The sequence below is a fragment of the Vibrio zhanjiangensis genome (assembly GCF_030161235.1).
In the GTDB taxonomy this organism is placed as follows: Bacteria; Pseudomonadota; Gammaproteobacteria; order Enterobacterales; family Vibrionaceae; genus Vibrio; species Vibrio zhanjiangensis.
On record NZ_BSPW01000006.1, the window covers coordinates 1 to 48573 of the forward strand.

The 48573-nt window shown below is 42.1% G+C and carries 37 protein-coding genes; 7 read left to right on the plus strand and 30 right to left on the minus strand.

Annotation, left to right across the window (positions count from 1 at the left end; translation table 11 throughout):
• Positions 1–32 precede the first annotated feature (32 nt).
• The 10 genes from QQK21_RS01360 to QQK21_RS01405 form a co-directional block, all read right to left on the minus strand.
• Positions 33–449: a hypothetical protein gene (locus QQK21_RS01360; protein ID WP_284190412.1), complete on the minus strand. Its 417-nt coding sequence runs from the start codon at positions 447–449 to the stop codon at positions 33–35.
• 375 nt (positions 450–824) lie between these two features.
• Positions 825–2606, minus strand: a complete 1782-nt coding sequence (gene phaC, locus QQK21_RS01365; protein WP_284190413.1) for a class I poly(R)-hydroxyalkanoic acid synthase — start codon at positions 2604–2606, stop codon at positions 825–827.
• A gap of 56 nt (positions 2607–2662) precedes the next feature.
• On the minus strand, positions 2663–3010 hold the full coding sequence (locus tag QQK21_RS01370) for a phasin family protein (RefSeq protein WP_284190414.1): 348 nt from the start codon (positions 3008–3010) through the stop codon (positions 2663–2665).
• Between the two features lie 54 nt (positions 3011–3064).
• Positions 3065–4273: an acetyl-CoA C-acetyltransferase gene (locus tag QQK21_RS01375; protein WP_284190415.1), complete on the minus strand. Its 1209-nt coding sequence runs from the start codon at positions 4271–4273 to the stop codon at positions 3065–3067.
• Positions 4274–4287: 14 nt separating this feature from the next.
• The gene (locus QQK21_RS01380; protein WP_284190416.1) at positions 4288–5028 is read right to left on the minus strand and encodes an SDR family oxidoreductase; all 741 of its coding nucleotides are present in this window, start codon (positions 5026–5028) and stop codon (positions 4288–4290) included.
• Positions 5029–5745: 717 nt separating this feature from the next.
• The gene (gene icmH / locus QQK21_RS01385) at positions 5746–6537 is read right to left on the minus strand and encodes a type IVB secretion system protein IcmH/DotU (RefSeq protein ID WP_284190417.1); all 792 of its coding nucleotides are present in this window, start codon (positions 6535–6537) and stop codon (positions 5746–5748) included.
• On the minus strand, positions 6534–7859 hold the full coding sequence (tssK, locus tag QQK21_RS01390) for a type VI secretion system baseplate subunit TssK (protein ID WP_284190418.1): 1326 nt from the start codon (positions 7857–7859) through the stop codon (positions 6534–6536). Before tssK ends, icmH begins: the two co-directional genes overlap by 4 nt.
• A gap of 11 nt (positions 7860–7870) precedes the next feature.
• Entirely contained in the window at positions 7871–8371 is a 501-nt protein-coding gene (gene tssJ / locus QQK21_RS01395) for a type VI secretion system lipoprotein TssJ (protein ID WP_284190419.1), read from the minus strand.
• A complete protein-coding gene (locus QQK21_RS01400; protein WP_284190420.1) occupies positions 8364–9710 on the minus strand; it encodes a type VI secretion system-associated FHA domain protein in 1347 nt (448 codons plus the stop codon). Before QQK21_RS01400 ends, tssJ begins: the two co-directional genes overlap by 8 nt.
• A 12-nt stretch (positions 9711–9722) precedes the next feature.
• Entirely contained in the window at positions 9723–10325 is a 603-nt protein-coding gene (locus QQK21_RS01405) for a hypothetical protein (protein ID WP_284190421.1), read from the minus strand.
• A 488-nt stretch (positions 10326–10813) separates the two neighbouring features.
• On the opposite strand from QQK21_RS01405, the gene QQK21_RS01410 reads away from it, so the two are divergent.
• From QQK21_RS01410 to QQK21_RS01420, 3 genes are read left to right on the plus strand one after another with little or no spacing between them, the layout of a single operon-like run.
• On the plus strand, positions 10814–12154 hold the full coding sequence (locus QQK21_RS01410; RefSeq protein ID WP_284190422.1) for a type VI secretion system ImpA family N-terminal domain-containing protein: 1341 nt from the start codon (positions 10814–10816) through the stop codon (positions 12152–12154).
• A gap of 2 nt (positions 12155–12156) precedes the next feature.
• Positions 12157–15552, plus strand: coding sequence for a type VI secretion system membrane subunit TssM (gene tssM, locus QQK21_RS01415; protein WP_284190423.1), 3396 nt, complete (start codon positions 12157–12159; stop codon positions 15550–15552).
• Between the two features lie 34 nt (positions 15553–15586).
• On the plus strand, positions 15587–16039 hold the full coding sequence (locus tag QQK21_RS01420; protein ID WP_284190424.1) for an Lrp/AsnC family transcriptional regulator: 453 nt from the start codon (positions 15587–15589) through the stop codon (positions 16037–16039).
• Between the two features lie 177 nt (positions 16040–16216).
• Here the strand turns inward: QQK21_RS01420 and tssG are convergent, their stop codons facing one another.
• The 13 genes from tssG to QQK21_RS01485 all read right to left on the minus strand — a co-directional run bounded on the left by tssG (position 16217) and on the right by QQK21_RS01485 (position 31620).
• Positions 16217–17215 carry a type VI secretion system baseplate subunit TssG gene (gene tssG, locus QQK21_RS01425; protein ID WP_284190447.1) on the minus strand — a complete coding sequence of 333 codons (999 nt, stop codon included), beginning with the start codon at positions 17213–17215 and terminating at the stop codon, positions 16217–16219.
• Positions 17212–18960: a type VI secretion system baseplate subunit TssF gene (tssF, locus tag QQK21_RS01430; RefSeq protein ID WP_284190425.1), complete on the minus strand. Its 1749-nt coding sequence runs from the start codon at positions 18958–18960 to the stop codon at positions 17212–17214. The genes tssG and tssF overlap by 4 nt, the downstream gene beginning before the upstream one ends.
• Before the next feature lie 18 nt (positions 18961–18978).
• Positions 18979–19389: a type VI secretion system baseplate subunit TssE gene (tssE, locus tag QQK21_RS01435; RefSeq protein WP_284190426.1), complete on the minus strand. Its 411-nt coding sequence runs from the start codon at positions 19387–19389 to the stop codon at positions 18979–18981.
• 61 nt (positions 19390–19450) lie between these two features.
• On the minus strand, positions 19451–20926 hold the full coding sequence (gene tssC, locus QQK21_RS01440) for a type VI secretion system contractile sheath large subunit (protein WP_284190427.1): 1476 nt from the start codon (positions 20924–20926) through the stop codon (positions 19451–19453).
• 9 nt (positions 20927–20935) lie between these two features.
• On the minus strand, positions 20936–21445 hold the full coding sequence (tssB, locus tag QQK21_RS01445; RefSeq protein ID WP_284190428.1) for a type VI secretion system contractile sheath small subunit: 510 nt from the start codon (positions 21443–21445) through the stop codon (positions 20936–20938).
• 27 nt (positions 21446–21472) lie between these two features.
• Positions 21473–23035, minus strand: coding sequence for a type VI secretion system protein TssA (tssA, locus tag QQK21_RS01450; RefSeq protein ID WP_284190448.1), 1563 nt, complete (start codon positions 23033–23035; stop codon positions 21473–21475).
• A complete protein-coding gene (locus QQK21_RS01455; protein ID WP_284190429.1) occupies positions 23036–25030 on the minus strand; it encodes a serine/threonine protein kinase in 1995 nt (664 codons plus the stop codon).
• A gap of 180 nt (positions 25031–25210) precedes the next feature.
• The gene (locus tag QQK21_RS01460) at positions 25211–26161 is read right to left on the minus strand and encodes a hypothetical protein (protein ID WP_284190430.1); all 951 of its coding nucleotides are present in this window, start codon (positions 26159–26161) and stop codon (positions 25211–25213) included.
• A complete protein-coding gene (locus QQK21_RS01465) occupies positions 26158–27141 on the minus strand; it encodes a DUF2169 family type VI secretion system accessory protein (RefSeq protein ID WP_284190431.1) in 984 nt (327 codons plus the stop codon). The genes QQK21_RS01460 and QQK21_RS01465 overlap by 4 nt, the downstream gene beginning before the upstream one ends.
• Positions 27122–28444: a hypothetical protein gene (locus QQK21_RS01470; RefSeq protein WP_284190432.1), complete on the minus strand. Its 1323-nt coding sequence runs from the start codon at positions 28442–28444 to the stop codon at positions 27122–27124. Before QQK21_RS01470 ends, QQK21_RS01465 begins: the two co-directional genes overlap by 20 nt.
• 19 nt (positions 28445–28463) lie before the next feature.
• Positions 28464–28952 (minus strand): hypothetical protein, encoded by a 489-nt coding sequence (locus QQK21_RS01475; RefSeq protein WP_284190433.1) that lies wholly within the window; start codon positions 28950–28952, stop codon positions 28464–28466.
• A complete protein-coding gene (locus QQK21_RS01480) occupies positions 28952–31030 on the minus strand; it encodes a type VI secretion system Vgr family protein (protein ID WP_284190434.1) in 2079 nt (692 codons plus the stop codon). Before QQK21_RS01480 ends, QQK21_RS01475 begins: the two co-directional genes overlap by 1 nt.
• Positions 31031–31101: 71 nt before the next feature.
• Entirely contained in the window at positions 31102–31620 is a 519-nt protein-coding gene (locus QQK21_RS01485; protein ID WP_284190435.1) for an Hcp family type VI secretion system effector, read from the minus strand.
• A 459-nt stretch (positions 31621–32079) separates the two neighbouring features.
• On the opposite strand from QQK21_RS01485, the gene tssH reads away from it, so the two are divergent.
• From tssH to QQK21_RS01505, 4 genes are all read left to right on the plus strand, one after another.
• The gene (gene tssH / locus QQK21_RS01490) at positions 32080–34743 is read left to right on the plus strand and encodes a type VI secretion system ATPase TssH (RefSeq protein WP_284190436.1); all 2664 of its coding nucleotides are present in this window, start codon (positions 32080–32082) and stop codon (positions 34741–34743) included.
• A complete protein-coding gene (locus QQK21_RS01495) occupies positions 34730–36385 on the plus strand; it encodes a sigma-54-dependent Fis family transcriptional regulator (RefSeq protein WP_284190437.1) in 1656 nt (551 codons plus the stop codon). Before tssH ends, QQK21_RS01495 begins: the two co-directional genes overlap by 14 nt.
• 201 nt (positions 36386–36586) lie before the next feature.
• On the plus strand, positions 36587–37348 hold the full coding sequence (locus tag QQK21_RS01500) for a rhodanese-like domain-containing protein (protein ID WP_284190438.1): 762 nt from the start codon (positions 36587–36589) through the stop codon (positions 37346–37348).
• 372 nt (positions 37349–37720) lie between these two features.
• The gene (locus QQK21_RS01505) at positions 37721–38701 is read left to right on the plus strand and encodes a phosphodiester glycosidase family protein (RefSeq protein WP_284190439.1); all 981 of its coding nucleotides are present in this window, start codon (positions 37721–37723) and stop codon (positions 38699–38701) included.
• A gap of 99 nt (positions 38702–38800) precedes the next feature.
• On the opposite strand, the gene QQK21_RS01510 is transcribed toward QQK21_RS01505, so the two are convergent.
• From QQK21_RS01510 to QQK21_RS01540, 7 genes are all read right to left on the minus strand, one after another.
• Positions 38801–38932: a hypothetical protein gene (locus QQK21_RS01510; RefSeq protein ID WP_284190440.1), complete on the minus strand. Its 132-nt coding sequence runs from the start codon at positions 38930–38932 to the stop codon at positions 38801–38803.
• A 15-nt stretch (positions 38933–38947) separates the two neighbouring features.
• Positions 38948–40336: a leucine-rich repeat domain-containing protein gene (locus QQK21_RS01515; protein WP_284190441.1), complete on the minus strand. Its 1389-nt coding sequence runs from the start codon at positions 40334–40336 to the stop codon at positions 38948–38950.
• Between the two features lie 29 nt (positions 40337–40365).
• The gene (locus QQK21_RS01520; protein ID WP_284190442.1) at positions 40366–40572 is read right to left on the minus strand and encodes a hypothetical protein; all 207 of its coding nucleotides are present in this window, start codon (positions 40570–40572) and stop codon (positions 40366–40368) included.
• A 15-nt stretch (positions 40573–40587) separates the two neighbouring features.
• Complete coding sequence (locus QQK21_RS01525; RefSeq protein ID WP_284190443.1) at positions 40588–41985, minus strand: leucine-rich repeat domain-containing protein; 1398 nt, start codon at positions 41983–41985, stop codon at positions 40588–40590.
• The gene (locus QQK21_RS01530) at positions 41982–45521 is read right to left on the minus strand and encodes a hypothetical protein (RefSeq protein ID WP_284190444.1); all 3540 of its coding nucleotides are present in this window, start codon (positions 45519–45521) and stop codon (positions 41982–41984) included. Before QQK21_RS01530 ends, QQK21_RS01525 begins: the two co-directional genes overlap by 4 nt.
• Before the next feature lie 3 nt (positions 45522–45524).
• The gene (locus QQK21_RS01535; RefSeq protein WP_284190445.1) at positions 45525–47222 is read right to left on the minus strand and encodes a hypothetical protein; all 1698 of its coding nucleotides are present in this window, start codon (positions 47220–47222) and stop codon (positions 45525–45527) included.
• Between the two features lie 522 nt (positions 47223–47744).
• Positions 47745–48573: hypothetical protein (locus QQK21_RS01540; protein ID WP_284190446.1), on the minus strand; the 829-nt coding region annotated here is incomplete at its 5' end.

The following is a 48573-nucleotide window of genomic DNA, read 5'->3' on the forward strand; positions in this document are numbered from 1 at the left end:
CATAAGCTGGATCAACCACTTAAGGAATTAGTTTATGTGTCCAACCATTGGGGTCCACTTCTCTCAAAAAGAAGCGATTTTCCACCATAGCTATCCATGATGGCATTTACATTGTATAGCTGCATAAGCGAAGCAGCAGCGATAGTTTCAGGAATGGGTTGAGGTACCATATTGTATACCTCGTTCATAGATTGTGGTCTAAGACTTCCCTCAACAATCTCGCTAAGTGCTGAAATGACCTCTTCTGCTGATTGGCCATATTTCGGAATGCCACACTGACTTAGCTCATCATTATAGACAAAGGGCTCGATAGAAAATTTAGGCCCAATGGATTGCTTTGATTCAATTTTTTCAACACCGAGAGTGAGTAATCGGATAAGCTCTTGGACTTGGCTTTCAAACTTAACTAAGCCTGTATCAAACGATACATCTTTTGCAATTTCCAACATCGTTTTTACCTAGGTTGAAGGGTAACTACATGCATCAACAAACGCAAACAAGAAAGCCCTGATGTCCTTGGTGTAGTGCTTAATGAGTCCTTTACTTCTTGTGGTAGGTGCCCTAGTTATTGGTTAAAAAATAACAAGAGGCATCAGCATTGCATATTATTAGTTACTTATTTAGTGGAAAAACATGAGTATGCATGAATAAATCAGGCAGGTGTTAATCTCTTTTATAAAATTTTTTACACATTTATTTTTATTATAAAAACAATAATATATCTATCATTAACAAATTGGCTACCATGCTCTTTGGTACTTTTCCTTAATAAAATAAAAAGGCCCTGAGTCATTCACTCAGGGCCTAGTTTCCGGCAATAATGCCTAACTCGCACTTTCATCAATCGGAAGTACTTGTTTAACATAGTTTCCAGGCGCGGAACCCAAAACGCAGAACTGTTCACTACCAATATTGAATGGCTCACGTCTCTCTTCCGGGCTAAAGTTTAGTAACCATTGATGCCAGTGTGTCCACCATGAACCTTCTGAGTGGCTAGCATTAGCGAGCCACTCATCGGCATTTTCATCTAAACTTTCATTGGTCCAAAAACCATACTTGGTTTTGTCAGGGTGATTTATTATGCCAGCAATGTGGCCAGATTCTCCCAAAACAAAGGTTTTGTTGCCACCCACATTTAACGCACCACGATATGTTCCTTGCCACAAAGCGATATGGTCTTCCTTAGTCGATACAAAATAACTCGGGACTTTTATCTTATTAAGATCGATCCATACTCCACCAATTTTAACGCCTTTTTCCTTAACTAACTTGTTGTTAAGATATAATTCACGCAGCAAAAAGTTATGGCAAGCAGCACTGACATTCGTACTATCACTATTCCAATAGAGCAAATCAAAATCGACTGGACTCTGCCCCTTGAGATAGTTGTCTACATAATAGTTCCAATACAGACTGTTTTCTCGAAGCAAGCTAAAAGTGACGCTTAGTGAACGCCCATCCATATAACCTTTGGCATTATTCTGCGCTTCAATGGCATCAATGATGGTATCGTTAATATAGGCGCCAACCTCTCCTGGCTGAGAGAAATCAAGTAATGTCGTGAAAAAGGTCGCACTCTTGATGCGTTTTTTCATTCTCTTAGCTGCGTAATACGCAATGGTGCTCGCTAACACCGTACCACCGATACAATATCCAGCCGCATTAATCTGTTCTTGACCAGTTATATCTTCAATTGCAGACACTGCTTTTGCGACACCTTCGGTAACGTAATCTCCAAATTCAACCTTGCTCTGATTTTTTCCTGGATTACGCCAAGACATCATAAATACCGAGTGTCCCTGTTCCAGTAACCAACGAACGAGAGAGTTCTTCTCGCGAAGATCGAGAATGTAGTATTTATTGATAAATGGAGGAACAAAGAGTAGAGGCGTAGCATGAACGGCCTCTGTAAGAGGTCGGTACTGGATAAGCTCAAAAAGATCATTGCGATAAACAACATCACCAGGAGTATTTGCGACATCATCTCCTAAGCGAAACGAGTTGTTGTTTGTCATCCTGATCTTGAGGATGTCCGCACTCGACTCTACGTCCTCTTTTAACTGTTCAAGCCCTGACAGCAGGTTCTTGCCGTTTTGCTCTAGAGTCATTTTCAACAATTCAGGATTGGTCGCAATAAAGTTACTTGGTGACACAGCATTGATAGCTTGGCGAGAGAAAAAGCTAATCCGCTCTTTCGCTTTCTCATCAAGCCCTTCAATACTATCAATGGTTTTCAAATACGTTTGGCCAAAAAGCAGGTATGACTGCTTAATAAAATTATAGAAGATATCATTTTGCCATTCTTCATTAGAGAATCGCTTATCACCCTTCTCTGCTTCTACAACTATTTCGCCATTTTGTGCTAATGCAACATTTTGCCAAATTTGAAGCTGTTGCTGCCACCACTCAGCTTGAATTTGTAATAGTGCAGCTGGCTGATTTGCCGCACTTTCGAAAAGTTTAGAGGTATCTTCGAAGTTAACTTCTTGCATTGCCTTGTTGAGAGGGGAGTTTACGGCTGCCCTGCTTAGTTCGAGATCTTCCCACCATTTTTGATTGGTTTCTTGAAGCTTCACAAGGTAGTCCGAAAAGAAGTGTTGATACATGTTGCTACTCCTATGATCGGAAAAAGTGCCGCTCTGAAGCGGCACAATAATCAGTATTATGCGGGAGTGACTGTTTTGAGGTTTTCCGTCGTTAATTGGTCAACATCATCTTTGAATTCTTTCGCAATAGACTGTAACTTATTGCTATCATCCATCATTTGCTGTGACAGTTTTGAAAGAACCGATAGTTGCTGGCTATTAAACGCGGCAAGCGATGTTACATCCTTAATTTCACTCGCTGCCTTCATTTGAGTCAGGCCCATCTCGCTGTAGGTACGAATCGCACTAAGTTGAAGCTCAGTTAAAACCTCAACATTCTTGGTGACAAGCTTATTGAATTTTAGATAAGGCTCTAAACTTTTTTCTGTTTGATCTGTAAAAGATTTAAAGAAATCAGTATACATATTCTTGCTCCTAGGTTAATTCCATTACTATTGGCTTAGATTCAATGTTTGAACCTAAGTGATTGACTTAATAACCACTGCCGTTCCCATGCCACCGCCAACGCAAAGCGAGGCAACACCATAGTTGCCATGTCTTCTGTTAAGCTCATGGACTAAAGAAACTAAAATTCGATTCCCCGAAGCCCCAAGCGGATGGCCTAGCGCTATTGCTCCGCCATTGACGTTTGCTTTTTCCAAAATGGAACCCGCAGGCACATTGTGGACTTCGGCAAGTTGATGAATCACGCCTAAAGCTTGAGCAGCAAAAGCTTCATTAAGTTCATAGACATCAATATCGTCAGCTGATAACTCTGCTTTACTCAATGCTTGTGTCACGGCTTCTACAGGACCTAGCCCCATAATCTCTGGCTCTAGCCCCGACTGAGCATAACTTACAATTTGGGCCATTGGTTGGAGACCATACTCTTTAACTGCACTTTCACTCGCGACAATAATGGCACTGGCACCATCATTAAGTCCCGAGGCGTTTCCGGCAGTCACTGTTCCCTCTTTATCAAAAGCAGGACGTAATTTTGCCAAAGCTTCAATCGAGGTGTCGGCTTTAGGGTACTCATCAGTAGCAAAATTAATCATCTGTTTCCGGTGCTTAACCTCGACCGAAATGATTTCATTTTCAAACCGACCAGCTTCGATCGCCGCGACAGCTTTCATTTGACTTGAGAGGGCGTATTCGTCTTGCTGCTCACGAGTTACCCCCACTCTGCGCGCAACATTTTCAGCTGTCATCCCCATGTGATACTGGTTAAATACATCTGTCAAGCCGTCATTAATCAGCAAATCTGTCAAACTCATATGCCCCATTTTGTGACCATCACGAATTTGACTGGGCACACCAAAAGGAATTTGCGACATAACTTCAACACCTGCAGCAACAACTACAGAAGCATCACCACTACGAATGTGGCTCACAGCGTCCATAACCGCCTTCATGCCACTTCCACAAACCATGTTCACTGTATAGGCAGGCACACTAGGAGGAATATCGGCATAAATGGCAGCTTGGCGTCCAATACCCATGCCCTGCCCCGCGCCAACCACATTGCCAACAATAACTTCATCCACGAGACTGGGTTTAACATTTCCAGCTTCTAACGCAGCTTTAATTGCCACAGAGCCCAAAGTCCCCGCTGATAATTCCTTTAGTGCCCCACCAAAGTTACCAATTGGCGTTCGCTTTGCAGCAACAATATAGACGTTTTCCATAACCACCACCGAGATTAATGCATGTATAAGCCGCCGTTTACAGATAAGGTTTCACCTGTAATATAGGCGCCAGCGTCACTGACCAAAAACGATACAGACTGGGCAATCTCCTCGGGCGTAGCCAGCCTTTTCATTGGAATTTGCGCTTTAATTGATTCCAATATCTCAGGTTTCATTTGCTCAACCATTGGCGTACCAGTATAGCCAGGGGCCACAACATTAACGGTTACACCGCTTCTTGCACCTTCGGCTGCCAGAGCCTTTGAAAAGCCAATCATTCCTGCTTTCGCTGCTGAATAGTTTGCTTGACCAAACTGCCCTTTCAAGCCATTAACAGAAGATATATTTATAATGCGACCATTACCTTTTTCACACATTGCCTCGAATAAAGGGTGTGTTACGTTAAATAGACTGTTTAAATTTGTGTCTATCACTTCTTTCCACGCTAGAGGGGTCATCTTCTTAAACGCAGCATCACGAGTAATGCCAGCGTTATTCACGACGACATCAACTGTCCCTTCTTCTTGCAAGAGGTTTATTAGCCGCTCTGCACATTGCTCGGTGTTAGTCACATCAAGTTCAAACAAGCGAACTTGGTCTTGACTAAACTCCTTTTCGTTAAACCAATCCAACGCACTCTGATAACTACCTGTAGAGTATGTTGCTATGACGCGATAACCGTCCTCGACTAACTGCGAAGAAATAGCAGAACCTATACCACCTTTCGATCCTGTGACTAAAGCGAGTTTTTTCATGTATGAGACTCCATTATTAATAGCCTTTCCATTTAATTATCTGCTATTAACCGATGCTTCAAATAAAGCCAACTAACGTTATTAACTTACATATTAACCAAGATACAACTAGCCTTGCTCTTGTTGTTTTAAAGTAAAGGCAAAATATGACAGTTCAAATACTTTTTATTTTTAGTTGCATAACATTGAAGGAGATCGCATATGAAATGAAATGTTATCCCAATGTTAACTCTGCATAAGCATTTGTTTTAGTTTGAATTTATTTAAATAACACTTTCCATTTTAAATACTAAGTCAATGTTTATTATGGATTTTTCAATAATTATTACGATTTCATCATTCTTATCTTCCGACTCACTATATTATAATCAGTCATTTTATTAATATATTATGCTATTAAACCTTAGTTTAATCTTGTAATCGTTTTCAATTTATAATTATATAATTAAATAAGGTAAGGTAATGTTTGATATGAATTATTTTCATAAAACTTATTTTCGACTAAAGTCGTATTAGAGCAAGATGATTTGATGAGAAATTTATAATTACGTTACTAGAAAATAAGAAATGTGAAACCGCTTTACCTAAGTTTACTCGATGAAAGATAAATGAATTTTGTTGGTGATATTTTGTAAAGAAAAGGCACAAATGATGAAAACTTCAGTTGTGCCTTGTGAGATGATACTGAGAAAGTGAAACACGATAACGTGTCGCGTTTCACTGAAAGTTATTTAACAAATTTTGGAATTTCGTATCAATTATAACGTAGGTGATTAGGTACATAACAGAGAATAGCAAGGCTGATATACCAAGTGTCACTTTAGGCGGGATAACGCGCTTTAAAGGCTGCTTTAAGTATTTCGCTTTCAAATTAATCAAAGAAACCTTCTCATTTTCTACCATTCTTTCGTCTTTGATTAACCGATAAATGGTATTGGCAATATCCGCGAGCTTTTCCTGCCCTCTTTCCTCTCTACCGTACTTGCCCCTAAAGCCAAGTTGGATAAGAACATAAAGCAACTCAATTACATATCTATACCTTCTAGGATCAGCTTTCAACCGCTCCAATATGGTAAAAAACTTATCTCCACCAGACGTTTCATTATGAAATTCAGCCAATAAGCTATTTTGACTCCAATTACTGTTTGCTCCCCACTCTTGGCGACATACTGCCTCATCGATAGCAGCACACAAGCAATAACGTATAACCAAAACTGAGGCCCTATCGACCTCCATCTCATTCAATTTTCGCTCGCCTTTGCGAATTTCTCTTGCTATCTGCTCCCTGAATGGTTGCGGATCTTCCAACCAAGGAATGGAAGACATACAAGAAAGGCTGGCAATTAACCATGAAAACTGGTCGACAAGTGGGTTAACGCCCATTTTTTCAATATTAGGATCTTTAACCGCGATATTTCTAGACAAATCTGGAGCTGGCATGACCTCCATAGGCTTGCCCAGATCAGGCTGAAACAAAACAACCGTTACATCGTTATCTATGTAGCTCATACTCTCACTGCCCACAACTGTAGCGACAAATTAGCGAACTCACCGGACACATGAACTGCGATCGCCGAAGCTTTCTCCAACGCTACCCATTCTTCACTTGCTCTTTCCAACTCAAAATAGGTATAACCAGCATGATAAGGCAGTGCACGCGGTACGACTGGCATTGGCTTAATCCCAATTCCAGGTAGCTGAAGATTAATGAGATCACGAATATTGTCGATAGAACCAATCTTAGTTTGACTAACAAACTGTGTGTGAAGAATATCCAATGTAACGTCTGCCTTAACGGCCAAAATAAGCGTAGCAGACTCAACAACTTTTTTGTCTGGGATAACCGCTGTCCGAATACCAAAGCTTTGTTCTTGAAGAGTTAACGGTATTGCTCTTTGCTCAGACATAACGCTTAAAGTACGCTTCGCATGATCTAATATTTTAGACAGGCAGAGCGTCAAATCCCCGTGATTATATTCAACAAACTCAGGAGGCCTGCGTGCCGTAGAACACAAGGTGGATAGCTCACCTTCTACTTGCAATAGCATTCGATATAAAGATTCTGGATGTACGCCTTCTACACTAGAAAAATGCCAAAACAACGGTTCATAACGATTGAGTGCCTGCAAAAGCATAAAATCCGATACTGTTGATACGCCTTGCTGATCGACAGTTCCCAGCCGCTCTACAATAGACTCCGCCCTATGCTTTAACATAGAAGCAAACTCATTGGTAAACTTGGCCAACAAATGCGACGCTCTAATATCGATACAAGTAGGGATATAGCGATCATCTAGAACGATGCTACCGTCCGCCTTGACTTCAGAAACTTTAAGTATGGGGATACCGGTATACGCACTTCGATCCTCATCTTCATACATTAAACAGAACTTGAGCTTACCCACGGCGATATTTGCTGTATCTTCATTGTCATAGCAAGAATCAACGGCATCTTGATAACTGACTATGTAACGGGCATCATCTCTATCGGACCCAAATAACTCTTCCCTCTCAGATGGAAGTGGGCAACAAAGATAAATCACTCTATCCGTTACCGATGGATCGACCTCTTTCACTTCTGGAACATTAGCAAGCAGCGGTAAGTCAAAAGGTGTTTTATCTTGCAATATACCTGCTGCACTCGTCACCGCAATTTTGCCTTGTGTCAAAAGCTCAGTGTTGATTTCTAGCCGATTTACTCCCCAGTATAGAGGTGAACTGCCGGAAAACAACATGCTACTGCGCTTAGACTGAGACCTGTCTAATTGTTGGAAATGCTGTGGCTTCATAAACATACCATCTTGCCACACAACTGGATTATATAGTGACATCTCACTGCCCCTTAAAAGTAAGTTTGCTCAATTCCACGCGTAGAGTCGAACGATAGTTCGCTTTCCTCTAGCTTGAGTTTCAAGAAGTACTCAGATTTCTCTTCAATAAGTTCAACCTTTCGCCATGACGAACCATTGATGTCCCGAAATGCTGCGGAAAAACCTAATGCTCTTGTCGCTGGGTCCAGCTCCAGTACCTGGTGAAGCTGCTCACCTGGCTTTAGCTGAAATTCGTAGCGTTTGATATATTCATCACCAAGAGAAGCCTTGTCGTTGTCAAATAGAGCGAAGAAATCCAGATTGCGAAATAAAACGGGAGAAGTCAGCTCATGAATACGCAAAATAACAGGGGAAGGCTGGCCTTCTTGTCGTATATTGAGTTGAGGGGAAGCCTCAATGATAAGTTCAATAGAAGAGGTTTCCGGCGTAATTCCACTAGATTCTTTAAATTGATCCCACATTGAGCAGCCCGACAAACAAGACAGGATTATAAAATAGATAAATTTACGCATGTTTTTCTTTTAGCAGCCTATTATAGTTTTCTTGCACAAGTTTCTTTGTTCCAACACCATGGACGCCTTTCAAACTCTCCAAATAATGCAACTTGTAGGAGTCCCACAGCTTTTGCTTAATCAAAAAGCCCTTATTCTCATTTTTTTGTTCAAACACTATCGGATCGTACTGGCTAATACTTTGTTGGACATAATTGTTGAGTGCCTGTTCATAGAGGGATTTATGTTCGCCAATTTCATCAAGCATCTGTTCTACAAGCTCGTTGGGTGTCAACATACTTTGCTTATTGAGATCAAGCATTAAACTGATCAGGTCTGTGTCCGTCGCAGCAGGCGATTGCTTCAATTCTTCAATTTCAACCAATTCATGCTGAAGTTTGTTCATACATAAACGTAAACACATCCCCATCTGTTCAAAAAGACGAGGGTCTTCTTCCAACAGAGAGTCATCTGTTATTCCTAGTCCTTTCCTAAAAGCACCTATGATCCCCGAGTAATCTGACAGCTCTTTTCTGTCATTTTCGGTGACTTGGTTTTCTTGAGATCGAGGTGCCAACTCTTCCCATTCTTGATTTGAAGGTTTAACAGAAGGTGTCAGTTGTTTTTGAGGATTTTTGGGGGAAGAAACGCCTACCGCTGTTTTGGCTGAACTAGCCGCTCCGATGGTGCGAGTATCATCCCCTGACATCCAATCTTCTGGAATTAGATTTGGAGCATCGAACTCGGAATACACACTTAGGCTGTCATCGACTAGCTGACGAGATGATTCATCGATCGAAACCATTTTTTGAGTTTCAGTTGTTTCTGTTTTAATCAAGTGATCATCATCTTTTTCGAGAGAAAACTCGAGATGAGCAATGGGATCTGACAAGTCAAAGTCGTCTGACTGAGTTTCTAAGAAAATATCCTCTAAGGTCCCTTCATGCTCTAATTCAAACTCAATTTCTTCCAAATTTGCTAATGGATCTTTGTTATCGCGATCTGGGGTAATATCACAAGCAATGTCTAAGGTATTAGCCTCTCGCTCGACACTCACTGATAGCTCGTACTGCCCTAGAGTTATAATATCCCCTTCATGAATAGGAACAGGCTGATTTTTCAGCAACTTATTACCATTTACGATCAACCCATTGGTGCTGACATCACTGATATAGTACGCATCACCATAGATACTAACAAGACAATGAGTACTTGATATATAACGATTGTGGTCAACTAAAGGTATTGAACAACCAGGGTTACGACCAATAGAACCACCGTTTTCTGGTAGCTCAACAAATTTTGCTCCCGTATATTCTTCAGGATGCTTTGATACAACTATGACTAAGCGCTCTAACAACTCTATTCCCCTCTAAAATAGAAGTGATACAGTAAGTTCAAGTCCACCTAAACCATCGTTGTAGATCGGCAAAATATACGAAGCTTGAGGAATGATTTGAATATGAGCATCTGGGTCACTGCCGAGCTTAATGACAGTGCCTATTGTCGCCACGGCTCCGGCTTCAAACTGATCAATATCATCAAGCTGCGAGCCATACTTAAACCCAGCACTATCGACAGGCCAACGGTTTGAGTATTGGCTATACGCTGCTGACAGTCCTACACCAATATAAGGCGTGAAAACCGACCAACTGCTTAAAGCGTACTGAGGAACAACTCTAAACTCATAGTTTGTCACTTCCTGATAAATTCCGTTAGCAGGAGCATCAACCGACTCGCTCAAGTAGTTAAACCCTAACCACCATCTCCAACGGTTATTATCTTCATCTATCGGCCGTGTATGCACCAAACCAAAACGGAGCGAATCTGTGGTGCCGCTCTCTCCTTGTTCATATTCGATGGAATCGATACTTAACATGCTCACAGAGCCGCCGTAGCGCTCTCCCTTTGCATTGACCGCTGCCGACATAGTACAAGCTAGAGCTAATAAGCCCCACTGACTTAACTTACTCATCCTTTATCCTCGAAAGGTTTGAAGCAAAAACATAAATAAAAGAGAGAGCAAAATAGCAGGGTAAGTTTCAAACTCAATAGCCAAAAAAAAAAACCACACAATTATTTCCTTTCTCCTAGTATTACCTTCTTTTTCTCTAGGAAAATGGACATTATGACTATTGGGCTAAATTTCATACAGACTGCTCAGATAACACACTAAGTATGTGAAAAACTTATAATAATCAATCTAGTTTATAACATAGTGTATATTTAGCCATCACGCTTATCATAGAAGACAAATATTAATAATAAAACTATCATCTAAATTTTGGCACTAATGGGCAGAGTTCACATTTAATAAACTTTAATCATTTTTAATTAATATATTATCTACAAATTACTTTTCTCCCACGTAAAATCCTTCCTTTGATAACAATACATCTTAATTAAGAATTTTTTATAAACTTGATTGAGCCATAATAACAAGCGTCACTTGGGTAGGATTTAATGTACTTTTCAGACTTCGCTCGACGGCCAATAAGCGAGCAGACCCCCTGTGGGGTCAACCCGAACAACCTTGAGGATTTTGAGGAGATAAAACGGCAGATAAACAATATCAATAAAGTCACAGGACGAATCTCGTGGAAAAAAGTACAACAGCTCTCTAAAGAAATACTAAAAAATAAGAGTAAAGATTTACGTTGTGGCTGTTATTATGCCGTCGCCTCTGCTCATAATGATGGCATTACTGGGTTCGTTGATGCACTCAATGCCATTTTGGACTTATGCGTGGTTTATTGGTCAACATCTTACCCAGAAGTTTCCAAATCTAGTGCAAGAATGGGCGCATTTGAATGGTTGGCCGAGCATGGTGAAAAAAGAGTCAAACAATTTAAAGTAACTGTTGATGACAAAGCCGTAATCGAGCTTGGGCACAGAATCTGTCTTAGGATAGAGGAAGAATTGAGGCTCCATTACGGGCATAAAGCGCCCTCACTTGGCGGAATTAGACGTATTTTTGGCCAGTTTCTCGACGATGTAAAAGAGCTAGAAGAAAAACAAGAACGAACAGCGCAAAAAAAGGCTGTGCAGCAAAAAGAGACCGCTCAAGTATCCAGTAGCATTGCCCCTGGAGCAATAACAGTTAAAGTCAACCCCCAAGCTCATCAATCACAAACCATAGCTTCAAACATTGAAGCTAAAAAAAACCAATCCTCAATATGGGTTCTTGCTGTTGTCGTTGCCATTTTTATTTCTGCCTTAAGTGCATTTTATCTGACAAAAGATCAACTTCTAGCAGAATATAAGCAGAAAATCGCGTCAAATAATATTTCGATACTGCTACAAGTTACTCAAGATCTCAATAGTGAGAATAGAGATATAATCGAACAACTTAAGCAACCACTTATAGGTACTATTGATACCATGGTGTTTGATTTGGAGAAATCGCCGGAAAAGGTAACCCAGCTCCCTAGCTTAATCACGATCACCAATAACCTTGAAAAACTTTATTCAGATTCCTCTTCCGTGCAGGTTTTATCAGCAGAATTGGCTCGTTTTGAACAAAAGATGGAACAAGACTTTAATGATATTAGCAGCCGATTTTCACGTGCTCGTACCGCTATAGCCAACTTAAAACTAGAGGCTAGCGACACCAATACCAAACTAGCGTATCAATACAGCAACTCTTTGTTTCCTTTACTTGGACGAATTGAATATGCTGAGAAAACCAATGACCCTGAAGAACTTGAACGCTCCTTAGTATTAGTTAACGTCTATTTACATAAAATCGCCCAACTCAAGGCGACGCAAACCCAAACATCACTCGATAAAGTTGTGGCCGAATAATCATGTTAAAAAATATAATACGTCATCCGATATTTTTATCTACTGTACTTGCTTTAGTGTTTATTGGTGGACTCTCAGCCGCACACTTCTGGGCACCAGATACAATAACTAAGGCCATTTGGTTTATCGGTATAGGTACCATCGCACTAATATTTTTGGCCTATCAAGCACTGCTTTTTTTTAGAAAAAGAAAACACCACCGTGAGCAACAACTCGAAACTGAAGAAGAAGCCTTGAGTTTAGTGCTGCGACCACTTCTAAACAATTCGAAAACTAAGCCTATTTACTTGATGTTGGGCAATCGTTCAGCCGGTAAAACACAGTTTTTGTTTAGCTCAAGTGCCATTAAAGCACTCGATAATTCAAAGACGGCTAAAAACGATTTTTTTGAGTGGTATGAGTCTGATGAAGCGGTTTATCTTAAGCCTGATCAAAGGTTAGTTTTTCAAGAAGTGTCTGCATCTGACACACTGTTATGGACAACGTTGATTACAGAAATACTCAAGAATCGGCCCCGCAAACCTTTTGCAGGGTGCCTATTCTTTACTGATCTTGAATTTTTGATTATTTCCGAAGAAGAACAAATCGATTATACATTGACGGCATTAATTGAGCGTATTACCTCTATCTGTGATCGAACCAATACTGCCCTTCCAATCTATATGGTTGTCTCCAAGCTCGATAAGCTACAAGGCTTTAAAGAGTACGTTCAATTAAGTCCACTAAAACATAACGTTGAGTATCTCTCTATTGCGTTGAAAGACTCCAAAGGTGTTCTTATTGACTATTATCGAGATAGCTTTAATAACCTTGTCCGTGTCATTGAAAAAAGCGCCCTGGATTCAACCTCAGGTTCAAACGATACCAAAGAAAAGCAAGCCATCCTTTCATTTCCAAAGCAGCTTGAAATATGTCAAAAGGAAATCGAATATGTGGTTCAACGCTTGAGCGATGTCAATCGTGGTGCCTACTACTTAGATCTTAGGGAACTATTTTTTTCTTCATCGCTTCAAGGTGGACGCAAATACAACTTGCTCGCCAAAAGTTGTAGTAATTACTTTAACCTTCCGATTATTGCTTCAGAACATACTCAACTATCTGAAACCCCTTACTTTACTCGGTTCTTAGTTGAATCTCAGATTCTGCCCGAAGCGGAATTTGCTGGTGAAAACAAAACTTACCTAAAACGCATACTGCGCCAAAGCCGCTTGGCTATGGTCGCCTCAATCGTATTTCTGTCCGGAGGGGCTTACCTTTTAGGGACCACGCTCGACAGCAATTTACGGGTAATATACCAGTTACTCAATATTGATACCGAAACAACAGCCATGGACTCAAACCAGCAATTGGATAGGAGTTTAACCAAAGCGATTGAAAAAATAGACCCCATATACAATGCTTGGCTGGAAGGCAGTAAAGCTATGGATGAAGAACTCGTCTCCCTTCATGTTAGTCGCTTAGAACCAACAACAAAAATTGCTTATCAAGCGCTCATCGATTCTATCCAAAATGAGTTGATTCCTGTTATTGAACAATCATACCGTGTGCAGTTAACCAAATACCAAGATCAACCTCTTAAAGCGCTACCCGTTTTGAAAGGTTACCTCATGCTCAAAGAACCCAGTAAACGGGACCTGAAGTACATGACGGCACAAACTGATTCGACCTTAACCAAAGCACTAGGTGATACCGAACAAGTGGCAACCACAATGAAGTATCTAAATGCATACTTCAGAACGGATTTTCCAGCCATTGATATCAATATGGGCATCGTTCGAGCAACACGCAGAACCTTGCTCGCACAATCAAATATTGACCTTGTCTATTCTCAACTGATTGATCAGGCCGAAAGCATAGATCTAGGAACATTAAACCTAGAAAGAGCAGTTGGCTTTGACTTTAACAACGTCTTTAACGATAAAGTAGACCACCAGCTACTGGATATCAGTAAGGTCTATACTGCGACTGGATTTAGTACCTTCTATCGCCCACGCATTGATCTTATGTCTAAAGAGGTGATCACTAATAACTGGGTACTGGGCTTATCGAAAAATGTCATCCCAAGCCAAAAAGAGCATGACGCCTTTAAAGATAAAATTCGCAAAAGATACACTGACGATTATGTTAGTTACTGGCGCAATGCATTGAGTGAGTTAAAAGTTAAGAAATATGAGTCAATTGGCGATCTCACAAATGCGATTGACCTAATTTCAGGCCCTTCATCACCTCTTACTACGGTATTAAAGCAGGTATACTCTAATACTCACTTCTCACCAACTGGAGAGAAAGAGCTACTTGCCAATAAGTTGCCCGAATTGGCTACGGAGGCTGTAGGTAAATTGGCCGAATCGGCGGAAGAGTTTGTACAGCCCGACTACTTGTTAATGCAGAGAGTTGAACAAGCGTTCTATCAACTTAACCAGTTACAAATTAACGAGACACCTAATTCACCAGCACCATGGGATGAAATTGTTACTGCTTTGAATACACTACGAACTTACATGAAAGACATTGCGGATTCCCCAGATCCTCAAATGGCGTCGCTGTTAGCTGCTCGCACACGTATGCAAAGCTCTGAAGCGGACCCAATCATTCGTCTGAAGCAAATTGCGCAAAAGTCTCCAGAACCTGTGCGCAGTTGGTTGCTAGGTCTGGTTCAACAAAGTTGGTCAGTTATGATCACAGAATCAGCTAAAGGCGTGCAAAGCCAGTGGTATAGTGACGTGTATACAAAGTATAAAGAATTGGCACTCAACAAATATCCTTTCGACTTGAATGCTGAAGAAGAAATTACGCTCGAAGATTTTGAGCTGCTTTTTGCTAAAGGTGGAATAATTGATACTTTTGTCCAGCAAAACCTAGCATCGTTTTATGATACCAACCTTTGGGAACCAAAACGTGTAGAAGGTGAGACTATGCCTCTCACGCCCCAACTTTTGGTGCAATTGAAGAATTACAATGTAATCCGAGACACATTAATTAATAAAAGTACTAACCGTGTTTCCATTCCATTTACAACCAAAGTCCTTGATTTAGACTCTAGTGCAATTCGAGCAACTTTGAGAGTGGCAGACTCGCAAATGAGCTATTACCACGGGCCAAGTCGAATCCAAGAATTGGAATGGCCACCAAAAAGTGGCGAGTTTAACGTCAGTATTACAATCCAAGATGTTACTGACGAAGGTAAACAGTACGTATTGAGCAAGGATGGTCAGTGGGCAATCTACCGACTATTGGGCCAATCAACACTAACAAATCAACATGATGGTAGCTTTGTTAGTGATATAACCGTTTCAGGTCGTGATCTGAAACTGAGAATAAAACCGCTTGCACAAAGGAATCCATTTACTTTGGCCGAGCTGTATAACTTCTCGTTACCCGAAACCATCAATTTATAAAAGCATACTAATAAAAACAACGTAAGGCAGGATAATGATGTCAACTACTAACCTTCAAGGATTAGACAAATTAGATAGGAAAATACTTTCAAGTCTTTTGTCAAATGGCCGAGAGTCAATAGCGAACCTTTCGCGAAATATTGGCTTATCACGTACCGCCGTCGCTGAACGCATCAGTCGATTGGAAAAAACCGGTATTATAAAAGGCTATACCGCTCAGATCCGAGTAGAGAAAGATGGTAGGTCAGCGTCAAGCTACCTACTCATTTCTTGCGAAAAAGGTAAGAAGAACAATGTCACGGAAGCACTAAAAGAGCTTCCTGAAGTGAGAGTCACTAGTATCGTCGGTGGCGCCTACGATATTATCGCTCTCATTGAGGCACCCGATCTTCAGTCGATACATACCCTGTGCAATGAAATAGAGTCATTTAGCGGCATTGAGTCCTTAAATAATACTGTGATATTGCACGAACCAGTTCGACGATAATACCCATAAGGACAGTAACTACACTTTCTAATCCAGAGTGTAACTGTACTTAGACAGATGAATTTAAAAGCCACACATATTTTGTGTGGTTTTTTTACTTCACTACCTGAAATTGCGTTTTCCTAACAACCGCCGGAACAACAAAGAACAAGACTCGACTTTTTCACTAGGCGAACATCACAACTGCCCAATTTGCTTAATGGACACATCTTTTCTATCAGGAGTCCCCAACCAAAGCGTTTGACCAAGCAAATTGCCCTCCCCATTTCCCAAAGCGTTTTTAGGTATGGTTTCCAGCTTCACCTTCATAACCAAGTCCCAAGCCAAAGGGTCACGTAGGATAAACTGCATTAAGCCAATAAGCGTTTTGTAATTGCTTCTGCCTGGTAAGAATGTTTGATAGGTAGAAAAATCAATATCTTCAATGCGTAAATGAAACTTACCAACTAAATCAGGCAGCGTTTTACCCAAGTGAAGATCTTGGCCCAGTACGCAATTATTATGATTGAGTTTGTTTCTCTGTGAATGATGAATTTCAACACGTCGATAGATCCATTCATCAACAAAAACGCTGTTCAAACTAAAGTAGTGAGCCACGATTCCGGATATCAGTTTCGGTGAACGTGTCCTAGTAGAAAGCTGACTAACATAGGACAAAAGCTTAGCCCTATCCAATTCATTAACCTCAGCTTCCTGCATAACCGATGACAAGCCAAGCAAGTGAAGCATGCGCCCGGAAAACGGATCTTTTGCCTCACTCTGATACTGTATGTGATAGCGATATTTTTTCCAAACTCGATAGACTAGGGATAAATAGCGATTATGGAAAAAATCAAAAAACTGTCTTACTGGATTTTCTTCATCTTCTCTGCCAGCTAGCTTCTCGGTATATGAGGACGGAAGTGGTGAACTTGAACCATGCAAGCCAAGAAAGTTTACCTCAACTCGGGTATAAGGATTTCCCTCAACCTCGTAATGTGCCACGTAGTCAATATCACTTTTGGGAAACGCTAAGCTCGGTGACACACTAAAGCGAATACGTTCATCAGAAATATACTTATTCTGACCTATTCCGTTATAGTTAAAACCCGTTTCTGCTTGATAATATTTTTCCAAAAGTGCAATCGCTTGGAAAAAGCTAAATTCATGGGTCTTCTTTTCAATCTGCTCGATCATAGTACGGTCTGCTGCCCTGTAAGGCTTGGCCAATGATAATTTTCCCCTGTGTTTTCATCAAACACTTCAAGCTCTGTAAAGGAGTTCAAACTTGAATACAAGCGTATAAACTCATTTAATACACTCACCAAAAGGAACATATCTCCCTCATTGACGAAATATGAAGAATCGACCGTAAGATTGAACTGCGTACCGCGAATAGCAGTACCACGGAATACCCTGTCAACCGGCTTCATTTCACTCATTTTAATACCATCTAGCCTGTGTATCGATGCCCGATGAGCTTGACGATCAACTCGAGAGTGGAAGTCATAAGTAGAAAGCAGCACTTTTAATACATCAATATTCGCTAATGACAAATAGTTCAGCGACATATTAGCAATTAGCTGCCATTGCAATTCGCCATTTACTTGCGGGCTGACAGACTGTGTAGGTTTGGTAATATTGGCAAAATTGGCGTAGGTTGGCGAGTTATGCGATGCATAGGTAATATCGCCCACTGACAGCCGCTCAGCCAAGTCACCATTGCTACACGTGAGTTTTAAAAGCACAGTTTCAGAGCCCAGTTCCGCAATATCACTGTTATGAGTATGAAAAGAAATATAACGTTCGAGCCCTCGCCCACTGATACGCTTTGAAACTTTCGTTTTGTAGAACTCTCTCTTATCACGCTGATTGATTTGATGTTCAAACGATTCAAACTCAATTAACGTTTTACGGCTACGTTCATTTTTGCTCCAAGTCTCCACTTTTCCGATCGAATAGACTTCATAGTGCTCTTGGTTACTGCTTTGTGGTCTGACTTTGTACTCACTTCGGCGGTGCTCTAAACGGATCGGGTCAGCGTCTTTGCTAAACAAATTCACAGCAGGTGTACAATGCAGCCTCAAGTGTTTATTTTTAAGCACCACTTCAGACGGAAGCGCACGTTTGAATATAAACGATATTTTCATCGATGAACGCTGGGGGACTCCTGACAACCATTCAAGTCCAGTGACATCAAAGAACATAAACTTCTCAGGTAGAGAAAAATATTCTTGCAATAGCCGATAACCAGAAAATGAGTTACTGCCATAAGGCAAAATAGCTTCATCATCGGCAAAACCTACGGGCTTGATGCAAGACGATGGCAGCTTGTGCACAAAGCCTCCACCAACATCGAGTTCAACACGATCGAGATAACGAAACAACCATAAGTAAACACTTCGAGTAATATGAACTTCACCATGAAGATGAAAGCGTAACGAATCCATTTTGAGTCTCGATATATCTTGACCAAACTCAGCGGCAATAGATACATCGATGCTTGAATTTGTACGACTATTCGATTGTTCGACTTGAGTAATGCTGATGGGGTACAAAGCAACGTCATAGCAACTTCTAAACAAGCATTGGGTTCCCTCAACTTGCTCACTCGCCATTTCTATTCCGCGTTCTACAACGGTTTTTTCTGTGACGCTTCCAACATGAGGCGTGAGCTCTGAGATACACATTGACGGTACCGAACGCATGTAGTGAGGCCACAAAAGTGTCATTAGTGATTGCGTGAGCTCTGGCAATTCATCGTCAATTTTTTCTCTTATCCTACCGGTGAGAAACGCAAAGCCCTCCAAAAGACGCTCTACATCTGGGTCATAAACCCCTTCACCAAGAAAGTGGGTTAATTTGGGGTGATATTTGGCAAATTCACTTCCGGCTTCTCGAAGATAAGAAAGTTCATCTTGAAAATATTTGCTGCTACTCACGAAGTATTACTCCTGACTTTATACGTTAAACTTACCGTCAATACCCATAAACACATTGATAGACATTGGAACCTGACCACCGTTGTGGCTTACCTCTCCAGTAATACCAAAACTAAGTTGTAAGGGATTATGAAAATCCTGACGATAAGTGACTTCAATATTGCCAAGCCTAGGTTCAAACTTGTTAATCGTCGTACGTATATTCTGTTGAATGTGACGCACTAAGTTTGACTGGCTAGCAAGAACATCATTGAAATCAGGAAGACCATAATCATTGTCTATCATTGCATTCCCCGCATGGGTATTCAGTAAATCGGCAAGATGAATATGAATGGATTCAATAAGATGTTTGTGTGAGACCACCTTTTCATAACAGCTTTTCGGCTCACCCAATTCAATACGCTCTAATAAACGATAACCTTTTTCCATGCTAAACCTCAAAAAGAACGGCCAGAAAAACTGGCCGTTCGCACTTAGAAAAATACTTAGATTATTGGTCCAATTTACCAACCAAAGACAGATCGAAGCTTGCCCCCATGTATTTGAAGTGTGGACGCACAGACATAGATACTTTGTACCAGCCTGGATCACCTTCAACATCAGAGACTTCAACCTTGGCCGCGCGAAGTGGGCGACGACCACGAACTTCTGCTGGCGGATTTTCTTGATCAGATACGTACTGACGAATCCACTTGTTCAGCTCGATCTCAAGATCGGTACGCTCTTTCCACGAACCAATTTGCTCACGTTGTAGTACTTTAATGTAATGAGCTAAGCGGTTGATAATGAACATGTACGGTAGCTGAGTACCTAACTTATAGTTCATCTCCGCATTCTTCCCTTCCGGCGTGTTCGGGAAAACCTTAGGCTTTTGGATTGAGTTTGCGGAAAAGAAGGCCGCATTATCCGATCCCTTACGCATAGTAAGAGCGATAAAGCCTTCTTCAGCCAGCTCAAATTCGCGACGATCAGAGACTAGGATCTCAGTTGGGATCTTAGTTTCAATTTGTCCCATAGACTCAAAGTTATACACGGGTAAGTCAAAAACTGCACCACCACTTTGAGGGCCAATAATGTTCGGGCACCAACGATATTTAGCAAATGACTCACTGATCTTAGAAGCCATCGCGTAAGCTGAGTTACCCCACAAGAAATTATTGTGGTCGTCAGTGACTTGCTCGTTGTAATCAAATGCCTTAATTGGATTATCTTCAACTGAGTATGGATTACGAAGCATAAAACGCGAAGTACATAGGCCAAGGTAGCGAGAATCTTCATGTTCACGTAGGCCACGCCATTTCGTATACTGAGGCCCTTCAAATACCGATTTAAGGTCTTTCATGTTTGGCAGCTCTTCATAGCTGTCTAAACCGAAGAATTGAGAAGAAGCTGAAGTGATAAATGGTGCATGAGACATAGCACCAACATTGGCCATATACTCCATCAACTTGATATCAGGACTAGATGAAGTCAGCTGATAGTCACATACAACCGCTGCGACAGGTTTACCACCAAATTGGCCATATTCGCGGGTATAAATTTGCTTATAAAGACCGGATTTAACCACTTCTGGCGCATCTTCAAAATCATCCAGCACTTCATCTTTCTTCGCTGAAATCAATTCAATAAGAATGTTTTCACGGAAATCAGTGTGGTCAACAAGATATTTTAATCCACGCCACGTCGATTCAATCGCCTGAACTTCTTCATTGTGAAGAATCGCATCGACTTGCTTAGAAAGTTTTTGGTCGATTTCGCTGATCATCAAATCGACTAACGATTGATCAACTTTCTCCGTTGTGTGGCTACTCAGTAGTTCACCGATAAAAGCCTCAACACCACGTTTAGCGACATCAAACCCTTCATCACTCGGCTTTAACCGTGTTTCATTTAGAATACTGTCCAGAAGGGAGCCAGAGTCCGCTAACGCTGCTTCTTGTTCTGGAGCTTGTGCTTCTGCTGTCATATTATCCTCTTATTCAGCCTTGTCAGCGTTTTGATCTTCACCAATGCTGAGTTCTTCGAGTAGTTTCTTACGAGCTTCTTCGTCCTGAAGTACTGCAGCGATCTTCTTACGGAAAGCTGGGACATTACCCAATGGACCTTTTAGCGCAACCAATGCTTCTCTTAGCTCTAATAGACCACTTAATTCAGGGACACTTCTGGCGATCGACTCTGGTGAAAAGTCCTTCATATCGGTGAACGTTAGGTCAACTGCTAGTTGCGCACCTTCTTCATCAGTCAGACGGTTTTCAACATTGACTTTAACGTTAGGAGCGTAGCCTTCTAGAACCTCATTGAAGTTATCTTTATCAATGTTGATTGGCGTACGTTCTTCAATTGGCGTGTCGTCAGAGCGAGCGGTGAAATCACCGACAACCATCATATTCAGCGGCAGTTCAACGTCTTCTTGTGCATCACCAGTCGCTGGAACATAACGGATATTAATTCGCTCTTTAGGAGCTACCGAGCCATCGCGTGACATAATTAGTTCCTTATCTCATTTGTGTTGTTAGTTGTAGATTGACTCCCACACCGCAAGCTTTGCTGGCAACACATCCCTGGATGGATAGAGGTGCCTAAGAATCTTTTGAGTAAAATCATCTAGCTGCAAAGATAGGTGTGGTTCCCAGCTGAACAGGTTCATTTCATCTCTAACTGACCATAACTTTTCAAGATAAGGTAAACATAGAGCGTAAAGACCAACAGCTTGGTAAGCTTTTACGATTTGTAAATGCAACATAAATTGCCCCCGCCCAGAGCTGTCTTGCGCTAGGTTTTGAGCAACTTCTGCTACGCGTTCTCCCAAGTTTTCGAGAGTTACATCGTCCATAGACACCAACTCGCCTTCTGTCACAACCACATGATGCATGGGTTGCAGAGACAAACTTTGGTTGACGAGATTAGGCTGACTTAGCCACTTAATTGTGGCTTCATTAGCAAATGGTATCGAATTTTTAAATGAAAGCTTTTCTATACCCGGTAAAGCTTGAACAAACTCGCGACATTCGTCATAAACGGCTTGTGCGGCTTCGTCTAGGTTTAAATTTTTCAGCATTTGATAAACATAAAAGTGCCCTGTCATCCAAAAAGGGGCATCCGTCAAGGTGCGTTCCAGACGTTTTATCGTGTCTAAATCACTTTCTTGTTTCGCCTTATCACGATATTCAGATTGTTTATCTTGCGATACTGCAAGTATCAAGGGTGTCTCGTGATTTTGGTGTTCAGGCAATTCGTTTATATCGCACCAAGTCAAATGTCGGTGGATACGATATGAGAGGGGTAACTCAGGCTGCGCACCAAGAATCATCTCAGCGACTTTTTTTAGGGTTCTTTTTGATGCTGTCGGAGACGAAAAATCCGTGTCTATATCGGCTTCTTTCGTCTGACGATGCACAGGAGCTGGTTCACTAAGCTTAGCTAGCTCGACTTTAGGCTCTTCGGCATGCTGTGAAGGCACACCCTCTGATTGAGAAGGCTCACTATAGCTAGGCGCTATGTAGTCGTTGATTGATGGCGAATGTAATTCGTCCGATGAAAAAGATTGTCCTAGACGACTCAGCTCATTTTTCAGCTCAAAGAAATCCGCTTCTGAATCCTGGAAAATTTCGTCAAAATGGCGTTGGATAGTTTCAACGCTTTCAATGTATCGAGATACGCTTTCCCATGTCACCATCTGCTTATCCAACTTCGGCAACACAAGTTTTAGCTGATTATTTAACCATTCTACAGCGCCATCTCTGCCCCGTTTGCGCTGCGGATACAAATCCGAACCAAAACGAATTAACGCCTCACCAAGTAGGGTTAGCCCCTGCTCTAACCCTTCTAAACCCTGTGTTTCGACCATTGCACGCGTAAGATAGCACATAGCCTTTAAGTCTTTGCTGTGCTTGCTCAGAACTTCAGTCGCATGATCCTCTACCACTTTCCAATCGACCGTTTCACCAAACAATGAACCGAATTTTTTAACTTCGGTTTCCATCATTTCAAAGCAAAATTCATAACGTGCATCTTCACCGACAGGAGATGATGCACTGATTGGTTCGAGCAGTGTTTTGATATCTGGGACCAAGATTTAACTCCTTACCACAGGCTGGTAATCGCTAATGGCTCGTTGAATAGCAAGAGCCCCTCGAGCGGGTTTAGACTGTTGATGGCTTTTACGAATCGCATCTTTGGCCATGCTATTAAGCAACTCGGTTACTTCAGCAAATTTTTTCGGTGCATTGACCTCAAGATCGGTCAACGATGCATTCAACTTTTCATTTTCAAATATGGATTGTTCTGTCACCGTGCTAAACAGTATGTATTCACTGCGAGCGACTTTTAGTGCTCGGATTTTTGCCGCTAACTCGGGTGTATTACCGTAAAATTGTTTAGCCACTTGGGCTTGGTCTATCGCTCGAGTGTAATAATGTTGTTCAGCATTAGTATCGATTGCCGCGTAGACTGCGTTAAGCAAATCGCCAGGAAGAACTTGACTGTAATAATAGGATTCCGCTTGATGATTAGCCCATGCAGCTTTCATATAATCATCGACCGCTCTTGCTTGCCCACTGAGTATTAAATCGACCAGTTCTTTGTCTCGACGCCCCATATAACTCGTCATCTCTTGTGCTTGTTGATTTAGACGATTGAGGTTCGCCATTACTTGATTCAATGAGCGCTGAGCTTTGGCAAACAAAACACCATCATTATTAAGGTTAGCGTGCAATGTCACTAAGTCTGAACGTATTTCCTGTAAAGTTTTAGGCAAACTAGAGGCAATATTTCTTCTTTCAATTAAACTGTCTTGGTTATCTTGATAGACATCGAGCAATTTTTTCTGTTGAACTTGATAGGCCTCTTGATACGGTGCCATCAAGACAAGATCATTCGACATATCGTCTAATGCGTACTCAATTTTCCACGGTGGCTGAGCAAGAAAAGAGGCGGTTTGAGCAGGTTTAATCGTTTGTGCCACAGTAACCGACTCCGTAAACCCTGATTTAGGCGATGGCTTCCATTCTGGTTGCAGATAGTCATACATATAGGTGCCACTGACCAAGAGCACGGAGGCAACTAATGCAGCTTCTAGGTATTTGAAGCGGCCTAGAGCAAACTTGTCTGTTGCTCTGTGGTTGGTAAGAACAAGGTCTGCATTTCTAAGATTGGAAAATAAGGGGGCGCTGTTGTCTGATTTCAGAGCCTCAGCGTCAATTTTTGCTAGCGTCTGAGCAAAAGAAATCGCTGTGTAGCCATGCGAACGAGGCTTATTCAATATCTCTTTAATCAAAAGCCAAACATGCTTAGGGATTAAATGGCAGCGCTTTTTCTGGCCCAAAAGTTGATGCCATACGTCCCCATAGGTTGAACCCAAAAACAGATGCCCAGTTAGCAAAGCTAATGAATACACATCATCCTGTGGCTTGGCTTTACCCGTTTCAACATACACTGGAGACGCATAATTCATGCTAACTTCAGTGGGGCCTTTTTCTTCCTCAGAATAACGAGCTGCGCCAAAATCAATCAGCTTGACACTATCATCTTCACCCACGAGCACATTGGCAGGTTTTATGTCTAGGTGGCATACACCACGGGTATGCATATATTCAAGCGCACCAGCCAACTGGTAAATTAGCCAAGCGATATGATCGTGCCGGAAGCCCTTTTTACTGTGTCGTTCTATTTTCTCAGCTAGGGATTCACCATGAATCCACTCGTACATAATGTAAGGACGATCAAACTCATTGCCAACTTTAATAAAGTCCGCAACGCTCGGATGCTGAGAGATTTCCAATTTGCTCGCTTCACCAAGTAAGAGTGAATGCACATGTGTTGATGTTCCTTCATTTACCACTTTACAGCAAACCTGTTTCTCCGGTTCGCCTTGTTTTGCTAAGTGATAGAGGGTTGTGTTGCCATTTTTTGATGGAAACGATTCCAACACATCAAATTGGGAGAATAAAACATATTCCAACTTAGGCTTGTTGCGTTGTGCTTCCTGATGCTCTAAGTGTTTTTTTCTCTCAATCGCTTTATGAACTAACTGATTGATATAGCTATCGCTTGACCCATTTTGATCAGACACGTTTTACTCTTTAGCCAGCTGATAATATTTACTAGATGAGCATATTAATTATTTTGAATATTACTTTTCAACTAGGCAAAAATAAAAAGCCCACTATATCTATCAATTTAGTCATAATGACGGTGAACTAGGTAAAATACGGGTCTCTTTCGTCGCTTTTTTATAGATAAAATTATAAATTTATTTTTGGCTACAAAGCGAAACCTTTAATAAAGCTCGATCTCCATAAGTATCAAACATAAGTAAAGCAGCACTATCAGAAAGCAAATGAGTGTGAGAAAAAGCACTCAGTAAAGCCAAAGCGGAGGCTTGGCCTAGTGTTCCCCATAAATCATTGATTAGAAAAGGTTGCTGAGGGTTTTCAAACTTCTCAGCTCTCGCCCCTAAAGCAAAACCATAATCCTCAGTATGACTACGACAGTTATGCATATCAGAATAGACTCGACCCAAATGTTGGTATTGGCTCGACGCCTTCTGGACCAATCTCATCATGCCTCGTCTATCAGTTATGCTTTGTTCAGAAATAAAGTATTCCAGCATAGCGATAGGTTGCAATTTAAGTGTCTCAACAATGTTTTTTCTAGTAAAAATGACACCTGCGCCACCTTCACTTGGAATCATTCCCCATGGATTATGGCTACCCATAACTTGTGATTGTTCGATTAAGGAGTCAAGTTGACAAAAAACGGAATCAGCTGAAAGACTGATAATAGCGTCATGGCGATCAAGAAATTGCAACGACTGTTCGAAAAATTTGGGGCCACTAGAATGACGTATTTCTATTTTTGACAACCATTTAAAATGAATACTTTCTTCTAACCAGACAATCATGTCGCTCTCGCTGACAAACTCAGGCACCGATATAATGACAGGGACTGGCTTAAGCATTTTGGGCAGTTTGTTTAGCATCGACGTCAATAATAAATCAATGACCTCAATAATACGCTGATGCTTATCTTCTGATTCGAGAAACGAAATTTGAGAAAAAGAGTATTGCTCACCACTGTCCATTTGCAGCTGATTAAACCTGCCTAAATCCGCCTTCGCCACTGCCAGTGATAACTCCAGATTCATTCCCGAAGGCGTCACAACATCCGTATCTAAAACATATCGACCGAAAAGATGGCTCATGCTTGCTCCTTTAACTGAGAAACTTTGGAAGAAACCAGCAAATGCTCTTTTCCTTGACACATAAACGAGGCGCCATAGCTAAGTGTTAAACTCTTTAGCTCAGTATCAACAAACAAAGTGTATATCTGCATTGGTGCCGTTAATGTTTCTTTTCCTAAACTTATCCTTGCCTGAAATTTATCACTGGGCAAGCGGAAGGCAATAACGTCATCATGGCTAAAACCACTCATCAATAACCTTTCTCCGCCAACCAAAAATCCATTGCATTGCTGATCAGAAGGCGCAGATTGATAAAATTTTCGGTTAAAGTCTTGAGGAAAAAGTGGACGTCTACATTCTTCCCAGTGTGTGTCAAACGTTCCAGCGTACTGGGTTCTTTCTGCAAAAAAAGGCGCAATCGGTCCTAGGCCTGCAACCCGAATATTTTTGCTGTTTGGCGCCCATTCTTCGTTGGGGAAAAAGACACTCGGCACTGGCTTTTGCAGCAATTCCTCTGAATTTTCGGCAATACCACATCCATTACGATTACGTTCATCCCCTCCTAGCGCTTTGCCATAATCGATATCCGCCTCGACAAAGGGCTTGGGGTTTGAAACGGTAATCGTACCTCCGTGGCGAATCCAATGCCTTTCGCCATGAACGGCAATGGTTTTATCTACATGACCATCGATAAGAACGCGACATTCATGATACGTAACTGGACGTTTTGCATAGCTGCGCGCCTTGCCAAAAACCAATACGTCGGTATTTTGCTTCGTCACGGCAAATTCGTGGTCCATTTTCATTACTGAAGAACCCGGCTCCCCAAGATATATGGGGTCATCATAGATTTCCTCTGCGAGCGACTCTACCCACTGGTTATCGATTAAGTTCCATTGACGCTTTGCCGTCAGCACCCATACCTCATGCCCATTTTCGTCACGCTGGAATCGTCCTTTTACGAGCAACCCCTCGGTTTGTTCAATATCCCACAGTTGCATTCTGATTCCTTAGGTTAAATCTCTCGGAAGCGGCGATCTGATGTTGTACTTTTTCAAACACCCAATCTTGCTGGTACGAAGGCATGGTCCAATGCCAAGGTATGTATACGCGACCATGCATACAGAGTTGTCGCCAAAGCCATTCTCGATATACGTTGGGTAGCCATGGATGACGCATTGCATCTAAAGTTGACTGATAGCTCAGTGCTTCACCAAGCCTCAGCGGCTTATCCGTTTGATGCTTTTTGCTTTCACACCAACTTTTTATCGTCTTCTTTGCTTCGTCCCAGTCGTATTCAATATCGAGTTGATTGGGTTTCAGTGGGAAGCGGTCACCGTAAATGAGATACAGAGAAAACAGCCATCTTTCCCCTTCAGCTTCATCGTCTAAGTGAGTTAGGTATTCAAACGTTGCTTCTACCCATGCAGGATCAGCAGACAAAAATAGCTGCATGGGTGCCATCTTATTGGCCTGCTCAAAGCGATTAAACTCTCTAAGCTCTAGTAACTTGGCATAGGTAACCAGTTTATCGCCAGATAGCGTAGATTGGTCGGTTCCAAAACGCCTTCTAAACCAAGTTCCTCGATCATGTTTACATAGCAACAATTCGAATAAATGGTCTTCATCTTTATCTTGATCACCTAACCACTCGATACTCTCTGCGACATCAAACTTTGCCAAAGTAGAATGTAAGCTCGTTTCATCCAGTACTTTATTCTTAAGCCAATGTTTTATAAGGCTGATACTCAGGCTATGCCGTAGTTTAAGTAATTCAAAGCACCACTTCTTAATCGCCACTTTACCTTCAATGCACTGCGCCACAAAGGTATCTATATTCCCCGCTTTCGTTCTCAAAAACATCAGCATGGCAATGTCTTGGTCAACATTTTGTACCACACTGAAAGCGCCGTTGACATGGATTGGATCGTGACAAAATTCAGGCTCAAGCATCAACCAGATAAAAAGTTCTGGAGTACGTTCTTTTAACTCGTAGACAAGTCCTGGGTGGAAGTGAAACAGTGCAACGTAAACCTGCTTGAGCTTCAACATGTCCCTTTCTACAAGCTGCAGATAATCTTGAGTTGTAGCCGGATAACCATTGCGGTGTAGTCCTACCCACTGGCGAAATAAAAAAGACCAAGATTCGCTAGCAAGTTGAGATTTTTCACGGCAAAACTTCAACCAACTGGGTTTTAATTGTTCAAGCTCTAAAATACTGCTGTCTAACAAGCCTATACTTTGGTCAAGCTCCTTTTGAGTTAACGCGTGGCTAAGCTGATTCGGTGTAATTCTCTCTCTCATGATCAAACATCTAACATCATTAATTTATCGCAATCGTGCCACCAACAATACTCTGAGTATTACTGGCATTGGATAGAACATGCTCGGCGTTGGTGGTTACGCTCCCTTCTTTGCCACGATAACAGGTCTCAGCATCCCCGCTTCGGATTGTTAATTCCGTACTACTCTCTACGGCCAACTTATCAGCGCGAAGCACTAATTCTTTACCATCATCAAATAAGTCAAAAAGAAAGTCTGTCACTATAGGTAACGTTAAATCTTGGTTAACGAATTCAATTTTGCAGCGAACCTGCTTCTTGATAGCTAACTCCAATTCATGCTCAGTGAAACGGCGCTCAAGTCGTGCCCATATCGGTTGCTTGATCGGGTTGTCGGCAAAGTTCACCTTCACACTATTGGTCGCTTGGTTGAAATCAATCAGGCGACCAAAACGGGAAAAGCAAGCCGATTGCTCGGCTTGCTGCGTTTCTAATTCAAATACTTCTAGATAAGTGTATTGGTGCTTCATTAGTTAATTGCCACATTACCACCTTTGATGACCACCTTGTCACTTCCTTCAACAGTAATCGACGTCCCTGTAAGTTTAATCGAGCCATCACTATTCATAACCAGTGACGAACCACCGGTTTTTAGCACAATTTTATCACCACTAATGATCTGGGTTGCCGCATCCGCTTTGTAGGAAGTGTTTCCTTTCACTGCAACGGTTAGGTTGCCACCTACGGTTAGATTGTCATCCGAACCTATATCTGCTGAACGAGACGCCCCAACCATTAGATTGCTGTTCTCGCCGACATCCAAATCATCATTTAGACCAATTTTCGTCGTACGATTATCGTTAATAGACAGTGTTGAATCATTCTTAACCGTTTGCGTTTCATTCGCGTTATAAGTCACGGTGACGTCTTGTTCGACCGTTTCTGTAAAAGTACTGTTCACCTGCGTCGTTTTGTGGCCATCTATGGTTTCTTGGTGATCACCATGAACTTCATTATTTTGATGACGTCCCACTTTCAAAAATTCATCTTGGCCAATATCACGAAAACGATTATTAAGCACCTTGGTCGACATATCCTTTTGAGCATGGATATAGATTTCTTCCTGATTTGCTTCGTCTTCGAAGCTCAGCTCATTATAACCGGTCCCTTTATGCGTTTGGGTACGAAATGTCGTGCGCGTTTTATTTTCTGGTAACGCATAAGGTGGGTAATGCAATCCATTATACACTGCACCAGTAACCAATGGACGGTCAGGGTCACCTTCCAAAAACGTCACCACAACTTCATGGCCGATTCGCGGCAAATATACCGCTCCCCATGTTGGGGCTGCCATTGATTGACTCACACGAATCCAACAGCTGGCATGTTCATCATTATTGGCATACCTATCCCAATGAAATTGGACTTTGATTCGACCCAAAGCATCCGTATAAATTTCTTCTCCAGCTGGACCAACAACAACGGCTGTTTGCGGACCATCGACTATAGGGGCTGGTAGCTTAGGGGCTTTGAAAATGACGTCACGTGGAATACAGATGAATTGGTTTTCATACGTTGTGGGCAAACCACTGGTTTCATCCTCGTGAACTTGAGGATCATGACCACTATGAACAACAGATAACATTGTATAGTCGCGATTGATCGCCCTGCGAGGGTGATCACTGATATTAAAGCTATAGCCCGGTGTAACACGCATTATGCTTGAGCTGGCTTCAATCTGATTATTGTCAACCTGATGATCCGCTATCCATTCAGAAGCACGAACTTGCCCCATAGCAGGATCAACATAACGCCCAGGGTAGTCAAATTGTTTCAGATCTTGGTCTAATGGACCATCGCTTGACATCTCCTGAGGAATTTTAGGCTGCTCGTAGTTATAGTCACTGTATGTTGTACTGCCTGTTCTCACTCGATTGATCGCCGACAACTCAAAAATGTGCTCTCGATCAGCAACACCACCAGCATCAGAATGATACACCAAAGGCCCAAGATGAGAGGCATTAAGTGGCGTGCTTAAAAGTTCAGGGATGGCATCGTTACTGTCGACAATGACCATAGTATGAGTTGCCTCAGTATGTTCAAAGTAGTACCACATACCATGTTCAGCTAACATACGCTGAACAAAATGACTGTCACTTTCCCGATACTGAAGTACATACTCTTTTTCAGGGTAAACACCCGATATGTCGAGTCTGTAATCAGTGACCGAAGCATCATCTAACACTTGCGAAATGATGTCTGGTGCTGAGAGATTTTGAAATATCCGACAGTCTTGTCTTTGTGTCATAAACCAAGTCTGCGGCACCAAAACGAGTTGGTATCGCGCAAAACGTCGTCCTTGCCCCACAAAACGGACTTCATTTACCATCCCATGGAAGAGGCGAGCCGCGCCCATACCTTGACCATACAAGGTCAGCAAAGCCGGCTTGCGAATCAATTCATCGAACGTAATATCAGCATCAAGTGAAAGCAATGAAAGGCTAATTTGGAATGGCTTAGACAGCTCTTCGGTTACTTGAAAGCTTTCAACACGAAATTCATGCCCTGTTCCCTGAATTTCAAATTTAAATTCTACGTCAGTTTTCATACCTTTTACCTGATACAAATAATACAACTAGGGCCAACATACGCTGGCCCGTAAATCTAACGTGTTGACGATTAAGCTTCGCGAGGAGCGCGCCAGTCGTCGTTACCGCCTTTACCCATCACTTCGTGAGTTACTTCAATTGCACGGTAAGTGAATTTTAATACTTCTTCAGTTACGCGGTCAGATGTAGCAGCGTCTTGGCAGTGTGCCATACGAGTTTGCATATCTACTAGTAGAGCGTCGATAAGCTTGATTGTGTAGTAGTGCTCTTGCTTACCTTGAACTGAAGTACGGTAAAACTTGATGTTACACTCAGGCAACTTCTCACCAGAAACAAGTGCGTTGAATAGTAGTGGTGAACAGCAGTCTTGTGCTTTAGTTACCACAACAGGTTTATGAACGCGTTGACCTGTAGGCTGACCACTTTGTGGATCACGTGGAATAGTTAGTACATGATCAAGTTCTTGTACTAGAAACTCGTTTTCGTGACCTTCTTGCCATGTATTGCCTACTGATTCAGCAGTGAAAGCACTTTCTGTGATATTACCTTGAGTTTCGCCTGAGATAGACATATACGCTGGAGTTGGCATCTTATATTCCTTCTAAATTTTTATTTGTTTAAATTCACCAAATCGCTTATTACCGCGACCCAATAGTTACTATACAAACTCCATGCCAACTTTTAAATTACATAAAAACAAGCACTTAGTTAATTTCGCTTTGGTTTTTATATATTTATCAATTCAATTTTTTGTAAAATCAAACAAGATATTGTTCAATCAACACAAGTAATTGTCACTCATATTAATTGATAAAACAACGGCTCACAGATATGCAAAAAAAGCGTTATTAACGGGCATTGACGTCGTTTTAACTAAAACATTAATCATACTGACTACGTAGTGATTAAAATAGGGTGTCAATCCATTCAATATTGCCATTAAAATAACCATAAAATGCCAGTAAAAATAGCTATCAGAAAAAACTGTTCTCTATTATTTAGTATAATTCGAGCCAATTAAAAACAACCGATAAGCTCGATAAAGACAATGATAAACATCAATCTATCCTCTTTAATTCAACGTCTGCACCCTATCGCAAAAATCGCGCTAGAAGACGCAGCAGCTCTCGCTGTATCAGAAAAGGCAAATGAAGTACAAATTGAGCACTATTTGCTGAGTTTACTGGAGCGTCCAAATAGTGATTTTGACGTTCTTCTCGCGCATTTTGACTGCTCCGAAAATATTTTGCGCCAGTCAATTCGTTCAACCTTAGATTCAACGCCAACAGGCAACGGCGGTAAACCCGTCTTTTCTGCGCTGCTCATCGAATGGCTACAAGAAAGCTGGCTGGTATCTTCGCTGGACCTTTCTCAACCACAAATTCGCTCAGGTGCATTGCTATTGACGCTTGTAAGCAACCCTCTCAGATACGGTCAGCATACCTATGCTGCGTTGCTTGATAGCGTCAATCAAGATAGCCTCAAGCGCAATTTTGCAGAACTCACCAGTCAATCCCTTGAATCCCAAGTCGCAAGCTCAGAAAAAACGCAAGCTAGAGAAGAAGGCTCAGCGTTGAGCAAATTCACCACTGACTTCACAGGTAAAGCACGTAAGGGTGAAATCGACCCTGTTTTCTGCCGAGATCAAGAGATTCGACAAATTGTTGATATTTTGGCAAGACGTCGGAAAAATAACCCTATCGCTGTGGGAGAGCCTGGCGTCGGTAAAACCGCTGTAGTGGAAGGCCTTGCGCTCAAAATCGTTCAAGGTGAAGTGCCTGATAACTTAAAGGGGGTCGAGCTATATGGCTTAGACATGGGACTTCTTCAAGCAGGTGCCAGTGTCAAAGGTGAATTTGAAAAGCGCCTCAATGCTGTTTTAGATGAAGTGAAAAACTCCCCTACTCCAATCATTTTATTTATTGATGAGGCACACACTCTTGTTGGTGGTGGTAACCAAGCGGGTGGTAGCGATGCCGCAAACTTACTTAAGCCAGCTCTTGCCCGTGGTGAAGTTAAAACGATTGCGGCAACAACATGGTCAGAATACAAAAAGTACTTCGAAAAAGACCCAGCACTGGCGCGTCGTTTCCAATTGGTCAAACTGGATGAACCCTCGCCAGAGCAAGCTGCATTAATTATTCGGGGTCTGCGCCCTGCTTATGAAAAATCTCATAATGTTTATGTGCGAGATGACGCCATTACAGCCGCCGCTGCTCTTTCTGCTCGCTATATATCGGGGCGACAACTGCCCGACAAAGCTATTGATGTATTAGACACCGCGTGTGCTCGTGTTAACATCAGCCTCAATGCGGTTCCTGCGTCGGTAGAAACGCTTCAACAACAACTTGCCGCACAAACTCGAGAGCTTGAAGCCCTTGAACGTGACGCTCTTCAGCAAACTGGCGACAAGCACAGTCTCGCGTCTATTCCTGATCTTAAGCAGCGAATGACGCAAACCCAAGCCGAGCTTGAGATTCAAGAAGCACAATGGCAAAACGAAAAGCAGCAAATTGAACAAATGATTGCGCTGCGTAGTAGGCTTCACGCTCTTGTTAGTGATGAGCAACAAGAAAACGCTGAGCAAGAAGATGACCAACCGGTATCACCCTATGCAGATTTAGATGAAGAAGCCGTGCGTATTGCAATTTCGGCTTGTCAGGAGCAATTGGAGGCCATTCGTGGCAGCAACCCTCTGGTTCATTTTGAAGTGGGACCCGATGAGATAAGCCATGTTATTTCTGATTGGACAGGTATCCCTATGGGTAAAATGCTCCAAGATGAAGCGCAGACAACGCTTAATCTCAAAGACAGCTTAACCAGTAGTATTAAAGGCCAAGAATACGCTATTGATGCCCTTGCAGAAGGGATTCAAACAGCGAAAGCAGGCCTTGGTAACCCAGATGCTCCAACCGGTGTCTTCCTTCTTGTTGGTCCAAGTGGTGTCGGTAAAACTGAAACCGCACGAGCCATTGCTGACCAGTTATTTGGTGGTGAACGCTTTATGACCACCATTAATATGTCAGAGTTTCAAGAAAAACACACGGTGTCACGCCTTATTGGGTCACCTCCAGGCTATGTCGGCTATGGTGAAGGCGGCATGCTAACGGAAGCGGTTCGCCAGCGTCCATATTCTGTTGTCTTACTCGACGAAGTAGAAAAAGCCGATCCTGAAGTACTCAACCTTTTCTATCAAGTCTTCGATAAAGGCACCCTAAATGATGGTGAAGGTCGAGCCATCGACTTCAAAAACACTCTGATCATCATGACCAGCAACCTTGCTACGCACGAAATTGAGTCACTGGTGCAACAATCTAAAGACATGGATGCAAGCATCATTGCAGAGGCCATTCGTCCAACGCTAAATCAACATTTTAAACCCGCGTTGTTGGCTCGTATGTCTGTATTGCCTTTTGTCCCACTATCCGATGAAGCCATGACAGAAATCATTCATCACAAACTCGGTAAAGTGTCACAGCGTCTGCACAATCACCACAAGCTAACGCTAAATTACGACGAAAATTTGGTCGAATTCGTTCTTGGTAACTGCCGTTTGGCTGAGACAGGTGCTCGTAATATTGATGCCGTGATCAACCGTCAGTTGCTACCACAGCTGTCTACTCAGCTATTGGTTCACGATAAGGATGAATCTCATCGCCAAATCACAGTGTCCGTTGATGAGCAAGGAACGCTATCCTATGCGTTTAGCTAACTCAAACGACCTGAGTAATGCCTTGCTTGCGATCAGCCAGTCTTTGGCTGATCGCACTCAAATGGCGCAAACTCTCGACGCGGTGCTCACAGCAGCGCGTCAAATGACACTCTCTAAGCACGGTATTATCTATGTGCTTGATCAAACCGGACAAGCTCTGATCCCCAGCATAGTTCATCACAATGAAAAACCGCTTTCTGCACATCCTTGGCCTGCATTAGCTTTCGATCATACCAGTCCAACTAATCCGTTCAATTATGCAATTCAAAACGGCGAAGTGGTCCTGATTAACGAACTCTATCAGTACAATGGGTATGACTGTGAAGCGATTTATCAAGCAGAACTCGTACTAGGTAGCAAAAGTACCAATTTGCTTGCTTGGCCTTTAGTAGACGATAGCAATAAGACCATCGGTCTGCTGGCACTGTTTAACTTGAGTGTCATAGACAATGAACAAGCATTGACGGCGTTTTGCCAGATGGCGGCCAATAGTATTCATCAAGCAGTATGGCTAGAACAATATGGCCATATGATTAAGAATCTCAGTGCGGATAATGCTGCGCTTGTGCGCGAAAACCAGCATCTTAAACGGCGTAAACAAAGCCATTACCAAGGGCCGATCGCTGAAAGTGAACAAATGCTTGACGTCCTCAGACGTCTAGATAAGGTCTTGACTCTACCCGTTGATGTATTGCTACGGGGCGAAACTGGTGCGGGGAAAGAAGTGATTGCAAAGTACATTCACCAAAACTCGAACCGTGCAGATCAACCTCTCATAGTGCAGAACTGCGCGGCAATACCTGAACAATTGCTCGAGTCAGAGTTATTTGGACACAAAAAGGGCTCTTTTACGGGTGCAGACAAAGATAAGATAGGCCTCTTTGAAGCAGCCCACGGCGGTACCTTATTCCTTGACGAAATCGGGGATATGCCCCTTTTACTGCAAGCTAAACTGCTGCGCGTTTTGCAAGAGCGCAAAGTACGTCCTGTTGGTGCCAGTAAAGAAATAGAAGTCGATGTTCGAGTTGTCGCCGCGACCCACTGCCATTTAATGGAGAAAATTAAAAATGGCGAGTTTCGTGCTGATTTGTTTTATCGATTAAATGTGTTCCCAATCACCTTGCCACCACTACGAGAACGCCAAGCGGACATACTGCCGCTCGCTGAACATTTTGTTAAGCAGAGTGCTCTAAACCTAGGACTTTCCCAAGCCCCAGGACTGAGCGCAAATGTCCAAAAACAACTGTGCCAATATACCTACCCTGGCAATGTCCGTGAGCTCAAAAATATCGTTGAGCGGGCCCTGCTACTCTCCGATTTTGAAACCATTACTCATATCGAACTCGGTGAGACTGGTCTCATCGTTCAAGCAGAGAAAAGCGAGTTAGACACAACGAGTATTGCACAACCTACTATCACCAGTCAGCCGATTCATGAGAGTTCTGGTTACTCCAAAGGGCTCAAGGAAGCCGTCAGTGAGTATGAAAAAACCGTCATTCTTGACTGTTTACATGCGTCTAACTGGCAAATTAAGCGCGTTGCTAAACAGCTTTCGTTACCTGTTAGTACCCTGAGCCACAAAATGAAAAAATACGATATTTCTGCCGCAGGAGAATCGAGTAGGGTCAATGAGAATATTTAATGCCTGTCAGTCAGTTGGGGGCATTATCATTAAAGGCAAAAGCAAACCACTATCGATCCAAAAGTGTCTTGCATTTGCCTTCTTTTTTTAAACAACTTTATATAAGAATTCAATAATATACTTATATACAAGGGCTTATACGCAAAATTATCAATAACGACTAAGCTTGAAAATACTCTAGGCATAACAAGGATACATACCATGCTATTGAGACTTTCAATTCTGCTGCTCGCAAGCGTGTCTTTTTCCGCTTTCAGCATCGATTTTCCTTATCGAGCCGATTACGCCGATGTCAAAACGATTGAGCTCGCCGATTTAAAACAAACCAAGGACACATTAAACATTGTCGATGTGCGCTCCACTCTTGAATATGATGTGCTTCATATCGATGGTGCCAAACATATTACTATTGCCAACAAAGGCTTTGAAACCAAAATAAAAGAACTCTCAGCCGATGGCAAAACCATCGCTTTCTATTGTAATGGCATCACTTGTAAAAAATCTTACAAGGCGGCACAAAGGGCAATGAAAGCAGGCGTCAACAATGTGGTGGCTTATGATGCGGGAATTTTCCTCTGGGCAAGCGACTACCCTAGCGACAGTGTTTTACTTGGAAAGCCAATGCAAAGCAGCTCTCAACTCATCAGCGATGAGGATTTTAAAGCCCATATCCTCTCTGCAAAAGAGTTTGAAGGCATGCTCAACGACCCTAACGTGGTGATTATCGATGCGCGCGATCCAAATCAACGTAAAACTCAGCTGTTTAAAGGTCTGCCGGTACGAAACGTACCTGTTGAACGCTTTGAAACGTTTTTGCAGCAAACCGATTCGTCAACAAAAATCATGGTATTTGATGCAGTAGGCAAACAAGTCCAATGGCTACAATATATTCTTGATGGGCAGAACTATACTGATTATCACTTCCTTAAAGGGGGTGTTGAAGGGTATATGAAGAGTCAGTAATCAATCAAAGGGAGCGTAATGCTCCCCACATCTCTTGCCATTTAGCTAGTTTACCAGTTTCTTGTTTATGGACAGTGACATACAACCAACGAGTTCGTCTGGGTTGTTCAATCAAGCTCGTCTTTCGCTTACTCAAAGTATAACTTGAACAAAAGTGAGTCGATTTGAATAGGCTGGAAAGACCTAAATATTTATATATAAATCAGGAAAACCAATGATGAATCAATGTAGATTCATCTTCATTAATGATGTTTTTTTTACTCAGAAAAATGAGTGAAATATCATGATTAATCTCTGCATATCTTAAATAACTTCTGGTTCTATAGTGAACGTTACCATTTGCTATATAACCCAATAAATTAAGGTATAAATATGAAGATTCAAGCTCCTAGCAGTCCTATCGATAGTCAAACAAGCTCACAAAGCAGCACCTTACCTCTTAAGGTTAAGGCAATTACGCACGTTCAGGCCGTTTTTCGAGGAAATCAAGTTCGAAAAATGGTATCGGTTAAATCTATAGCGCCGAACATTGTACATACCAAAATAAAAAATACTGGGTTACAGACAAAGCCTTCAGTAAACACTCCTTTTACTTCCATCCTAAATAACTTAAAACCAGGAGCACAATATGACTCTTTACTTGTTAAGAAAGGAAAAGAGAGTGTTGATGTCGTCGCGATAAAAGACGGAGAGAGCCCTAAAAAGCCTAGTGACTTAATAGCGCAAGAAGGTAAACCTACTCGTGACACAGCTTATATAAATGGCGGTTTTTTTGTGCATAGATCTGGTCTAAAGGATAGTGATGGAAATGCAGCTCCTATTGGATACACAATCGGCACAACTAAAGGAAAAAACAATACGATTCCTGTTGCTCAGCCTTGGAAGGAAGATTTTGGTGAACTGCGTAACCGTAAAGGGGATACCATACTAACCTCTGGTCCTGTTTTACGTCGAGAAAGCCAGTTTACAGGAGAACGTTTCACTTATTTTTTACCATCGGGACAACCCAGTCAGCTAAATGAATATGCTGGTGCTTTAACTCATGCAGGAAATTCAAATGAGAGGGCTGCAGTTACAGTCGCAAAAGAAGATATTCGTTTGCAAACCCTGACAAATGATGAAGGACTGCGGGAAAAGGGAGCAACAATGAGAGAATGGTGTCAAATTACGAATTCATTAGCCAAAGAAGGAGACCAAGTATTAAATTTAGATGGTGCTGCGTCTATTCAAATGGGAGTCTCCTCAGGTGAGGATCGTAAAGTCATCTCAAAAGGTGGAGGTGCAGGGAAAGAGAGAGAGTTGGCAAATATAATCTTGTCGTCCCCCTTAAAAAATGCACTACAGCGGTCATAATCCCTCCGTCATCTAAGAACAAGCCCAAATGAGTACAAAAGTGGGCTTGATGATATCGGTGAAAAGCTGAATAAATTACCACCTACTGAAGTAGGTGGTTTAGGGCTGAAAATCATATGGGGTGGTTACCCCATTTAAAAGCTCTACATAGGAGCGGTAAAGCATTTGCGGGCCTATGCACACAACAGCAATAATTTTACTGGTAACCATGACTGGGTGATCACGTTTCATTACTCACTCCTAAGGCTAAAAATAAAGCTGCTGCTTTCTGGTTAAACTTTGATAAAAGGGCGTATTGAGTGCGTTTTTTCTTACCTTAGAGTAGGTTTTAAGCACTTCAGGATCGATGGTTTCAATCGGATTATCGGAAAAATCAAAAGACTTAAGATGATTGCCCGGCTGTAACTTTGGCAGCACTTTAAGCTGATTATAAGACGCATTGACAAACACCAACTTAGGCAGCTTAGCGATAACACTTATATCATCCAAGTAGTTATCGGTAATCTGTAGGTTCTCTAAGTAACGCAGTGCTTCGATTGCCGAAATATCAATAGTGCCACTTTCTTTTACCGTTAGGTTTTTAATTGAAGGGAGTTTTTCAATACCGGTTAAGGTTGGTAAGTTAGTATCTACAATAAAGAGCTCTTGTAAACTGGGTAGATTTTCGACACTTTTTAAGACATTATCTTTTGCAGCCCTAAACGCCAGATCTTTAAGATATGGAAGATTTTCAATTTGAGGTAAACTGTCCTTAGCAATATTTCGCATAAATATTTCTTCAATATTTTTAGGCAATTTGACTCCTCTTAGTTTTTTGTCTGTCAAGTCCTCCATAACCAGATCTTTTAGCTTCTCTAGCTTATCAATATTTTTAATATTTTTATATTCTGGCCCTGTTACCCATAACTTTTCTAAATTTGTTAGCGACCCAATATCAAGGTCCGATTTTGAAAGCTCAATAGAAAGGTACTCTAGCGACTGATATCCGTTTAGTTCATCTAAGCCGCTCACATTCTCAGCAGTACTAATAAACACATCTAATTTTTTTTGCAACCCTAGATTGCTGATACGCTTGAGCTTTTTTTGATTAATGATTATTTTTTTTAGACTTCCTGATTTTGGCAGTATCACCTGTTGCACATTATCTAAAAATGCAATGGTCAACCTTTCTAGATTGTTAAAAGCGCTCAGGTCAATCATCGTATCAAGACTTTTTGCGCCTCTTAAATAAAGATACTGAACATCAGAAATAGCGGCAATAAAAGTAGCAGGTAATGTAGCATATTGCTCTACCGTGACATTCAATGCCTTTCCCTGTCTATCCAAGAGCACTGCAATACGCGATAATGAACCTGTCCCTCCGTATAATTGATCATTACCGATAACTTTAGGTGAAATCAAGTTCTCTCTCTCATCTTCTTTTGAAGGAAACTTGCTGAGTTTTCCTGTCAGCCCCTCTACAAAAAAAGACAAATTTCCGTATTCAGGTTTAAAGGTTTGCTGAATTTTTTGCGCCACAGGTGAGGCTTGAATAACCGCTTCGGCTTGTTGCTGCGCGGTTAAGGCCAAGGCTTGACTGGCCAGCACTAAGCTCATGCTTAGTGTGGCTAAAATTGTTTTTATATTCTGAATCAATTGGTTACTTCCTAGACAGGTGATACGCTTTAATCATGCTGATTGGTATCCTTGTCGAGCCACAAAAACTTAATCAATACAAATAGAATGTGGGTTAAAAAGCCAATATACACATAATCATATGGGGTGGTTACCCCATTTAAAAGCTCTACATAGGAGCGGTAAAGCATCTGCGGGCCTATGCACACAACAGCAATAATTTTACTGGTAACCATGACTGGGTGATCACGTTTCATTACTCACTCCTAAGGCTAAAGAGCAAGCCGCTGCTTTCTGGTTAAACTTTGATAAAACGGCGTATTATAGGCTCTTTTACTCACTTTAGAGTAGGTTTTAATCACTTCAGGATCGATGGTTTCAATCGGGTTGTTATTAAAATCAAAATACTTAAGATGATTGCCCGGCCGTAGCTTTGGCAGTACTTTAAGCTGATTGTAAGACGCATCCACGTAGACCAACTTAGGCAGCTTGGCAATAACACTTATATCATCCAAGTAGTTATCGGTAATCATTAGGTTCTCTAAGTGATGCAGTGCTTCGATTGCCGAAATATCAATGGTGCCACTTTCTTTTATCGTTAGGTCTTTAATTGAAGGCAGTTTTTCAATACCAGCTAAAGTAGGTAGGTTAGAATCTGCGATAAAGAGTTCTTCTAAGCTAGGTAGGTTCTCCACCTTATTAAGCACTCTATCCTCGCTAGACCACAAGACTAATTTTTTAAGCTCAGGCAAGTCTTTAATTTCAGGTAAGCTATTTTTACTCACATCAAATAGAGCAACATCTTCTAAATTTTTTGGTAACGAAATACGACTTATTTTTTCACTCGACAAATTTCTTAACGTCAATTTTTTCAGGTTATCTAAACTGCTAATATTACGAATATTTTCATACCTTGGATTAGTTAACCTAAGTCTTTGCAGATGAATTATGGAGCCAATATCAATACTTGGATCCGATAAATAAATCGATAGGTCTTTTAGAGTTTTACTGCCATTTATTTCTTCAAAACCGATCGACTTTTCGGCCGTACTTTGTAGGAGATTAAGTTTTTTCTGCATCCCTAGGTTACTAATACGCTTCAGGCTCTCTTGGTATATGATGATTTTTTCCACTTTGCCTGATTTTGGCAGAATGATATGCTCCATATTCTTGGAAAATGAAATGTCTACTCTTTCGAGATTGTTAAAAGAGCTTAGATCGACGGTACTATCCAAAAACACAGAGCTACTCAATCTTAGGTACTGCGCATCTTGAATAGCGTCAATCAGTTCCGTTGGAACTGTTACTGTCCGTTCTGAAATGACGCTCTTCGCCTTACCTTGTTGGTCAAGCAGTATCATAATACGAGAAAGCGAACCGGTTCCACCAAAACCTTGCCCATCAGCTATAATCAAAGGCAATATATTGCTATTTCCCCACTCGCGCTTAGTAGAGGGCAATTCTCCAAACCTACCTGTCAAACCCTCAACAAAAAAAGACAAGTTGCCGTATTCAGGCTTAAAGTTTTGCTGAATTTTTTGCGCCACAGGTGAGGCTTTAATGATCGCTTCGGCTTGTTGCTGCGCGGTTAAGGCCAAGGCTTGACTGGCCATAACTAGGTATAAACTCAGCGCGACTAGGAAAACATGGCCGCGTTTTACTAATTTCATTGTTCTTCTCCGTGAATCGATTCAACGTACAATTTGGGAATACGAAAGCTGGGGTGATTCCAAGCATTGCCAAGGAAAAACGCCTGCTCGCTAGGCTCTGGCGGGGTAAATAAACCGGTTTCTAATAACTGGGCAATCGAAATCACATCAATCCCATACTCGATGTTCGCAGAAATTCCCCAATTCACCCCTTTGGCCGCTTTTTTCTCTAGGCCGGGGCCAATATAAATATGCGTCGACTGCTGTGAATCAAAGTTACGATCAGGATGTGACAGCTCTTGTTCCCGTACTTGGTTATAGTATTGAATAATGTCGCTCACCGTTGTGATACCGGTAAAGTCTTCAAGGCTTGGGTCAAGCTTAACCAGGTCTTCAATTAACTTTTCCGAGTAACCAAGCAAATGAAGCGGCACGACGGCGCGCCAAGACATATTGCCTAACTCCACATAAGAAAAACCGGGTAGTAGGTCGGCAAACTCATCGGTTAGCTTTTCATCTATGTCTTCAACCGTGCCCGGCGATAACATCTTAAGTGTCAACTCAGGGGAACGAGCCAAGGCTGCGGTTAACTCTTGGGTGCTATCAAATTCAAGATCTTCGCTAATCTTTGACTGTTTCACCACTTGCTCCAGATAACTTTGGGTTGTTTCTTTATCCAAATCACCTTTAAACAGTTGCCATTGCGCGAGCAGTCTTTTTTGCACTTGAGTTTGATTTAAGGCGCGATAAAGCTTTTTCAATTCATAAACCACCATCACCACGGTTATCACAGTGCCAACCACAGTTAACACCCCTATCCCTGTTGCCCAGCCAACCAACATTGCCGAATCCGCAATAAGACTGGCGCCCTTAGCCAAAATTTCCGCATCGGTGGGATCAGTTAGATAAAGATCGATAGAGGTATTTACCAATGAAAATACCGTGAGCCCAACGGAAAGAAAATCAAGCACTTGGCCTATCTGACCAAAGCGTAAAGTACCGACATCCACAGGACCTTTGGTTTTCATACGGGCCAAGGCAATTTCAATGCTTCGCGCAATACTTAAGCTGTCTGAGACTAACTGTAACCGGCTTGATACCAGCTCTGTCATCATTCTAGTCATTTCTAACGAGGTTTGATGCCCGCTCCACTGCGCCTTTTTCGCTTCTTCTTCAATGGCTAACGCGGCTTGGGTATTAACGGTAAAGTTATAAAACACATACAGGAGTTTGGCGTAGGCGACGCCCTGATACGGGCTGGCAGCCGAGTCTAAGGTACTATCAAATAAATCTTGGCTATGCTTGCCTTGCCCAGTGGCCACCTCTTCAGAGTATTTTGCTAATATATATCGACCTTGCTCTACTAGCCTTTGGTTTCTGCTGCGATCGCTACTTCGAACAATGGTGTAGGCCATAAAGATCTGTTGAAATTGCTCCTTACTAAACAACTCACGAACTTTCCAATGACGCAATACAGCATTAAAAAAGCGCAAATGAGCAACCGACGTAGTTTGCACCCGTTTGGTAACATGGGTCATGACCTCCGCGGAGTAGCAGGATAAAATTACTTGCAGCACACAAGGCGCGCCTGGGCCTGGGATGACCAGCCCTCGCTTACTCCAAAGCAGCTCTAGTGTTTCAACGGTATTTGTATCCAGAATAGCACTCAGTAGGTTGTCTTTTGGGGTTTCTGGGTCAATGTTTTCCGTTGTCTGCTGCACTAAATAACTATCTTTAGGAATAACTGTTTTTGTCGCTTGGCCTATTACATCTACATCCCAAACCTCTTTAAACTCTTGTTCAATAGTATGATTGGTATCATTGGCAATGATGGCATTAATGCTGGGGGCAATTTGCTCATCAAACAGTTTTTGACGGAATGTATCACTGGAGGCCAGAGCGCCGTAGCACTCAGCAATGGTGTTAAAAATCACGCACCAGTTGCCTTCATCTTCAAAATCGGGCCCTGGCGGAATAAAACCTTCATCAGCAACTTTTTTCGCAATCTCTTCATCTTGCAACTGCTTTGAGAGTGAATCCATGTAACGATTCAGTTCCTGCCGCAGTTTGGGTGCGGTCAGCAAGGCGTACAATCGCTCTGCCACTTTTGCGATATCGGCTTTTTGTTTGCCTGCGTTTTTATAGGTTTTAGAGAAAATAAGAAAACTTTCTTCTTTATCAGCGCTAGTGACCATTTTATCGCGAATGGCACATAAGGCTTGGTATAGCTCTCGGTGGTTTTTAGCCTGCTCTATCTGATCTTTATCCCCTGGTTCCCAAAACATATCGCTATTGAGTACTTGATACTGAAGGTACAAAAAAGGATGCTGCGGGCCAAACATGACTCGATTCATACTTTCCCAATAGCTGCTATCAGGAAGCGCTTTGAACGGAAACTCAAATTGGAGCTTTACTATGTTTATCATGTCAGTGAGAATGTCTAGACGAGCCATATAATCGGCCAGAAATAGATTGTATTCACCGATCTGCCTTTGCATCTTGTTTAGCATCTTACGCAGGCGAAAATCCCATTCAGGTAACGAGCAATGCACTTTTATTTGTTTTGGCGCATCGATAGTTTTAAATCGCGTGGCTTCGTTTTCAATCAGTTCATTCGCTAGACAGCCAGCGTCAATGTCGAGCTCCTTGAGCGGTTTGGATTTAAATGGGAACTTGTCGAGCGGATACGCCAAAAATCGAGCGTTACTTTTCACCGTCAAGCTATTACGGCTGATGGTGGCGATTTGCATTGCTGGCTTGGGTTTTGGTTTGCTGCGCGCGCTTTCACGAAGAGGCGTCACTTTGGTGTGGAGTAAAGCAGGTAAACCCTGAAAGCCATTCGGTTGCAGCAAGGTAAATTGATCGCCAGATTCGTCAAAAAAGCGCGGTTCCATGCTGAGAGGGAACGGCTTGCCCCAAATATTGGTCGCTGCGACACCGCTTGAGAGCACAGATCCCGCGCCAGATGTATCCCAATACCAGACAAAACGGTTACTGATCACTGAATCTTTCATATCAATCTGATGGCTATCACCATCATCATATATGAAGGCACTATCGGCCAGTGACACTGTACGTTCGCTGGTCACACAAGTGGTCTTTGCGTCAATAGGAGAACGGCCTTGCTCGCTATAAACTTGCTGAATTTGCGTAGGATGAAATAAACCAATGTTATTCAATTCATCTTTGTCTACATCCAAATACCATGCACCGTCATCATCTTGCGTTAGTGTGCTGGCTTGGTAGAGATCAGCGTACTGTTTTTTTCGGCTATCAAGTTTACTTTGGTTTTCAGTCACACATTCTTGATCAAACTCATCTAAACATGATTGACTTTGCCATTGTTCGACAAATTCATCATATTCATTTTGTTTGGTGTCTAGTATTTTCTTTTGGTGACTGCCGTAATTTTTCAGATCGACAACCAACATGGCTTCTGCGCTAGAATCCAGTTCTGTTATCTTTTGTTTGATTTTCTCTAACAAGACCCGATTATATTCAAGATCGGACAAGTACAAGTCATTTTGCGGCTGCTTAGGCGTTAACATTGTATTCATAAATTACCAACCACCATTTTTAGATTGATCGAGTGCGGAAATTTGTTTTTTGGTATTCGAGTCAAGCTGACCATTGACCTCAAGGGCGTAATTCTTTTGCAGGTTTGAAATCGCCTGTTGGGCTAATTCAGGATCGGCTTGGGACAAGTTCACTTCCGTAAAGTCATGGTTTTGAAGCCGCTGCAGTACGCCTTCTTGCTCTTCAATCGGTTTAAGTGAACCAATATTGACCAACAAGCGATTTGAGTAATCCTCATCAGTTTGACTTGCTTTCATACACACCAACACACGGTCTTGATCGTAGAATTCCGCTAAGGAGATAAAACCTTTATCATCAGATTGACGCTGATAATCTGTTCCATTGGCCTTAACCAAACATGCCAAATTGGCATAGGGTTTATCCAACTGATCTTTTAACAAAATACCAAAACCACCGCTGTTATGAGGTAACTTCACTACCGCTGTTTTTGTTTGCTGCTGTTGATAAAAATTGCCTGAGTTGTTGTTAAGATTTGGTGTAAAGCTTTGCGCGATATCCGCATCTAACTTAGGAATATGAATATCAACAATATGCTTTTGGTCATCAAAACTCTGTGTCTCCGAGTAGCTTACCCATTCATCCAGACTTATCATTTCACTTTGGTAAAACTCTAGATCTTGCTCTAGTTTCTCTATGGTTTCCCAACTGAGTTGGGCCGCGCTATACACTAACCCAAAACCATTGTCTTCAATCTGCACTTCACCTTTAATTTTATAAGGCAGCCAAATATGGTGGAGCTGATGGCCTTCCGCTTGACGAACTTGTTTGTCTTGCGCGTGTGGCATTGCGCGGTAGTACTCAACATCAACATCTGACAAATAGCCACTTTGTGCCACATACAGCTCGCGCCAGAGTACTTGCTTCCAAAACACGTAAACATACCCCCGCTTTGCATCAGCGAGTTTATCGGCTTGGTTATCTTGCGTTGCGTAGTACAAAGGTCTGACTGGAATCAGTACATTATCCCATTCATCCATCTCAGTTTGTTCAGGAACGGGTTGTATTTCATCGGCGATTTTTAACAGTATCGGTGTGGGTTGCTGCTTGTTGGGGATCTTGATGTAAAGGCTTTTGCTTTCTGCCTCTAAACCCTTAAATATCGCAACGCTGCGGTGGTTGTAGTGCCGGTCTGGTCTCGTATTGGTGAGCTTCTCACCTTGTAGATCGGTTTTGCCGAGCATAACACGCGCCGCATTGTTCGGCCACTGGCCGGCAAACTCGACCACGATTTTTTTGTCTGGCGCTGGCTTAACGGGGTTAAAAACCAAGTTTCGTGCCAAGGGTACGTCGTCAGTGACCATGGCATAATTGGCTTTCACCACTTTCTTTTCTGGCTGGTCGGCCAGTTTATCCACACGCGTCTTTAACGCTGGGTATGCCTGAAGTTGGGTAGTTGAAAGTGGACTCTTGCGAGGAAACGACGACACAGCAACCCAATCAGCACGAACAAGACGCTGTTTAATGGCTGCAAGTAATCGGTGGATGTCTTTTTTCGCCGACGGAGGAAGACTTTCAGACAGAGGCTTGGGAAGCTGTCTGACCACGTCTTGAAGATTGCGCGTACGCGAAAGTTGCCCGATGCATTCATCCGGCGACAGGATATAGTCTAACACGTCCCTAGAAAGTGTATTTCCCGGAACAAATTTGCAAATTAATTGCATTTTAGTTCTCCACAACCATTAATGTTTTTTGATTGCGGTAACAAGTTACCCCAAAGGGGTTAATTACGATTTGGCGATAGCCATTGTACGTATAATTGAGATATTTGCAACCTAATCAAATTAATACCGCCATCATTAAGATCTGAAAAATATACCGTATCATTGGTTAAAAAAAGACGCGATGAAATATCGCGTCAAAGTATCAACTACATTTTCAGATACAAAAAAACAGATAGTCATTACCACCTGTGCAGGATAACACCCTTGGGTGTAGCGCTACTATACAAACTAAGTCTGACAATGCAACGTGGCGAAATTTATGCTTCAAACTTCACTTTGACAGGTATAAATCCACCTTCACTAGTGAATAAATTCATTAACTGAACAAAGAGACTGTTTTTATATTCATTTCGTTCATCAGTCGTCTCAAAAATAAAAAAATCGCCAATAAAAATTGGCGATTTAGTTCAAATAATTGAGTGAATGTCACAATATTGAGAATATTCTATCCATCTTTGGAGATTAAGCGGCTATGCGCATCTCCTCTTTTTTATTCTCCAATGTACCTTGATCATGTTCAGAAGGATCGTTGCTTGCTTCTGACATCTCTGAACTCTCTCCCGTACCAGAGTTATCTGGAGCCTCAACGGGCGCAGTTAATGGCAGTGAAAAGTCATTATTTAAATCGCCCAAGTTCCCCACACGGTCTGCATAGTCTTTGACGGATAAGGTTAATGACTCAAGACTCGTGTCTACATCCATTGGCACCGTCACTTGACCTGTCCATTGTTGACGCAGCTCATCACCCTCAGACCAAATCACTAGTGCATCACCCGTGACTGAACCTGATGGCTGACTCACCGGCTCACTGAAGGTCACCTTCAATGCCACATCCTCACCCGCTGAGACTTGAGACTTCTTCCAATCAACAGCCGAGACCTGTGGTGCCACACGGTCTAACGTCGTACTGTGTGAAGACGTACCCTTACCTTGTGACTGGTTCAGCAGTGATACGCTCACGGCTAGCTCACCGTCCAACAACGCTTCCAAATCACCCATTTCAACTCGATAAGACCACTGACCGTTTGAATTTATTTCTAAGTCTTCCTTAGAAACAGGCACTGATGTGCCTTGGCTATCTTTAAACGTCAAGATTAGATTGGCTTGCTCTCCCACATACTGCGCACCGCCCGATACTGTCACACCCTGTGGCGTCACCAATACCGACACATCACTCAGAACTGGCGTTAAAGGCAGTGAATATTCACGATTTGCATTACCACTGTTCCCCACACGGTCTGCATAGCCTTTGACAGATAAGGTTAATGACTCAAGACTCGTGTCTACATCC

What these genes read in the sequence shown, in the direction of transcription:
- QQK21_RS01360 (WP_284190412.1), bottom strand. Translation starts at nt 449, where the DNA reads ATGTTGGAAATTGCAAAAGATGTATCGTTTGATACAGGCTTAGTTAAG.
- phaC (WP_284190413.1), bottom strand. Translation starts at nt 2,606, where the DNA reads ATGTATCAACACTTCTTTTCGGACTACCTTGTGAAGCTTCAAGAAACC.
- QQK21_RS01370 (WP_284190414.1), bottom strand. Translation starts at nt 3,010, where the DNA reads ATGTATACTGATTTCTTTAAATCTTTTACAGATCAAACAGAAAAAAGT.
- QQK21_RS01375 (WP_284190415.1), bottom strand. Translation starts at nt 4,273, where the DNA reads ATGGAAAACGTCTATATTGTTGCTGCAAAGCGAACGCCAATTGGTAAC.
- QQK21_RS01380 (WP_284190416.1), bottom strand. Translation starts at nt 5,028, where the DNA reads ATGAAAAAACTCGCTTTAGTCACAGGATCGAAAGGTGGTATAGGTTCT.
- icmH (WP_284190417.1), bottom strand. Translation starts at nt 6,537, where the DNA reads ATGAGCTACATAGATAACGATGTAACGGTTGTTTTGTTTCAGCCTGAT.
- tssK (WP_284190418.1), bottom strand. Translation starts at nt 7,859, where the DNA reads ATGTCACTATATAATCCAGTTGTGTGGCAAGATGGTATGTTTATGAAG.
- tssJ (WP_284190419.1), bottom strand. Translation starts at nt 8,371, where the DNA reads ATGCGTAAATTTATCTATTTTATAATCCTGTCTTGTTTGTCGGGCTGC.
- QQK21_RS01405 (WP_284190421.1), bottom strand. Translation starts at nt 10,325, where the DNA reads ATGAGTAAGTTAAGTCAGTGGGGCTTATTAGCTCTAGCTTGTACTATG.
- QQK21_RS01410 (WP_284190422.1), top strand. Translation starts at nt 10,814, where the DNA reads ATGTACTTTTCAGACTTCGCTCGACGGCCAATAAGCGAGCAGACCCCC.
- tssM (WP_284190423.1), top strand. Translation starts at nt 12,157, where the DNA reads ATGTTAAAAAATATAATACGTCATCCGATATTTTTATCTACTGTACTT.
- QQK21_RS01420 (WP_284190424.1), top strand. Translation starts at nt 15,587, where the DNA reads ATGATGTCAACTACTAACCTTCAAGGATTAGACAAATTAGATAGGAAA.
- tssG (WP_284190447.1), bottom strand. Translation starts at nt 17,215, where the DNA reads ATGATCGAGCAGATTGAAAAGAAGACCCATGAATTTAGCTTTTTCCAA.
- tssE (WP_284190426.1), bottom strand. Translation starts at nt 19,389, where the DNA reads ATGGAAAAAGGTTATCGTTTATTAGAGCGTATTGAATTGGGTGAGCCG.
- tssC (WP_284190427.1), bottom strand. Translation starts at nt 20,926, where the DNA reads ATGACAGCAGAAGCACAAGCTCCAGAACAAGAAGCAGCGTTAGCGGAC.
- tssB (WP_284190428.1), bottom strand. Translation starts at nt 21,445, where the DNA reads ATGTCACGCGATGGCTCGGTAGCTCCTAAAGAGCGAATTAATATCCGT.
- QQK21_RS01460 (WP_284190430.1), bottom strand. Translation starts at nt 26,161, where the DNA reads ATGAGCCATCTTTTCGGTCGATATGTTTTAGATACGGATGTTGTGACG.
- QQK21_RS01465 (WP_284190431.1), bottom strand. Translation starts at nt 27,141, where the DNA reads ATGCAACTGTGGGATATTGAACAAACCGAGGGGTTGCTCGTAAAAGGA.
- QQK21_RS01470 (WP_284190432.1), bottom strand. Translation starts at nt 28,444, where the DNA reads ATGAGAGAGAGAATTACACCGAATCAGCTTAGCCACGCGTTAACTCAA.
- QQK21_RS01475 (WP_284190433.1), bottom strand. Translation starts at nt 28,952, where the DNA reads ATGAAGCACCAATACACTTATCTAGAAGTATTTGAATTAGAAACGCAG.
- QQK21_RS01480 (WP_284190434.1), bottom strand. Translation starts at nt 31,030, where the DNA reads ATGAAAACTGACGTAGAATTTAAATTTGAAATTCAGGGAACAGGGCAT.
- QQK21_RS01485 (WP_284190435.1), bottom strand. Translation starts at nt 31,620, where the DNA reads ATGCCAACTCCAGCGTATATGTCTATCTCAGGCGAAACTCAAGGTAAT.
- tssH (WP_284190436.1), top strand. Translation starts at nt 32,080, where the DNA reads ATGATAAACATCAATCTATCCTCTTTAATTCAACGTCTGCACCCTATC.
- QQK21_RS01495 (WP_284190437.1), top strand. Translation starts at nt 34,730, where the DNA reads ATGCGTTTAGCTAACTCAAACGACCTGAGTAATGCCTTGCTTGCGATC.
- QQK21_RS01500 (WP_284190438.1), top strand. Translation starts at nt 36,587, where the DNA reads ATGCTATTGAGACTTTCAATTCTGCTGCTCGCAAGCGTGTCTTTTTCC.
- QQK21_RS01505 (WP_284190439.1), top strand. Translation starts at nt 37,721, where the DNA reads ATGAAGATTCAAGCTCCTAGCAGTCCTATCGATAGTCAAACAAGCTCA.
- QQK21_RS01510 (WP_284190440.1), bottom strand. Translation starts at nt 38,932, where the DNA reads ATGAAACGTGATCACCCAGTCATGGTTACCAGTAAAATTATTGCTGTT.
- QQK21_RS01520 (WP_284190442.1), bottom strand. Translation starts at nt 40,572, where the DNA reads ATGAAACGTGATCACCCAGTCATGGTTACCAGTAAAATTATTGCTGTT.
- QQK21_RS01525 (WP_284190443.1), bottom strand. Translation starts at nt 41,985, where the DNA reads ATGAAATTAGTAAAACGCGGCCATGTTTTCCTAGTCGCGCTGAGTTTA.
- QQK21_RS01530 (WP_284190444.1), bottom strand. Translation starts at nt 45,521, where the DNA reads ATGAATACAATGTTAACGCCTAAGCAGCCGCAAAATGACTTGTACTTG.
- QQK21_RS01535 (WP_284190445.1), bottom strand. Translation starts at nt 47,222, where the DNA reads ATGCAATTAATTTGCAAATTTGTTCCGGGAAATACACTTTCTAGGGAC.